The sequence below is a fragment of the Mucilaginibacter sp. P5_A6 genome, from assembly GCF_056400585.1.
In genome coordinates this window covers 114,899-172,569 of sequence record NZ_JBFUKZ010000001.1, presented here as the reverse complement: position 1 = coordinate 172,569, position 57,671 = coordinate 114,899, and the positions used below count along the sequence as shown (strand labels likewise).

The window sequence follows — 57,671 nt, the reverse complement described above, 5'->3', positions numbered from 1 at the left end:
GATTTGCAAGTGTTATAGTTTTGCCAATGGCTTTATGCAGATGGAAAGATTTTTCATACATCCGCCCGGTTATTTTACCATTGCTAAATACAGATGCTTTTACCGTCCCCGATTGTATAATGGCAAAAGGCTCATCGTACTTTTTGCTTTTTAAACCGGGGGTAGTTCCATCGGTGGTGTAAAATATTTTGCTGCCGGGTAATGTTGTATTTAAGCTCAGCAATACCTGGTGATCTGCTGTTTCGGTTACATTGTCGGTTATCTCATCAAAAGTATTGGCAGTGTTAACATTGAGTTTTTTGAGTAGGGGTTGTTCAGATCTTAACCGTTTCAGAAATCCGGCATAGTCCTTATTTTCCTTTGCCGACCATCCCACTTCTGCTAAAGCCAGTATCCGGGGGAACAGTTGCCGCTCGGCCTGGGCTGGATTGGTCATGTACTCGCTCCAGGCATTGGCCTGTACGCCTTTGATGTATTTGGCCTCATCACCGGATAGTTCTTTAGTTATGGGTTCGTAGTTGTAAACTTTGCTTAGTGGTGTGTAACCCCCACCTGCAATAGGTTCGGTGGGATATAATGACTGGTAGTAATCGAGGTACACATATTTCTCCGGCGTCATGATGGCATCGTGGTGTTGTTTGGCTGCGGCAATGCCCCCCTCCTCGCCTGTCCAGCTCATTACGGTTGCGCCTGGGGTTAGGCCCCCTTCCAGTATTTCGTCCCAGCCGATGATCTGCCTGCCTTTACTGTTCAGGTATTTTTCCATCCGGCCAATAAAATAGCTTTGCAGTTGGTGTTCATCTTTCAAATGCTCGTCCTTAATGCGTTTTTGGCATTTGGGGCAGGTTTTCCATTTGGTTTTAGGGCATTCATCGCCGCCTATATGGATATATTTTGATGGAAAAAGCGGCAGCACTTCATCCAGCACGCTTTGCAGAAAGGCAAAAGTTTCATCATTACCCGCGCAGTATACGTCGTCAAATATGCCCCAGTAAGTAGCTGTTTTGTATGGACCGCCCGTACAACCTAACTGCGGATAAGCAGCCAGGGCCGCGAGTGCATGTCCCGGCATTTCAATTTCGGGGATGATACTGATATGCCTGTCCATGGCGTATTTTACAACGGCTTTAATTTCGTCCTGTGTATAGTAACCACCATAACGTCTGCCATCAAACAGGTGCGGACTATCCCGTTTATGGCCGATGATAGTTTCATCGCGGTAGGCCGAAATTGTTTGCAGCAGCGGGTATTTCTTTATTTCTATGCGCCAGCCCTGGTCATCGGTAAGGTGCCAGTGGAAGGTGTTGATCTTGTACAAGGCCAGCATGTCTATCCATTTTTTGATGGTTTCGACGGTGAAAAAATGACGGCTTACATCCAGGTGCATTCCCCGGTACGCAAAGCGGGGATGATCTTCAATGGCACAGCCTTGTACGGTTATTTTGCCGTTAGATGGTTTCAGCAACTGGATAAGTGATTGCAGCCCGTAAAATACACCGGCCTCATCGTGGCCTGTGATGCTGATCTGCTTTTGAGTTACGGATAGCTGGTACCCTTCTGGTTCAGTAACCTTGGAGGAATCTATTTTCAGGGCGATAGAAGCCGTGTTTTTTATCAGCAAACTGAACCCTGCCATCGACCGGAAATACTGATTGAAAAACGCAAGATTATCGGCATTAATACCCTCACCAACAGAGATATTAGTTGCAGGCGAAAAGGTAAACACAGCACTGCTTTTTTCAACTTTATAAGACTGAGGGATTATCCCCTGCTCTTTAATTTGTGCTGTTGCACTACTAATGATGAATACCAGGAACAAGGTTTTAAAAAGGAACTTACAGGGGTTAAGCAGCTTTATCATCCGTATAGATTTGTAAAGCCGAATATAACTGATTATAGCGATGGTAGTATATTATCCCTGAAAATTACAGGCTCCCTATAGCCTTACGGTAATTATTTATAGCGGTAACAATTGATCTTACAATTTCGTCCTGCCCTTCCGGGGAATTGAGGTAATCCTCTTCTTCGGGGTTGTTGATAAAACCGGTTTCGATAAGTACGGCGGGCATGGCGCTGTGGGCTAATACCAATACGCCCTGCTCCTTTACACCCTCACTTTCACGGCCATCGGTATCGGTAAATTCAGCATTCACCAGGTCGCCAAAGAGGATACTTTGCTTGCGGTATTTTTGAATGTAGGCATTGAGTATGATGGCATTAGACGGATCGCTTTCATCATAGCTCTCATAGTTTTGCTTATAGTCTTTTTCGATAAATATAGATGAGTTTTCCCTTACGGCCTCCTCCTGCTCCTTTAGCCTGTGAAAACCATAAACCAGCATAAGCACACCCTTGCGCTTATGAGCCGAAGCGGCATTACCCTCTGGCGATGAGTTACAATGGATGGAAATAAACAAATTGCCATGGGCCTGGTTGCCTATATTCGAGCGCTGGTTGAGCGGGATAAAGGTGTCATCGGTGCGGGTCATGATGGTAGTTAAACCTTTGACCCCGGTATCTATGGCCATTTTTAGCTTTTTGGCGATGGCCAGTGTTACATTTTTTTCGACAGAATAGGAGCCGCGCGCACCTGGATCTTTACCGCCATGCCCGGCATCTATAATTACAGTTTTGAACCGGAACGTTGAGGCTGCCGGGATGGTATCATTCTGCTGGGTAAAGGAGCAAAGACAAAAGAATAAAGACAGCAGTACACCATTTGCAGCTATAACACCGAGAAACCTTTTATTCAATTTCATTGTTTTACCGCCTTTTTGCTGCATTTAGGGCATAAGCCCGTCGCGGATAACGTAAAACTCTGCGGTTTAAAGCCCGGGGGGAGCTTTATGGCGGGCAGGTGCAGATCATCCAGGCAATACACATTTTTGCATTGAGTACAGTTAAAGTGCAGGTGCTCATCGTGGTGGTGGGCTTCATCACAATTGGATGAACATAGGGCGTAGTTAGCTGTACCGTTCAGGTCAAATACCTTGTGGATGATGCCTTTTTCCTCGAATGTGTTCAGGATACGGTACAGGGTAACCCTATCGATATCATTAATCACGCTTTCGAGATCGGGCTGGGAGGTGGCCGCATTGCGGGACGACATCATGGACAGCACCCGGAGCCTGGGAGCGGTCTTTTTTAAATGATGCTTGTTCAGCAGGTCTTCAAAGTGAAAATTAGTGCGGGTTTGTGCCATTAGCCTTTCAGCAATATTATTGATGCAAATATATACAACGTTGCATTAAGGATGAAATTATAAGGCAGCTGCGGATAATATATGAAGAAAAGAAATATTCAAAAAAAATCAAACTTTAGCGAACTTCAGATGCATTTAATGAATATTAATAGGAGAAAAATCAAGAAAAATCATCTTTCTTTTTGCACCCATTGAAGCACCGCCCCATTACCTCCGGCAGACCTTACTTTCACTTATGAAACACCCGGATGAACCCTCCAGATACCCATATCAAAAAGGACTTTTTTGCAATGCCGCACCGGCTGGTAAAGTAAACATGGCGGCATCCAGTTTACCCGGTTTTATTTCGGTTGCCGTACTTTCGATATAGAACTGGGCATTGTCGATAGTCATTTTTAGGGGGATGGCATTTGTTTTTGACAGCACAGTATACCAGTTACCAAATTGATGGTTGATATATAATTTACTATCAACCGGTACCCCAGACGTGAAATAATATTTCTGTACGCCGCTTTTGCAGGTTAGCACCAGTTCATCGCATTTATAGCCCAGGATATCAATAACGGCTTTGTGCAGTTCGGTACTGATCACCTCATCGGAATTAACTGCTCCATCATTCCAGAGCACGGCTTCGGAGTTACTCATTTTGCTGTAAAGCTTGTTATCTGCGTTAACGTACAATTGCCATTGCATCATGGAGCCATTCATTTCCGATTTATAATCGCCGCCTTTTATGTAATAGTTTAGGGTATTGCCCATCATGGTGGTAAACTGGGCGTCGCTTACATTGGGTATTTTACTTTTAATGGCATTGCTGTAAACTATTTTGCCTTCAAATGATTGCGCCGAAACGATTAAACAGGTTAGGGCTAAGGATAAGGTTAGCATTAGTTTTTTCATGATTGATTTGTATAGTGTTAAAATAAGGTTTTAAATAAATAGACTGTCAGGCAATCTTTCAATTATTATTCAATGATGGTATGCTAAAATAAAACGAGCTGCCGATGCCTGCCTTGCTTTCAAACCATATAGTACCGTTGTTTTTTTCTACCAGCTCTTTACATAATAAAAGACCGAGCCCGCTTCCTTTTTCGCTGGCTGTACCAAAAGTTGTGTAGGACGAAAATTTATCAAATATTTTTGCCTGGGCGTCCTCCGGGATGCCTTTCCCGTTGTCTTTTACCGTTATAACGATAATCGAATCCTTTTTTTCGGCAGCTATGGTAACGGTATCACCTGCTTCTGAAAATTTCACGGCATTCTCTACTAAATTCCTGATCACGATATCAATCATGATTTCGTCTCCGTACACAGTTTCAGACCTGGCAAGCTCCACACCTGTTACCAACACTTTCTTTTCGGCAGCCCGCTCTTTCAACAGGGTTACATTTTGTTCAATTACCTTTTGCACATTGAAGCCGGCGGGCTTAGCCTCGATACCATCCATCTGGCTTTTTGCCCAGTACAGCAGGTTTTCAACCAAATGCGCTGTTATTTTAAGGGTATCAGCTACTTTCTCAATCCAATACTTACTTTCTTCTTCCGATAGGTCATCTTCCTTTATCATATCCATCATATGGCTGATGGTATGGATAGGCCCCCGCAAATCGTGCCCTATAATAGAAAACAACCTGTCCTTTACGTGTACCAACTCTTCCAGCTGCAGGTTTTGTGCAGATATATCTTTGTTTTGCAAGGCCAGTTGTTCACTAAGCTTTCTTTTTTGTGTGTAGTTTCTGAATAGGATGAAGGCAAGCACCAGCAAAAATATAGCGCTCCCGGTTAGTATATCCCGCCTCAATTTTACTTCCTCCAGTTTCTTCTGCCCTATTATCTTATCCTTATTCAGCAGGTTAATTTGAATTTGCTTTTGTTCCAGCTCATAACTTGATTGAATATTCCTGATAACTTTTTCTTTTTCCGCGGTTTTCAGGCTGTCGGTTAAGGCAACTTCAAGGTTCCGGTAGTATAGCGCTTTTTTATAACTGCCTTCTTTTTGATTGGTTAGGTACAGCACGTTGTAGGCAGTTGCAATAAGTTCAACAATACCCGATTTTTTGCTCTCTTCCAGCCCTTTTTGCGCATACAGCATACCGGCCTTGTATTTACCTGTATAATAGCAAGTAAGGGCCAAACCAGTATGGCAATAAGCAACACCTTCATCATCACCGATTTTTTGTGCAATATCAAGCGATTTGTAAAAATAAACCTGTGCCAGCGGGTAATTTTTTTTGGCGACGTAGTTTTCGCCAATGTTATACAAGGCAATAGCTGCAGTGGCGAGATCTTTTCCTTTTTTAGCTATGATCAGCGCCTGGTTATTATAAGCTATGGCCGAATCAGGCTGCCCTTTTTTCTTAAATATTTCTCCTAAGTTTATCAGCAGGCTAACTACACCTTGATGCGTGGGATCATTTTGCTTCAGGGCTATTTTATAAGCTTGGCGGTTATAATAAAGCGCTTTGGGATAATCCCCCATACTGATGTACATGCCGCTAATATTATTATATTCATTCCCGCTTAACCCTTCCATCCCCAATTTTTCGCTGATGCGCAAACATTGAAAATGGCATTCCAGCGCTTCGGGCCATTTTCCCTTGTATCCCAGGGCTACCCCTTTCGACACATATGCCAACGCGATCCCTTTTTCAAAATGAATTTTTTGTGCAAGATCAAGCGATTTTTGCGCCATTAAAAGCGCGCTGTCGGCATTTTTACCCCAATATTGCCTGGAAATAGCGTAGTAGGTATTTACCCGGTCGGTATCGTGTTTTGCTGTATTAAGCCGCTCAAACAGCCCCTTTACAGAATTAGCCTGGGCCAGGCAGGATGATGTGGCGGTAATAGTTAGCACACTATATATAACAATGTACCTTATATACAGGTATAACTTATGCGTAAGTAAGGGTTTTCCCATACAGTATAGTTTAATTAATTGGAGCCGTTAATATAAGGCTAAATGAGCAATATTAATAAGATATTTATTTCTTATGGATTATATGAATAAGGTATTACTATATTATCCTTTATCATATGTAAGTTAAGGCGGCATAGGTATTTTAACCTATGTCGCTATTATCAAAAAAATATTTATCGCCATTATTTTCAATTGACGAAAAAATAAAGATTCAATTAACCTACAAAAATTAAAGGTCAATTGAAGCAATATTGAAAAAATTGCTTCGGAGTTCGATCACGAAACAATACAGAAAACAAATGTCAGCATTAGAATAGCCAATTTACCCATATTTCCATAACTGCTTACCTTGGGCAAATTTACCAGCAGCCTACCCAAAACGCTGAACCAACTAACCGAATCTGGCCTTGGATATCAGCAACCGCCCTAAGTCAGCAATAGTTACATTCCCCCCTGTCCTCCTTTAGCGAAAGACAGTTGCGGAAATTATCAAGTCTGCGACCTCTTTAGGATGGCTTATATAGACACTATGGCTTGCTCCGTCGACTTCCACTGTTTTTTTACTATTGGCCCTTTTGGCATACATCCGTTCTAAATCCGGGTTAATAATCCTGTCGGATTTTGCCACCATATACCAAACAGGTTTTGTTTTCCAGGCCGGGTTTTGGATGATGGCATGGAATACCAGGTCGGCTGTAGGCGTCTGAGAATTAGCCATAAAATCTGCTGTGGGTTTTGGCAAGTCGCCTGAAAAATCAGCGGCAAACATTTTTGGGTCAATGTAGTCCCAGCCGTCACTTCCCTTGATCAGTGATTTATAAGCAGCCGGGAAAATTTTGCCGTTGCCAGCTTCAGATTCGCCTTGATCTGGTGCATGTGCGGCAATATATACCAGCCCGCGAACCAGGGAGTCATTACCAGCCGTTGTTATTACGGCACCTCCATAGCTATGCCCTACCAAAATGCAAGGCCCGTCCTGCTGGTTAATTATCCGTTTTACCGCAGCTACATCGCCTTCAAAGGTAGTCAGCGTAGTTTGGGCAATGCTGACCTTGTAACCTTTTTTGGTGAGGATGTCATAGACCGGCTGCCACCCGGCCCCATCTACAAATGCGCCATGAACAAGCACAATGTTTTGGATTCTTGCGGGGACCTGGGCTTGTAATGCTGAGACGAAAATCGTCATGATAAGAATAATCAGTATTTTAAATATGCGGATGCCGCGGTTGGGATTTAATTTCATGGTGTGTGTGTTTAATATTTGTTTATAAAATGACAGAATGCCAAAAGACCCGGACCAAGCTGATAATGAATTTCAAAGGCTGAATTAACGATTATTTTGGATAGTTCATTTTCATCCATATTCTTGGCGCCTTTGCGTGAAGCTTATTTTACAAATATTTATCCTGTTTAGACATCCGCTTTTGTAAACGGAAATTCTAAAATAACTTCAGTCCCCTCTGTTATTTTGCTTTTTAACTTTATACTGCCGCCTAAAGCTTCAACCTGTGTTTTAACCATAAAAAGTCCCATACCCTTGCCTTCCATAGTGGTATCAAACCGTTTGTACAATCCAAACAAGTCGGCGGCATTCTTGGCCAGGTCGATCCCCTTGCCATTATCCCTAAAAGTGAGCCTGATTTTCTCTTCGAGCTGCTGGCTTTCAATATTAATAAGCGGCACAATACCAACCCGCCGATATTTGATACTGTTTGAAATAATATTATAAAAAACGCTGTAAAGAAAACTCCGTATAGTAAACATCGAGCCAATCTCATCAAAGGCACATTCAAAATAAACGTTTTCGTCTGCGATGATATACTGCATGTCAACCTTAATATCATTCACCAGGCTGCTGAAATACACCGTTTCTTTTTTTTCATTTACCACCTTCCTGGTCTGCAAAATCTGGTTGAGATCCTGAACAACCGCATCAATGTTTTTTGCCGATTGCGAAGCTTTTTCAAGTACCTCATGCATTTCATTTAATGTGCCATCTTTTTCATCAAACAGGTACGACAGGCCGATGATATTGGCAACCGGCGCACGCAGGTTATGCGATATGATATAGGTAAAATGCTCAAGATCTTTGTTCTGCTTAATAAGATCGGCCGTTATCCTTTCGCGTTCAAGTTCGGCAATCTTATGTCCAGTAATATTCTTGTTAGCCGCTACAAAACCACAATGCTTATGCTCACTGTTTTTTACAACAAACCATTCTATCTGGTACCATTCTACGGTGCCATCGGTTTTTGGATAACTTATTTCATATTCAGTACTTCCGTTCAGGATAACTTTAACAAGCATTTCCTCCATGAAGGCCCATTTTTCTGCAGTGAAATAGGCTTTCATGGGCAAACCAATCTCCAGCATTTTGCTTTTCCGTTCTCCCGCATACTTCTGCGCCAGGGTATTAAAAGAAACAATGTTGAGTCCGTCATCAAACAACACGTAGGCTATATCAGTATTGTCAAAAATGGCGCGGAGGTTTGCTTCGGATTTTTGAAGCGCCTCCTGGTCCTGTTTACCCTGGGTAATATCTGTTACCATAGCAAGAGCGCCCTTGTACTTACCCGTTTTGTCAAAAATTGGATTGGCCGATATGTTTGCCCATACATCCTCGCCGCTTTTTTTTACATACCTGATATTTAAATTCTCTTTTGCCCCATTTCTTCTCCTTTCCATGCAGGCTATCGCGTATGCCTTGCCCTCTTCATCCATAAAATCATAAAGCTCTTTTCCCATCATCTCTTCGGCAGAGTAACCCAGGATATCCGCTATCTTTATGTTTACAAAGTTTGTTTTTTCGTTTTCATCAATTGTCCAGATGCCTTCCTGCGCGGTTTCAACAATCTGCCGGTATAGCTCTTCGCTCAATCTAAGCGTTTCCTTTTCGGCTTTGCCAGAAGTAATATCCCTGATAATCCCCTCTGTTCTTATTAATTGCCCTGTTTCATCCAGGATAGGAATAGTCTTTTTCTCCACCCAGCATACCGCCCCATCTTTGCGTATAATGCGGTATTGACTGTGGGCCAGTTCACCTTGCTCTAATCTTTTTTGCTCTTTAATAACAATGTGTTCATCCCCGGGATAAATCACATCAAACCATAGCTCCTTGCCGGCAATAAAATCCGCGGCTTTATAACCATACAGTTTTTCACAGGCCTGCGATAGCTGCAATACCTGCATGTTTATCATATCAACAGAAAAGAAAACCTCATCCATAGCATTAAAAAATGCCATCAGATCATGGGGGGTACTTTCCTGTATTTGTATCTTTTGTGGTGTAGGTCTATTCGGTAGCATAGAAGTAATCAGGTTTAGTATAAATACGGCTGCATACTGCTGCAGCCACTAACAAAAAATAAACTGTCCCATTGTGTAGTTGCATAAAAATACGATTCACAAGGCATTAATTCTCTTGTAAATGCCCCCGTTTGCACAGTTCCTGGCCGTCTTCCAATTCTAAATTCTCAAAATGTTTTACTGCCCGAAAGCGCGGTTCCTCATTCATCAATCTAAATTATTTAAACAGGACCATTTCGAGTTGCAAAATTATCATAACAATAAAATCACATTACTTATTATCTAAAACACGATGGGCTATTTATCTATAATTGAATGTAATATACATAATTATAAAAAACTTTTATAAGAAGCTGTTTAAAAATTAGATAAAACAGATTGTCATTTGCAAGAGCTAAAATCCGGACTCTGAATGGGAAATGACGTATATCGTATGGCTGCGAGCCGACTCACCCCGACGATCCGTTAGCTAACGGACGTCTGCCCCTCTCTCCGACTGCGTCGCATAGAGGGGCAATAAAACAAAAATTGAGCTTCACCCTCTTTGCGGCACAGCCGGAGAGGAGGGTCGGCCACCTGCCGCATCTCACAAATACTGAATGTCCTGCGGGAGACGCAATTATGCGTCTCTACAACAGCCCCATTTGCAGTCACGTCGATACTGTTTTTTCCCAGCATAGCCGGGGCTTGCCCCTCAATGACGGTGAGATATGAACTTAACTAAAAGGCAATAAACTGAAACAATTTCCAGGTTATTTCCGTACCATATAAAACACTGATTAACTTAAAACAAAAGCCATATAGCCTGCGGCATTTATTATAAAAGCAAAAAAAATAAAATCCTTTCCATTATTAATAAGTACCAGCCCGGCACTTTTATAAAAACTGAAAATTAAAAAACAAAATAGCAGTTACCCATCATTTAAATAAGTAAACTATTAGTATACTAAAGCCAAAAAAACGCGTTTTTTTATAATAGTAATTTATTATTTTAGCGAAGGTCATCCTATGAGTTAACAAACCAACATAATTACAATTTGGCTTATAGCTTGTATTGTTTATTTTAACCATAAGTTAACCACAACATACATTTACAAGAAAAGCACCAACACCATAAAATGAGGCTGATATTTCTTTTTTTTTCGTGTATATCCCTGCTTTACTCCGGCCTGTGTTACCCGCAATCGCAAAGTCCGCAATTTAAACGACTTAGTACCAATGAAGGCCTTTCGCAAAGCCATGTAACTGCCATTATTAAAGACAGCCGCGGCTTTATGTGGTTTGGAACCGAGGATGGGCTAAATAAATACGATGGCTATCATTTTACACACTATAAACACGACCAAAAAAACAAAGCCACGATTATTGATAATTATGTATTGGCTATTATGGAAGATGGTGCCGGTAATTTATGGATTGGAACCGAAAGCGGCCTTGACAAATTTGACCGCGCAACAAATACATTTATCCATTACTCCGGTAACAATTTAACTTTCTCCGTCCGGTCTGTTTTTTTAGATAATAAAAAAAGGATCTGGCTGGGCACCAGTAAAGGCTTGTATTTATTTAACGCGGCAAATGGTTCATTTAAAAAATTCACACATACAGATAAAACCACCAACGGTTTAGTTAACGATTTTATAAACCAGCTTACCCAGGATAATAATGGCTGGCTATGGATAGGAACTGATGATGGCCTGTATCATTTTAATCCTCAAAACGGTAAGTTTGTCGGCTATGTTCATGACCCTGCCAACAATAAAAGTATTGGCGCCAGCTGGATAAAAGCTGTTTACAAAGATGGTAAGGGTAATATTTGGATAGGGACGCATGGCGGCGGGCTGGCATTATACAACAACAAAAACGATTCATTTATAAATTTTAAACATAACCCCAATAATAGTAACAGCATCAGCCATAATGATATTCTTTCGATGCTGGAAAGCGGCGACGGGAAGCTGTGGATAGGGACCGAAAACGGGGGAATAAATACACTTGATTACCAGGCTAATAAGTTTGTTTGTTATAAATATGATGCAAATGATCCTCACAGCCTTGGTAGTAACTCTGTTTATTGCTTATATAAGGATGATACAGGAAATACCTGGATTGGCACTTACTCAGGCGGTATAAACTTTTTGCCCGGGTTTGGTAATAAATTTACCTCCTACAGGCAAAACCCAAACAATCCGAATAGTTTAAGCAACAATATCGTTCTGGCCATCTCGGGCGACGACACAGATGAAAATATTTGGCTTGGTACCGATGGTGGCGGCCTCAACTTATTTAACAGGAAGAAAAAAACCTTTACTCATTACCTGCATGACGACAACAACAGCAATACCATAAGTAATAATTATGTAATGGCAATTGTACCATTAGATAAAAACCTTATTGGTATTGGCTATCATATAGGAGGTTTTGATTTGTTTGATAAAAAAAAGGGAACCTTTACGCATCACATGCCCCAGGCAAACAATCCGCGCAGTCTTTCCCTTTCAGATATCAACAACATGTATAAAGACCATGACGGCAATATATGGATAGGAACCTGGAAAGGCGGCCTTAATTATTATGACGTAAAAACCGGCCTTTTTACCCAATACAGGAACAATCCCCGGGATAATAACAGCCTGAGCGGCGATATTGTTACTACCGTATACCAGGATAAGCAAGGCAATATGTGGATAGGTACCGATAATGGCCTGGATATATTAAACCCTAAAACCGGCCGTTTTACGCATTACCGGCATGATGAGGCAAACAAACACAGTATATCAAACAACACTATCGAATCTGTTACCGAAACAGATGATGGCGAGATGTGGATAGGTACAAATGGTGGCGGCCTTAACCATTTTAACAAGCGCAGCCATACATTTACGATATATACCGAAAGGGAAGGGTTGCCAAATAATGTGATCTACACTATTTTGAAAGATGGGAAAGGCAACTTCTGGTTAAGCACCAACAAGGGGATTTCCAGGTTTAATCCCAAAACTAAAATCATCAGAAACTATGGCATTTCTGATGGGTTGCAGGGAGATGAGTTTAAAGGCCACTCCCGTTTTCAAACTGCAGATGGGCAAATGTTTTTTGGCGGTGTTAACGGATTCAGCACTTTTTATCCCGATAGTTTAAAAGACAATAACTTTATTCCTCCCGTTTATATAACAGGTTTGCAGATTTTTAACAAACCGGTTATCGCGGGCGGTAAAAATTCACCGCTTCAAAAAGATATCAGCGAAACAAACGCCATAAATCTTTCTTACAAACAATCGGTATTTACATTTGAATTTGCTGCCCTTAATTATACCATTCCCGAAAAAAACCAGTATGCCTATAAGCTCGAAAACTTTGATAAAGACTGGAACTATGTGGGCAATAAGCGAACAGCTACGTATACCAACCTCGATCCGGGTTATTATACATTCAGGGTTAAGGCATCTAATAACGATGATAAATGGAATAACAAAGGCGCATTTATCAGCATTTATATTAAACCTCCTTTTTGGCTTACCTGGTGGTTTAAGCTCATCATTATCTTGATTATTGTTGCAGGCGGGCCTACATTTTACCTCATCCGCACGCGCGCTATATTGAAACAAAAAGACGAGCTGGAACGCCAGGTTAAAGAACGCACCGCGCAACTGGCCAAGGCAATAGAGGTTGAAAGAAAATCGGCCCTTGAAGCAGCGGAAGCTAACAAAGCTAAAAGTATATTTTTGGCCACAATGAGCCATGAGATCCGAACGCCTATGAATGGGGTTATCGGGATGGCCTCTTTACTTGCCGAAACGCCATTAGATGAAGAACAACGGGCTTTTACCGAATCGATACAAACCTGCGGCGAAGATTTGCTGGCGGTGATCAACGATATTTTAGATTTTTCTAAAATAGAATCGGGTAATATGGAGCTGGAGGAAAAAGATTTCAACCTGCGTACCTGTATTGAAGAAGTTTTTGATGTTTTTGCTTTAAAAGCCGCCCACTTAAAACTCGACCTGGTTTACCAGATTGACTACGATGTGCCGTCGCAAATTGTTGGTGATAGTTTAAGGCTTCGCCAAATCCTGATCAATTTAATAAGTAACGCTATTAAGTTTACAAAAAAAGGCGAGATCTATGTAGCAGTACACCTGCTCAGCGCTTCAGAAGAAAACCACATCGAATTAAGCTTTGAGATAAAGGATACAGGTATTGGCATTTCTGCCGATAAGCTGCACAGGTTGTTCAAAGCGTTTTCGCAGGTTGATTCATCAACAACCCGCCAGTACGGCGGTACGGGCCTTGGCCTTGTTATAAGCGAACAACTGGTAAAACTAATGGGCGGCAAAATCAGCGTTGAAAGCGAAATTGGCAAAGGAAGCACTTTCCATTTTTCCATCCTCTCGCACAAAAGCCTGCAGCCCGATCAAACCCAGGTACACCATAGTATGAGTGGTTTTGAAAACAGTAAAATTTTGGTTGTTGATGACAATGATACCAATTGCCGCATTTTAAAAGGTCAGCTGGAACAGTGGAAGCTAAGCCCGGTAATTGCTAATTCGGGTAAACAGGCACTTAGTATATTATCACAACATAATAATGATTTTAAGCTGGTTATTACCGATATGCAAATGYCGTTTATGGACGGAATTGAGCTGGCAACCTTAATACGCAATAAATACCCCGAATTACCCATCATGCTTTTGAGCTCCATAAGCTATGTTTTCCATAAAGATAATCCCGGCCTTTTTTGCTCTATATTAACCAAACCTGCCAAGCAACATATTTTACATAAGCATATTGTAAAAGAACTTGGTAAACACTTAAATTCACCCATTCATGAACTGCCGCATGCCGATGCCGCAAAACATAAGTTACCTGATAATTTTTCGGCAAAGTACCCTTTGAATATTTTGGTTGCCGAGGATAACCAGATGAACCAAAAACTGATTATGAAGGTTTTGAATAAATTGGGATATGAAGCTGATTTAGCAGCAGACGGACTGGAAGCCCTGGATTTGGTTAATAAAAAAACATTCGATATTATTTTAATGGATGTACAAATGCCAAAAATGGATGGCCTGGAAGCCACACAAATAATAAAAAAACGTTTCCCGGCCCGCCCCTTTATTATAGCGATGACGGCCAATGCACTTCAAACCGACCTACAAATTTGTATGGATGCAGGTATGGACGATTATATAAGCAAGCCATTTAAATTAGATGACGTGGTTAATAAGCTCGAAAAATGGGCAGTGCATGCCAATGAATCCCCCTCATAAGTAAATGCGCCGTAAACTCAATAAAATTCCTGCAAACATTGAGTATACGTGGCCCCGATAGGTATAATATGATTGCCAATATTAACCTGCGCACGGTCAAATTTACTAATCTTATCGCGGGCAACTATGAATGCACGATGTGTGCGTATAAATTTTTTAGCCGGTAACAGCAGGTGCATATCACCAATGGCAACCCTGGTGCTCAACGAGCGGTCGCCTTCCAGGTATAGCTTCGCGTAATTTCCGGCGGCTTCAATAAATAATATATCATCCAGCTTAACCTTAATTTGCTCATAGCCATCTTTTATAAATATGGATGTCGTTTCCTCGCCGACATCATACTTGTTACGTAGGGTGTAAAGTTCCTGCGCTTTATTGCATGCTTTCAAAAAACGCGAAAGCGAGAAGGGTTTCAGCAGGTAATCAATAGCATCAAGCTCAAAACTTTTCACAGCATGTTCGGAGTAAGCTGTTGTAAAAACCACCATCGGCGGATTATTAATGCTGTTTAAAAAATCAATTCCGCTAATGTCGGGCATTTTAATGTCGAGGAATATCAGGTCGGTTTTGTTTTGCTGCAAATAACTGAGCGCGTCAAAAGCGTTGGTGAAAGTAGCCTTCAGCTCAATAAAAGGAACCTTAGCCGCATGCGATTTTACAACATCAAGAGCTATGGGTTCATCATCAATGGCAATGGCTATCATCCTTTAAAATTAGTTATTAATATCTAACTCCAGGGTGAGGTGAATGAAAAATTCACTGGCGTTTTCACGGATAGAGAGGTCATGCCTGCCCGGGTAAAGTAAAATGAGCCTTTGCTTCACATTATCCAGGCCAATGCCGCTCTGGCCTTTTTCAGGATCGTTCTCGTTCCTGGTATGAATGCTGTTATACACATCAAAATAAAGCATGTTGCCGTTGGTTTGCAGGGTTACTTTTATATGCGATGGATTTAACAGGCTTATACCATGCTTAAAGGCGTTTTCCACAAAAGGGATCAGCAGCATGGGCGCTATCATCAGTACACCTAAATAGTCTTCAATCTGGGTTTCTATGGTTATTGCCGATGAGGTAGAGGTACGCAGCTTTTGCAGCAGTATATAATTATTCAGGTAATCAATATCGCGCGACAGTAATATCTTATCCTGTGTATTTTCCTGCAGCATAAAACGCATCATATCGCCCAGTTTTTGTATGCCCTCGCCGGTTCGTCCGGCGTTTTCCTGCAATGCGGTACCATACAATGTATTTAAAGCGTTAAACAAAAAGTGCGGATTGATCTGCGATTTTAAAAAGTTAAGGTTGGCGTCCGACTTTCCCAATTCAGTTTTCAGCGTTTTAATCTCCTCATCTTTTTTTGCGTTACGGCTTTTGTAAATATTCCACGCGGCTGGTATTACAATAAGCAATTGGGTAAAAAAGTTACTTATGGTTAGTACCGCGATTGTTTGCTCATCCATACCATGCAAACCAGAGAGGCTTTTAAGCTCATTAATAACCTGCGACGAAAACTGACCGATCCACCCCCCGGCACTACCTCGTGCACAAAAGCATATGGCCAATATTACCAGGGTAGATAAAACAGTTAGCAAAAGCATCCACCCTAAATAGGATAAAAACCTTAGTTTTTTTAATGCTCCTGCTGGTAATATGCGATGTACAGCGTACAGATACATGATGATTGCAGCCGGTATATCATATAAAGCATAAAATTTAAGCACTATAGGAGTTGATACATAAAACAAACTAACCATAAGCAACATCCACGATGCCGTGAGCAATGCTGCTTCGTAGTACAAAGCATTCTCTTTGTTTTGCCTGTTCCTGTTAAAAAAAACAACCAGCAGTTTTATGGCCAGCAGGGCCGCGAAATATATATTAATGATGCCAATGGTAAAACAGGCAGCAATAAATGTAAAAACAAAAAGCGTGTTTGAGGCCCTGTCTTCCTTATTTTCAAAGGCAGGTATTACATAAAAACAAAGCAGCAGGTAACTTATAAAAACAATAAGATAGTTAAACAGAACGGCTGTTAACTCTACAGAAATTACCTGGTTTGCCAGTATAATATCAATTACATTAAACAGCAGGGCCGCTGTAATAAACCCCATAACTATCCAGAACTCTATCCGGGCGGTATCGTTCTTTAATTTCATATTTAATTGCTTATACATGGCTTTTGTGATTTTAGGTGCGTTACTGATGCAATGGTACAAAAGCCCGTTCTCTGTTTTTTTAAAATGTGATAAACCAACCAATAAATGTGACGAACAGGAAGTTTCCTGAGAAAATGATCTTGCCCGGTTGGTTGCATCCCCGCAAACAGTTATTATCTAATGGCTTTGTGGCAAGCGGCTTGCAAAGCGGGCAAGAACAGGGCATTGCAAAAATCTGCACATCTGAAATCTGCATATCTGCACATCTATTCCTCCGTCTCCTTCAATTCATCTTCCTTCTTCCCTTTGCCCAGGTGAACAATTGGCTTATCCTGTGTGCCGGTAATGGTCATGGGGATGCCAAATATACCCAACGGAGGCAGCCCAAGGCGAAACTGCAGGTTCAGCTTACCATCAAAACTTACCTGCCCCTCAAACCGCGGGCGGAAACCGGCCATGCGCATTTTGGTACGCTCAATGGTGATGATATTATTGGCAATAGTGGTTTTTATATCTACTTTACTTACATCGTTTTTGCCGCCCAGGCTATCGCGCCCGGTTTGTTTACCTACCGCGCCAAACAGTTTAAAACCCTTTACTTTAACCTTTTTTACCGATAGTACTCCCCCACCTTTTAGTGACGGATACACCGGTTTCATATCGCTGTTGAGTTTGCCGCTCAGTTTATAATCAAGCGATACAATACCCTCGGCATTTGCTGCAGATGTGGCCATATCATGAAATAGCTTTACCTCGCGGTAGGCCCTTTTTATATCAAACTCCCTGGCATCAATATGGTAATCAAAATAAGCTTTTTGCGGGTTGATGCTGCCATAGGTGGCATCCATGGTTACCGGGGCGCCTATCAAGGTAAAACCGGTTTGTTTTAAAACAATCTGCCCTTTGCTGATGCTCATCTGCCCTTTGGCATCGTTAATATCCAGGCCATTGTATTTTACCTTTTTTACATCGGCAGTAAAATTCAGATCGAGGTTGTCGGGTACCAGGATAACACCCGGTTTAGCGGCTTTCGGCGTTGACGGGCCGCCGGCAAAGGCCATAAAATCATCGGCGATAATAAGGCCGCTTGTAAGTTTAAACTCCCCTTTTAAGGGTGAGTTTGGTTTAAGGGCATAATCTATCACGTTTGATAATGCACCATCCAGCACGATAACCGATTTACCGTAGTTGGCCGTAAACTTATCAAACTTCATTTTATCCTGGTTAAAGCTGAACAGGCCTGTTTTTACCAGGAACGGCTTAGGGAACAAATCGGACGTAAGCGCAATATCCTTCACCTTCATGGTGCCCGAGTTAGCCAGCTGATTATACCGGCCGGCAGTGGCGTCGCTTTGCCTGCCTTTTAAGGATAGGTTGGTACTGATAAGGCCTTTTACATTGTAACCATTCACGGCAAACACCCGGTAAATTTTACCGATATCCAGCGAGCCCTGCGATTTGATGCTGTAATCCAGGTCGTCGAAGTTTTTGAGGTTAGCCTTCAGCATAAAGGGCTGGCCTTCAAACGTAAACGATACCGGTTTGATATTCACCTTCAATCCCTTTAATGAGCCGGTGTTGTTACTAATAGCTGTGCTTACCTCGATATTTTGCAGCGGGTGTGGGTAGTATTTGGTTTGAATATATCCGCCATGCAGATCAATCTGCGCGTTGGTAACCGGGAAGATCCTGCGGGCCGGAATATACCTGCCTTTGGTTTGCACATCAGCATCAAGGTTGCCACGCAGGTCGATACTATCCACAGGGTAAAATTGCTTTATATCACTCAGGTTAAATTTCGCTTTCAGGTTGGCGTCAATGATAGCGCCTGCTGTGTTGCTCAATTTTAAATAGCCTTTTATATAGTTATTTAGTGCATTAATGTTAAGGTTGGTCATGGCCATGGTGGCATGCGCGGGGTTATGATCGGGACAATTGGCATCCAGGTTAAAGCTAATGTTTTTCATGGCTTCGGGTAATTTGGAATACTTAAAATACCCATTCCTGAAACCCGAGTGCAGTGTAAATTTAGGTATGCTGGTTATTACGGTATCCATATGATGCCTTATGCCTGTCTTTTTTATCCCGGTAGCGTATTTACCATCGGCTATCATGTGCAGGGAGTACCTGCCCCTTACATCAAATGCTTTAACACCAAAGGCCTTGTTCCATTTCTCCAGGTCGATCTCGGTATTGATCTTGGCAAAAACAGTTGGCGATTTGATACCTTTTACCTTAATCACCGAACCAAAATAATCTTTCCCGATATTGAAATATACCGAATCAATATTCAGGTTAAGGCTATCGGGATTACAGCCGGGCACTTTGGCATCCATGTTGAGATACAGATTTTTTACCGGCTCGGGTGTGTTTTTATTGGCAATATAACCATTGCGCACCTTCATGCTGAAATCCAGGTCGGGCATAGTTTTGGTTGCGGCAATGTATTTACCAATAAGCGACATGGTTATTTTGCCGGTTCCGTTCAGCTCAGTATCATCAATCCATTTGGCATATTGAGCAGGCAGCGCGGTAAAAATATCGCTCAGGTCGCTTTGCTCAGATTTAATCCTGAAATCCATGCCGTAACCATCTTTTAAAAATTCAAACCGGCCTTTAAACTCAACAGGCAGCTGGTTAATCATCAGGTTATTTTTTTGAAATATAAACGCAAACGATTTTGTATTAATACTGGTAACCAGGTCGGCATTTACTTTTTTATGGAAGATGTAAGGCTGCCCCGCGTAAGTAAAATCTACCGAGCCAATTTCGGTATGGGTGTACAGGTCAAACACATCTTTACTTAAGTCGCCGCTGCCTTTGTAGTTAAAATCGCTGGCATTAACCAGCATCGGTATCGATCTGTCGTTATAAACTAAATGGCTTTTCTCTATCAATATCTGCTCAATACCTAATGAGGCGCTTGCAGTATCCGCCGCCGCGGCAGGCTGCGCGTTTTTTGATTTGTACACATTATAATTGGCATGCCCTGCACTATCTACCTCAATATTGATAGTAGCTTTACTTAAATAAATACGGTTGATATTGATTTTGCTTTTAAACACCGACGATAGGTCAATTGCCAGTGAAACCTCCTTAGCTGCCACCAACGTATCACCCTGAAAAGGCGCACTGCCGTTAAGCGAAAAATCATTCAGCGTGAGTGTAAGCGCCGGGAATTTTTTAAAGAACGAAAGGCTGGTACCCGAAAAATTGAGCTTGCCATTGATACTGCCACCAGCCCATTGTTTTATTTTATTGGTGATGGTTTGCGGGAAAAGGTAGGGCAGCAAAAACATTAATGCTAACAGGCTCACCAGGGTAACGCCAAATATTTTGAGTGTTTTTAATATGACTTTTTTTATAGGTAGGGGCATAAAAATACAGCTAATGGGATGCCATAAAGATAATGGTAAAAGCGGAGGGCACAACGAAAAAATAATCCCTCTAAAAAAGTATCCCTTTCGGCTAAAAGTAGTAGGTGAATACACAAACTACGGGAACAGACTTTTATTTTAAATCCCCTTTTCCGTGGAGGGCCCGGGTGGACTTATGCCCCTCAAATATTCGGCAATAGCTCTAAAGTTCCGTCTCACCTGTTCATCCGGGCTTTCTTCCTTTTCCATATACTCTGCCCAGCCTAATGGCGTTCCTTCGTAAACCGTATCTTTTAAATCAAGCCTTGCGCCGGCCTCAACCAATAGTTTCACCGCATCAAGCGATCCTGAATATACAGCCTGGTGCAGCGGCGTAGCATGTGTATGAAAGCCGGCATTGTTTTGAGGATAGCCGTTTGGATCGGCCCCTAAACTCAATAAATAGGCTACCATGTTGGGTTTCCCATAAAAACCGGCCACAGCCAATGCCAGCAATAACTCTTCCTTACCTGCGGTTGCTGTCATGTTTATAACGTCCGGCATCCTATCAAGGCCAATTGCTACGGCCAAGGTAAGTTTACCTCCCCGATTAATAAGGTGTGCTGCTGCTTCCATATTGCCGTGTGCCAAAGCGCCCAAACCGCCGCCGGGTTTTGCACCCGCATCAATCAGCACATCAATCATTTCAATTTGTACACCGCATTCTTTAGGGATCCGTCCGGTTGCAACAAGCCCCAGGGTATAATCCAGTTGCATCTGCGCGGTATCCGCGGCCTTATTTTTTACAAACCCTATGAGTAGCCTGGTTATGTCAACAATATTAACTGCTAATTTGCCCGTGCGGATAGGGTTATCGGCAACAAACCACAGCAGGTACGGATCCTTAAAATATCCGGGGTCGGGATAGTTTAATCTATCATGTATTAACCGCAGGTTTTTTGTTACCAGGTCTTCCAACGAAATTATATCGCCCCGGTCAATAGCTTCTACAGCCTGGCGAAATAGCGGATCTGTGATATCGGAGTTTTCCATTGTAGTAATTAACTGGCCTTTATCAGTATAAAGATACACTAATTGTAAAATATAGGCCTGTTAATTAAAAATCCGAATTTTTAAAGGTTGATAACCCCCCGTCTTTAAAACGGAAATATCGCTTTAAAGCTAATATTCCTGCCAATGTTGTAAATGCCCAGGTGTCCGTTTGGCGATGCACTGTAATATTCAAAATACTTTAACCTGTTGAGGTTGGATTGATAAGCGGTATCAAACAAATTATCAACCTGAAAAAAAAGTTCGCAGAAAGTTTTTTCTGATTTTCCTTTAATGGTTGTGCCTGCGCCAATATTAATAAGGGTATACCCGGGTGTGGCTGTTTCTGTATTGTCCAAAGCGTAGAAACGGTTTTGAGCCATATATGCATCGGCTTCGGTTTTAAACCAGATTTTTGAAAACATGCCATAAGCCTGTTGTAAAGTAACCTTTAATTCCGACCGGATATGCAGCGGCGGAATAAAAGGAAGGTATTTTGCCGCGCCATTTGATTTATCTATCAGCTGTTGATTTTGATTGATACCGGTAACATAGGCCATGCTGTTATTGAACGCAAGCCATTTAATATGTTGCGGATGCAGGTTAACGGTAAATTCGGCACCATAAAGCCTGGCTTTTGATTGCTGGTACTCATAAGTGCTGTTACCTGCAACAATCACTACCGGGTTGCCGTTGGCATCGGTGAGCTTAGCCTGGTAAATGTAATTATCAATCTGGTTGTTAAAAAACTCGGCAATCAGGTCAACATCTTTCAAATAAGAAATAATTCCGATATCTTCCTGCAGGCTAAACTCAGGGCTGAAACCGCGGTTACCCAGGTAAACAATATGCGCGCCCGGATCAAGCCCGTTTGAACCGATCTCGGTAATGTTTGGTGCACGGTAACCTCTGGCAATGTTTGCTTTTACCAATAAACGCTCGCTGATGTTATATGTTAGTCCCAAACTGCCCGAAAACCCTTTATAAACATGCTTAAACGCCGGGAATTGTAAATGCGCGCCGGCAGTATCGGGTAATTTAACCTGTTGTTCAAAACCGTTTTTGGGGTTAGGGCCTACATAAAAATCATTCCAACTGATATGGCGGTTATCATACCTTATTCCTCCCGAAAGGTCGAGCTTTCCAAAGCTTTTCCTGGCAAAAAAGAATGTTCCGGCATCAAATAAGTTATAATCAGGAATCGGAAAATCTGTACCCGCCTTGCTGCGGTTGGCCTGGTACATACCATTAACACCTACTGTACTTTCTATACCGCCAAAGGTGGGCAAATTGTATTTCAGGTCGTAATTAAGGGTATTGAGCACTACATATAAACCAGCCTGCTGCGCCAAAGTGGGGTGGTTATATTCCCTGCGGATGCTTTGCTGTAAACCCAGCGAAACATCCAGGTTACCATTGCCCAATTTTACCTGGTTATGGGTATAAACACGGTAATGCTGAATACGCTGGTGCAGCGGCGCAATGGAATAGGAGTTTAATTCATCATTGCTTACCAAAGGTCTTTGTTTAATATTGTCATTAGCAACTTCATTCACCTGCCTGGTAAATTGCCTGGTAAGCGAATCGCGGCTGCCATCTGGAATCTCCTGCCGGTTATCATATAATGTAGCGGCCATTTGCCAGTACCCCCATTTTTTATCAACCCTAACCATGCCCGATAAATTATACTCCCTGAAACCGGTATTGTAAACCAGGCCGTCAATTTTATTACGGTAATCATGTGCTGTTTTGGCCGTGGCCCTGAATGCATATTTCCAGTCATTTTTTTTATAAGCTAAGCCCAGCGATGTGCCTATCATACCGTTATTGGTATGATAATCTGCCACATAATCGCCTTTTAACACACTATCAGCTCCATTGGGAATAGCGGGGATAAGGTTAATTACTCCGGCTATGGCGTCAGAGCCATAGGTTAGGCTGGCCGGTCCTTTGATCACTTCAGCGCGGCCAATGCCATACTGGTCAATCTCGATGCCATGTTCATCTCCCCATTGCTGCCCCTCCTGCCTTATGCCATCATATAAAGTAAGTACCCGGTTATAGCCCAGGCCTCTAATAAAAGGTTTAGAAATGTTTGGCCCGGTAGTAACCGCGTTTACACCCGGCACTCCTTTTACTATGGCGTCAATAATGTTATTATTCACGTTTTCGTTCATTTCTTTTTTGGTCATTACCGCTATTGGCACAGGGTTACGCCGCAGTTCTGTAGCCCGGGACACCCCTGTTATCACCACTTCGTTCAGTTTTGAACTGCTTTCTTTCAGGTTCACTTTCAAAACCGTGGCCTGCCCGGTATGGATGGCTACCTTAAGCTTTTCGGGGACGTATCCTATTGCCGAAAATGACACTTCGTAATTGCCGGGAGAAATGTTTTTAAGATTGTAATAACCCTTTTCATCGCTTGTTGTGCCCAATGTTGTACCTGTAAGTGTTACAGAAGCATAGGCAAGCGGTTCGCTTCCGGTTACAAGCCTCCCCTTTAATGCCCCATTTTGGGCTATAACGGCAGCAGGTATAAATAACATTAAAAACAGGTATAGTATTTTCATTTTACTTCGCAAGACTTATTTAATTTAAAATACAAAGCAAATAAAAATAATTAGTCTTACCTAATTTTATTTTAAAATTATAACTAATAAATTAATATTGGGCAGCTTATATGCTCAATGAATACCTGTTGGGAGTATGTTAATGGACGACTATTCCGCTTAACAAACAGAACAGGGGGATAAACCTTATTGCAGGGTCAATTAGCATGGTACTTATTTTTAGGTGGCAAAGGGGCCGAAATTAAAGCACTACCAATCGGGGTCATCAATATTGGGAAGGACATTTTCCAGTCAGCATGCGTGCAAGTTGTTAGCCAGTAATATTTGAGTTAGGTGGAATAATAGCCGATAGTCCGGCCACTTTCCGGTGCGGAAAAAAACATCCCGGATATGGCTCGGAAAACACCTGCCATGAGTTGATTTTTTTGATCGAGCGTGAACCCAATTCGCATATAAATTTAGGGGATCAAAACATTTTAAAACTCAACAAGTTGATAATAAAATAGATAGGAATGGATGAGAAATCGAGAATTGTCATATTTATGCCATAAAGCGTATAGGCCTTCACACTTATTTTACACCCAAACTTCACAATTAAAAGGGTTTTACGAATTATATAGGTGTTGTTTTTGAACTATTAGTATTTTTGATCCCCCATTAACGACTGTTTTTTTGACAGTAATTTTTTTAACGGAAATACCTTTGACGTACATTATTTTAAAAAAAATATGGAAACGAAAAAAACAATTATCAAAACTATTTTACTTTGCTTAGCATTAAGCGCAGTTGTTAGTTTGGGTAGTTGTAGTAAAAATGAGGTAGGTAATATAAATCCGTTCAACAGCCAAACCTCAACCCATGAATTAAGCATACCAGGAAATGCTACTGCCTCTTTAGCTACGGTAGCAACGTACGCCATTAATGTATCTACTTTAAGGTTAGATACCGGGTATTGCTATAAAGCGGGGCAAATTCCCTTCGCAGGGGATTCAAGTCAGGAACCAACAGGATCAACCCTTAGGCTTTTTGAAAACGGAGTGGAATTAGGCCCGGCACATACTTTTCACGATGATATCCGTCAAATTGGAAGAGGAAGCTTTAGTCATTGGGGAAAAGATTTATTTTTTTCTGCGTCCGACAACACAAACCCCCTAACCAATGGCAGAAAATACACTTATACATTGGCGGGTAAATCAAACGGAACAAATGATGGTTTAGCAGGATATGCAGATGTTAACGGAACAACCACAGGCGGTAGTGGCGGCCCATCTGTAACGGTAACAACTTTTGCAGCTTTTAAAGCGGCTGTTGCAGGTTCGGCTCCAAAAATTGTTTACGTTAAAGGCACAATTAAAGGTGCAGGATTTGACCCTGTTTACGTGGGTTCCAATACATCTATTATCGGCGAAAGAGGTGGCACATTGGTAGGAATGAATTTATTTCTGTTTACTGTAAACAACGTTATTTTACAGGACCTAACCCTGAAAAATTACATAGCAGAATGCTGTTTTTATATAAAGTTCCAGTCTCATCATATATGGATAGATCATTGTGATTTTGCAACTGATCGTAAACATGGCTGGGATTATTGGGGCAAAGATATCGGTATTACGGAAGGCGCTGATTGGGTAACTATATCCTGGTGCAGATTTCACGATACTAACTTGTCAGTTCTTATAGGATCTGTAACAAGTAATGCCGTAGCCACTAATACAGGTCAGTTACATGTAACTCTGCATCATAACTTTTGGTATAATATAAGCGAAAGAGAGCCTACATTAGTTTTTGGTACTATACACATGTTTAACAATTACCATTTAAATAACGGAGGTTATTCAATAGCAGCAAGATTTGGTGGTACCGTGAGAACTGATAATGAATATTTCTTAAATTGTAATAAACCTCTTACAACAAATCTTGATGGCGATCCGGCAGGTCGTTTCAGCGGTATTACAACCAATATTTACGCAAAGAGCGGAACTAATGACATTACATCTTCAATTTCAAATTGGGTTCCGGCTTATCCTTACAGCGCTTTTCTTGATCCCGCAGCAAGCGTACCATCTATTGTTCAGGCTGGAGCTGGCGCAAGGTAATAGTTAATTAATTTACTATCTATTTACAGTTACTATCTGCTTTACAGGAAAGAGGGAAATAAATTTAAAGATGATCAATCAGGATCATCTGCACGGGGAAGACACCGCACTGCTATTAAACACACTAAACAGCTGCATAAAATTATTGTCGCGAATATAACTAAAGCCATGGGGTATATAACTAATATTTGTTTAAAATCGGAGCAATGTTGGTTTTAATGAAAAGCTTCTTACAGTTATCTCCCGGAGATTTTACTATAAGGCTCATTAATTGGAAGCATAAGCCTTCCTTATATTGACACTAACATACACACTCAAATAGAATACGTTATAATAGTATCGATGAATAGGTAACATTAATCGATCAAAAGCCGGTAATAGGACTTCCAACAAATCTTTAAATAGCGGGGTCAGCGGTTTGGATCCTGATATTATGCTCGTTTACTTCACACGTCTTACTTGCAATATTTGCAGGCAAGCTCGGCAATCAGGCAAAATATCAGTTTATAAAAGCCTTTCTAAAAATCAATTAGAAAGGCTATAATTCCTCGGTGATCCCATTAGGATTCGAACCTAAGACCTACAGATTAGAAATCTGTTGCTCTATCCAGCTGAGCTATGGGACCATTTACTTTAAATATAATGGCACCATTAAGGAAACCATTGCATTTTCGCGGTGCAAATATGCAAAATTATGCTTAAATATCAATCAAATTTTTAATTTGATTATGAGCGCTTCCTTTTAACGTATTTATTGTACAGGTATTCGGCATATCCAACGCTTACATAATCTGGAAATTTCCATTTAGGGTAATAAGTCCTTTGAATATATTTCAAAAAACTAAAGAATAGTATCGCAACTATCAAAAAAATACCCAGCGAAAGCAGAACGGCCCCAAACGCAATAAAAAAATTCATGTTAATTAGTGATTTATACCTAATACGGAATTAGTTATAAATGGTTATAGGTTTTTCTGGATGAATGCTATTTTTTTTATTAGAAAGCCAATAGATCTAAAAAATCAGTAAAAACAACAACTTGCAATTACTTATCTATGCCGGCAAACCTAAAAACAGTAAAAAAATAAAAGCCCCTCGCACTCGCTGCTTGGGGCTTTAAACCTAAACCTTATCACAATTAATAAGTGTGAACCACTTACCTTATGAGGGGGCAAATATATTGTACTTTGCTAAAGGTTGCAACTATGAAATGTAAAAAGGACACGAAACTTCATAAATTTTTCAGAAAAGTTAAATGTTTACCTGATAGCTAATTGCCATTCTATAAAAGCTATATTCTCTAATTATGCTTAAATGTTATCCAGGTCCGTTAACATTTCCAACCCCTAATTTTTTATATTTGATCTACCCAATCAACCATTATGAACTCAACAAAAGATCTTTTTCCACTGAATGAAGACCATAACCGGCGCAAATTTATTTTCAACCTAAGCAGAGTAGCAGCAGCTACCGCATTTTTAACAATGCCGCTTGCCGGCAATACGGCCGATTTTTTTAACGTAAAGGAAGATGTTACCGCAGGGCAGATCATCGATAAATTTATAKCCCAGATTCCTGGCGCTCCATTCCCCTCAACCGTTGATACGCTTAAAAGCGGTAGCAGGGATATTAAGGTTACCGGTATTATTACCACCATGTTTGCCACCATTGATGTAATTAAACAGGCCATTGCTTTAAACGCCAATTTTATCATCGCTCATGAACCTACTTTTTATAACCATGCCGATGAAACCAACTGGCTGGCTAACGATGATGTGTACCTATACAAAGCCCAGCTGCTTAAAGAACATAACATAGCCGTATGGCGCAACCACGATTATATCCACAGTCTTAAACCAGATGGCGTTGGTGCAGGTTTGCTAAAGCAATTAAACTGGGGCCCTTTTTATAATGCGGAACTGGGTAACGTGCTGATGCTGCCCCCTACTACCTTAAGTTCATTAATTGGATACCTGAAAACTAAATTATCCATCAGCATGGTAAGGTACATTGGCAATCCGGCTCAAAGCTGCCAAAAGGTATTATTTTTACCGGGAGCCGCCGGTGGTAAAAGACAGATAAGCGAGACCAGCAAGGTAAAGCCCGATGTATTAATAGTTGGCGAAATACAGGAATGGGAAACCGCCGAATATGTACGCGACGCGCAGGCTAAAGGTGATAACTTATCGCTGATAGTGTTGGGACACATCGCCAGCGAAGAGCCCGGCTCGGAATTTATGGCGGGTTGGTTAAAAGAGCATTTTCCGGCTATTAAATCCGTTCATATCCCCTCCAAAAATTCGCTATCATTTGTTTAAACTAAATTGTTTTAGCATAATTGCAAACAACTATTATTAATAGATGTTGTTAAATTATCCAACATTACGTACAATTGCAGAAAAACTCGCTTTAATGGCCTGACTATTAATTATATGTTCATTTTACATTTATTATAATACCTCGATTTTGTAAAAAACGTATTGTTAACAATGATAGTTAAGAATACTTAAAGTTAGATTTTGTGCAAAAAGACAGTGTTATTAGCGTAAAAATGGCAATTTTTATCTTTTAGATTACAAAGTGTTTTTTTTACAATAAGTTAATCATACTTTTAACCAATTTTTTTAATAAAACTTAATTTATGATCATAATTGCTGACGGTGGCTCAACTAAAACAAACTGGTGTCTGGTTACTGAAGAAGGTAAAAAAGTGTATTTTAACACAGAAGGTTATAATCCTTATTTTTCGAGCACCGCGTACATCATACAATCGTTAAACGAAAGTTTGCCTACCGATCTTGAAAAAGATGAAATAACCGAAGTTAATTACTACGGTGCGGGTTGTTCAACCCCCGATATGCGTAACGTTGTGAAGGAAGCTATGGAAGCGGTTTTCACCAAATCAAAGGTGAACATTGGTCACGATCTGCTTGCCGCAGCGCGTGCCCTTTTAGGTAACACCGAAGGCTTTGCAGCCATATTAGGTACCGGTACAAATACCTGTATCTATGATGGTAAGGATGTTGTTCAAAATATCGATTCGGGCGCCTATATCCTGGGCGACGAAGGCAGCGGATGCTACATTGGGAAAAAATTACTGGTTGATTACCTGCGCGGCTATATGCCCGAGCCTGTTCGCGCCCTGTTTTGGGAAACCTTTAAACTTACGCCCGATGATATCAACGAGCAGGTTTATACCCAACCGCGTGCAAACCGTTTTTGCGCCAGCTTCAGCAAGTTTGTTTATGATAACAATGTTCATATTGAATACTCACGTAACCTGGTGCGTACCTCGTTTGAGGATTTCTTCCGCAACCTGGTTGCACACTACCCCAATTATCAAAAATATACATTTAACTGCATAGGCTCGGTAGGTTACAATTTCCGTAACGTACTGGAAGAGGTAGTTACCGAAAACGGAATGGTTGTAGGTAACATCATCCGCTCGCCGATAGATAACCTGGTAAAATACCACCTGGAATTATCGCCAAGCTCTTTGTAAGAACAAGGATTTTTGGATTAAGGATTCTTTGGACAAAAGACAAAGGACTTTCAGACAAAAGACATAAAAAGAAGGGCCGGAAATTAACTTTCCAGCCCTTTATTTTTTATTATCCGACTCGCCTTTATTTCAAATCTTTGCTTTTTGTTCCAAAAAATCCTTTTCCGAAAATCCTTTGTCTGACCGTCCTTTGTCCGAAAGTCTTTTGTCCGACAGTCCTTTGTCTAAAAGTCTTTCATCCTAAAATCCTTGCTCTCTCTACCCCAAACTCATTTCCCCCTGAAAAATCTTGCCGTATTTACGTTTATCAAACTTGTACAGTTTGGCGGCGCGGTATGATACGCCTTTTTGTTTTTCGTCCAGCTCTTTTAAAAAGCCATAACTGAGCATTTTTTTGCGGAAATTTCTTTTATCCAGCTTTTTATTAAGCACCGCCTCATAAAGCGACTGCAATTGGGTAAGTGTAAATTTTTCGGGTAGCAGTTCAAAAGCAATCGGCTGGTAATGCAGCCTCCTGCGGATTTTGTTAAATCCGGTATTGAAGATCTCGCTATGGTCAAAAGCCAGTTTTGGCAGATCGTTAACCGGGTGCCAAATGGCTTTTTTTGCAAATTGGGTTACCGGTCGCAGCTCTTTTTGCCCGTTAATACGGATAAGTGCATAGTAGGCTACCGTAATCACACGGCCCTGCGGGTGCCTGTTCACCTCACCAAAGGTATGAAACTGCTGCATATGCAGATCGCGCAGGCCGGTAAGCTCGTACAGGATCCGCTCTGCGGCATCATCAATACTTTCATCCTGCTCAACTATATAACCGGGCAGTGCAAACCAGTCTTTATAAGGCTCTTCGTTTCGCTCGATTAATAAAATCTTAAGTTCGCCGGCTTCAAAACCAAAAATTACGCAATCTATAGAGAATACGGAATCAAACTTGGGTAGCATTAGTTCCAAAATAGTTGTTGAGATTTAAGTTAACAGTTTAAATATAGGTTCTTAATTTCTAATCTAAAAAAAAACAAATAAATTTAATGGTGTAATTTACACACTGTATCTTCGTAGCACAAATTTAGTGACGTAAAAAATGCATAAAATTTCAAAACTTGCTGTTTTAACTTCTGGTGGTGATGCCCCCGGTATGAACCCATGTATTCGTGCGGTTGTTAGAACAGCGATTTACAATGGCCTTGAGGTAGTGGGGATAAGACAAGGTTACAAAGGCCTTATCGAGAACGACATGTACGACATGAACAAACGCTCGGTAAGCAATATTTTGAGTTTAGGAGGTACAATTTTAAAAACAGCCCGCTGTTTACCTTTTAAAGAAGATGAAGGTATGGCCGTGGCCTACCAACATTTAAAAGAGCATGGTATTGATGCCCTGGTGGTAATTGGTGGCGATGGCACTTTTACAGGCGCCCTGCGTTTTTCAAGAAAGTATCCTGATATTGCAGTAATAGGCGTTCCCGGCACTATTGATAACGATCTTTGCGGCTCAACCTATACCCTTGGCTTTGATACTGCTACCAATACCGTTATACAGGCTATCGACAAAATACGTGACACTGCTGATGCACATGACCGTTTGTTTTTTATTGAAGTAATGGGCCGCGACTCGGGCGCTATTGCCCTGCGTGCAGGTATCTCCTGCGGCGCCGAAGCCATTTTACTGCCCGAAAAGCAAACCGCTATTGAAGATCTTATCCAAAACCTGAAGGAAGGTCATATGAACAAAAAGTCTTCGAGCATTGTTATTGTGGCCGAAGGTGATAAAAACGGCGGTGTTTATGACGTTGCCAAAGCGGTACAAAAAGAAGTTAAAAACTACGACATTAAAGTAACTATATTAGGCCACTTGCAAAGAGGAGGCAGCCCATCAAGTTTCGACCGTATTTTGGGCAGCAGGCTGGGCTTTGCAGCAGTTAACGCTTTGATAGCCGGGGAATCACAAAAAATGGTAGGTTTGCAAGCTAATAACATTGTGCTCACCAGTTTGGAAGATGCGCTTAACCACCATGAGTTTAAACTGGAAGCAGACCTTTTACTCATGGCGGATATATTATCGATATAATAATTAATGATTGCAGTAGTTTACAGCGGATCGTATTTTGCACATTGGCGCCTGGCAGCTAAGGGAAGAACTATTGCTTCTTTTAAAACCAATGGCATCAATCCGTACTTTAACGACGAAAAGCACATACTGCAACTCCTCAACAAAAACATCAATCTTATACACCACGCCGAGCAAATAAAACGCATTTATTTCTTCGGCGCAGGTGCATCGTCTGACGAACGCAAGCAGGTGATCCATAATGCCCTATCCGCTTTCTTCAAGTTTGGCAAGGTAAGCGTTGAGCACGATATTACAGCGGCGGCCATTGCCTGCTGCAAAAACTCGCCGGGTATTGTGAGCATTTGCGGCAGCGGTTCAAACGCCGCCTGGTACGACGGTAAAAAGGTTGAACCCAACAATTACGGTTTAGGATACGTGCTGGCCGATGAAGGCAGCGGCAACTGGCTTGGCAGGCAGCTCATCAAAGGTTTTATGAACGAAACCCTGCCGGCAAGCATCCGCAAAAAGTTTATTCATAAATATGATGCCGACCGCAAAACACTTTTAGAGAAGGTTTACCGGCAAAAACAACCCACATTATTCCTGAGCTCGTTTACCGAATTTTACCTGGAAAACCGTACAGATAACCATCTCCAAAACGTCATAAAAAAAGGATTTAGCACGCTAATTTCGACATATTTATTACCTTTACATAAGCAACATCCCGAAGCCTCCATTTATTTTGTGGGCACGGTTGCTGCCAATTTTCAGGAACTTTTATATGAATCAGCCGCTGAAGCCAATCTTCAAATAGCCAACATTATTAAAGAACCTATAAATAATTTATTAACCTACTATTTAAATAAAAATTAAAAAAATCATGAAAATAGGAATTAACGGTTTCGGCCGTATTGGCCGCCTGGCATTCAGAGCCGCAATTGAAAGATCCGACATTGAAGTTGTTGGTATTAATGACCTGGTTGAGCCAGATTACATGGCTTACATGTTAAAATACGATTCAACCCACGGACCGTTCAAAGGCACTATTGCTGTTGAAGGCGGACATTTGGTTGTAAACGGTAAAACCATCCGTGTTACTGCTGAAAAGGATCCTGCTAACCTTAAATGGGGCGAAATAGGTGCCGAAGTGATCATTGAATCAACAGGCCTGTTCCTTACCCAGGAAACTGCTCAAAAACATATTGACGCCGGCGCTAAAAAAGTAGTAATGAGCGCACCAGCAAAAGATGATACCCCTACATTTGTAATGGGTGTAAACCATAAAGAGTTAAAAGCCGATCAACACATCGTTTCAAACGCATCATGTACTACCAACTGTTTAGCACCTATTGCTAAAGTATTGGATGATAACTTTGGTATTGAAGAAGGTTTAATGACTACTGTACACGCTGTTACTGCTACTCAAAAAACTGTTGATAGCCCGTCTGCAAAAGACTGGAGAGGCGGCCGTGGTGCTTACCAAAACATCATCCCTTCATCAACCGGTGCTGCTAAAGCAGTTGGTTTAGTTTTACCTCAGTTAAAAGGTAAATTAACCGGTATGTCATTACGTGTACCTGTTGCCGATGTATCTGTTGTTGACTTAACTGTACGTTTGAAAAAAGGTGCTTCTTACGAGGCTATCAAAGCAGCAATGAAAGCAGCATCAGAAGGCGAACTTAAAGGCATTTTAGGTTACACCGAAGATGATGTAGTATCTGAAGATTTTAAAGGTGATGCACGCACATCAATTTTTGATGCTAAAGCAGGTATCGGCCTTAATGATAACTTTGTTAAAGTTGTATCATGGTACGATAACGAGTGGGGTTATTCAAACAAACTGATCGACCTTGTTCAGGAATTAGGTAAAGTATAATTCCCTTTTCCCAATCTTAATTTATACCAAAAGCCCTGGCAATAGCCGGGGCTTTTTACTTATGCGGGTAATTGGCCGGTCACCCTGAGCCTGTCGAAGGGTCGCGCGCAGAGGCCTTTACCCGCTATGCTTCGACAAGCTACCCATGACATGTTTGGTTTTACACAAACATTCACTTAAACGCTGGCCACGACTCACCCCGGCTACTCCGTTAGCTAACGGATGGCCGACCCTCTCTCCGGCTTACGCCGCATAGAGGGTGAAGCTCATTTTTTTATTTTTTTGCCCCTCTATGCGCGAAGCGGAGAGAGGGGCAGACGTCCGTTAGCTAACGGATCGTCGGGGTGAGTCGACTCGTAGCCATGCGATATACGTCATTCCCCCTTCAGAGTCCCCGGATTTTACAACTCAGCATGACAGCCCTTTTAGCAACGCCATTCTCTTCTATGACATAATTTCTTTTAGTCTTTTGCCCAAAAGTCCTTTATCCATTGTCCAAAAATCCTTTTTCCAAATCTTGTCCGTCCGCTACCTGGTACCGCTGCTGTGCGGACAGGTGCGGACAGCTTTTTCATCCAAAAACGGCGAAGCCCTCACCGGAGTTGATCCTTACTCCTTGCTCCAAAAGTCCTTACCCCCCCCTACCAGGGCGTTTCCCCGTAATCACTAAAGTATTTACCTGTAGGGCCATCCTTATCAATCATGGCATATTTAACAATTGGCGCTGCGCCATCCTCTACCGGTTTTGGGCCCTGGTTATGGTTAAATTCGGTATTGGTATAGCCGGGGTTTACCATATTTACTTTAACCTGGTCTTTCAACTCAAACGCCAATGCAACGGTATAAGCGTTCAAAGCCGTTTTTGACGGACCATAAGCTGCCGATTTAAACTGGTAATATTCCCAGTTAGGGTTGTTATGATAGGTAAGCGAACCCAGATCTGATGTTACATTCACGATCCTTGGGTTTTCGGCTTTTTTAAGCAGATCGATAAAGATCCTTACCGTGCGGATCACGCCGAAAAAGTTTACCTCAAAAACCTGTTTCATGGTATCGTCGCTTACAGTTGTGGCTGCCTGCGGGAAAACCCCGGGGATGCCCGCGTTGTTGATCAGCACATCTAAATGAGCTGTTTTTTGAGCAAGCTCGTCATAGGCTTGCTGTACAGATTGCTCGCTCACCACATCAATCAGCAAAAGCTCCACATCGGCAAAGCCTTCAGCCTTTAGCTGCTCAACGGCCTTATCGCCATTGGCTTTATCCCTTGCTCCTAAAAATATATGGTAACCGGCCCGGGCCATTTGGCGGGCGGTTTCAAAGCCAATGCCCTTATTGGCACCGGTTATTAATACAGTTTGTTTATTCATGAAGCAAAGCTACAGCAGCGCGTTAGCAATGCCACTGTACATTGCGGGGCATTAACTGTACATTTCCCGGATTTGCTGCCTGTAGTTTATCGGCGTAGCTTCGGTAAGGCGTTTAAAAAAGCGGTTAAAGTAGGCCGCGTCCTCAAAACCCAGCTCATCGGCAATTTGCTTTACAGAAAGTTCGGTATGTAAAAGGCGGCGTTTGGCCTCTACAATAAGGCGCTCATGAATATGGGTAATGGCCGTTTTACCGCTTTGCTGCTTAATAACTTCGGTAAGGCGACCGGGGGTTATATTCAGCTTTTCGGCATAGGCGGTCACATCATGCTGGGTGCTGTAATGTTCGCCAATTAAGGCCTGGAAGCTTTTAAGCAGGCAGTAGTTTGTGGTTAGGCATGTTTCGCTAAATTGCTCGTTATACAGCCGGCTCAGGTAAATCACCAGTACCCGCAGCCACGAAGTAAGCATCTGGTTACGCCAGCTGCCCTCCGTGTTAAACTCATCCAGCATTTTGCGCATGGTATCTTCCACAAAAACCATATCCTTTTTACTCAGCAGCAACTCATGCGCGGCCGATAGATTTTCAATGATTGGCAGCTGCTTTAAAATGCGGTTCTCCTCCAGCTGCAAAAACTCGTCGGTAAAGCTGGCCATCAACCCCTCTACAGGGCCGGCGTTTTCTTTAAGGTGCACCTGCTGCGGTACCGTAAAGTAAAAGGTATCGGCCTTAATGGTGTACGGCATAAAATCAATCCAGTGACGGTTGCTGCCGCTTTTAACCAACACAAACAGGTAATAATCTTTACGGTGCGGAATCAGGAAAGCCGGATCGAGCTTCAAATGGCCGCAAAGGGTATTAACCTCGCGCACCTCAATCATGCTGTTGCCCGTGGTGGTACTTTCCATCATGGTATAAGTGGGGATAGCTGGCTTATCGGCAGTTAAAACGGGCATATAGCAAAGTAACAAATAAATTGCTTACAGGTTTCTTAAAGCAATGTAAACATGCGGCCTCCTGCCCTGCTGCTGTCGCTACCCTACTCGGTTTTCAAACTTTTAACCGGGTTCATCAATGCAGCTTTTACGGTTAATAACGACACCGTAACAAAAGCAATAATAAACACCACTATAAACGGTATAACAAACAATATCCAATTAATGCTGAGCCTGAACGAGTAGGTTTGCAGCCATTTGTTAATGGCATACCATGCCAACGGCGCCGACACAACAAAAGCTACCACTACCAACACGGCAAAATCCTTATAAAGCAGTTGTAAAATATTGCTCACGGTAGCGCCCAGTACCTTACGGATGCCTATCTCTTTGGTGCGCTGTACAATGGTGTATGATACTAAGCCAAATAAACCCAGGCAGGCAACAAATATGGCTATGAATGTAAATATGCCAAACACCTGGCCAAAACGCTTATCAGCCTGGTATTGCTTGTTAAAATGCTGGTCGAGAAAGAAATAATCAAACTGGTCATTGGGGAAATAGGTTTTCCAGTCTGTTTTTAAAACACTTAATGTATGCTGAATATCGGCTGTGCTAATTTTAATAGATACCTGGTTACGCAAATCGGGAATACACCTAAAAATCAACGCATCATAATCATCCCGTAACGATTGCTGGTGAAAATTATCAACAACACCAACAATGGTATAGGTTTTTCCCCAAAAGTCAATTTGCTTACCTACGGCCTGTGCGGGCTTATCAAAACCCATTTGGTGAATAGCCTTTTCGTTAAACACCACCGAAGCCGTATCGGTGGTAAATTGAGTAGAAAACTTGCGACCGGCAAGCAGCTTCATATCGTAAAAAGTTAAGTATTCCTGGTCGCCGCCAATAACGCGGTATTGCTTGCCTTGCGACTGATCGGCACCATGAGGCTTAATGCCGCCCGCGTTCCATCCCACCGGTTCGCCGGGCACCGTGGTTGAAACTGTCATTCCTTTAATAGCCGGGTTAGTGAGGATGTTATTCTTAAAAGCCATCATATTGCGGTAAAACGAATCAATTTTGGCTATCGGCGGCTTAATCACAATGGTTTGATCGATATTAATACCCAGGCTTTGGTTTTGCATGTATTGAATTTGCCTGAATACCGTTAACGACCCAATGAGCAGGAAAATTGACGCTGCAAACTGAAAAACAACCATCCCCTTTCGCAAAATTATACCCCGCGGCGATGCCGACAACTTGCCCTTCATTACTTCAACCGGCTTAAAAGATGATAGCACCATGGCCGGGTAAAAGCCCGAAAAGAACGAACCTACCAGCAATATGCCCGCCACCGTTATCCAAAACACCGGATTTAAAAACAAGCTAAAGCTGATATGCAGGCCCGATATATTGGCAAAAATCGGCAAAAAAACAACAATGAGTATAACCGCAAGCAGCAGCGCCAACAGGTTAAGCAACCCCGCCTCCAGCATAAATTGTACAATAAGCTGTTGCTTTGCCGACCCTAATGTTTTACGTACGCCAACCTCTTTGGCCCGGCCTATCCCTTTGGCGGTAGCCAGGTTAATATAGTTTATCCAGGCTATAATAATTACAAATACGGCTATGCCCAGCAGCAGGTAAACAGCATTACCATCGCCATTGGGCTGCAGTTCATACATCAGGTTGGAGTACAGGTGAATGCTGCTTACCGACTGCAGCGTATAAATACCGCTATCGCCCGTACCCTTAAATTTATCATAGGCCTTTTTTACAATGGGGATAAACTTAGTTTCCAGGGCCCTGGGATTAACACCCGGCTTAAGCAGCAAATAGGTAGTGCAGCCGTCATTTTGCCATTGGTTATCAATACCCGGCGCATAAATTTTTGCCAGGGTTGCCCACGACTGCAGAAAATCCAGCTTCATGTGCGTATTTTCGGGCATATCCTCCATTACACCCGTAACCTTCATGCCCTTATCATTATAGGTGGTAATAGTTTGCCCAACAGGGTTTTGGTTGTTAAACAGCTTTTTGGCCACACTGCTTGATATAACTACCGTATTAGGCTCGGCCAGGGCAGTTTTAGGGTCGCCGCTGAGCAGTTTGTACGAGAAGATATTGAAGAAGGAACTGCCCACAAAATAATTATTGGCTACCGTCATTTTCTGATCCTTATAACTCAGCAGGATATCGCCCGCCGGCGATAATTTTACCATATCTTCAATCTCGGGCAAATCGTTCTTAAATTCCGTGCCGGGCGCAAAAGCCCCGCCGGCCCACCGGGTACTTAATTTGCCATTATTATACCTATCCTGGTTAATGCGGTAAATGCGATCTTTCTTGGTCTGAAAATTATCAAAGCTCAGTTCAAACGTAACATACTGCAAAATTAAAAGGCATGCAGCCATACCAATAGCCAGCCCCACAATATTAATAAACGAAAAGGCTTTGTTTTTAGTGAGGTTACGGAAAGCAACCAAAAGGTAATTTTTAAGCATAACACCGGGTTTATGCCAAAATTGAGACTAATTACATGCCAATGTTTTAATTAACTAACAATCAAATAGTTATACAAATATTCAAATTAAACAACCGTCTGAATTCGTTACAATCAGCGTGCGGGAACGAACATACCGGGCGATAGCATAAAGGATTTCTAACATGCTGCGGTAGCCAGGGTACAGGAAAATCAGTGAATTGGCCTGTCACCCTGAGCCTGTCGAAGGGTCGCGCGCAGAGGCCTTCACCCGCTATGCTTCGACAGGCTCAGCATGACAGCCCTTTTAGCAACGCCATTCTCTCCTATGACATAATTTCTTTTAGTCCTTTATCCTTTATCCAAAAATCCTTTATCCAAAAACTGCAACCTGTCCTGTCCGTCCGCTCCCCCGCCCCCACTATTTTGCGGACAAGCCGGACAGCCTTAGCCATACCATCATTCAAATTAATGCCCACCAGTAGCCTTATTCTTAAAATTACAAAATCCCGCATCAATAAACATCCGGGATTTGTATATTCGATACCTTGCCTGCAGAGATATTTAATATAACACTTTTCTAAGGCATAACAATCCGCCCCCAAATAGTAACATTGAACTACACCAAATTATAACAAAGTAAACAACAATTGAGATCTTTGAAAGACTAATTTGTTCCGATAGTTGTTTTACTATTAAAAAATAATTTTTAGTATAAACACGTTTCAAAGTAACATATACAACTATTAAAATACCCAAAACAAGAGAGAAATAAGCTTCTTTATTATAGGGTAAAATGTGTTTGCTGATAAATAACATATATAACAAAGAACACCCAAAAAGTATATTTTGAGCCAAAATTATTGAAACTAAAGCCAGGCATTTAGTCATTACAACATCGGCATTTCCTTTGTAGGACAATATCACCATTCGATCACATAAATAAATTAAAAACTTCATATTAATCAATAATATTTTCTTCTAATTATTTTCCATTATATAAATAAGAAGCTAATTCTGCCAATCCATATAGCGCCGCTGTCGCAACGGTCCACCCTTGCAACCCGTAGGCCAAGTACACCCCATACCATCATTCAAATTAATGCATACCAGCAGCTTTATTTTTTAAAAATACAAAATCCCGCATCAATACATAACCGGGATCTGCATATTCAATACCTTGCATGCGTTTACCTATCAGCGTGGGCCTGTCAGTCTGAGCCTGTCGAAGACTCGCGCGCAGAGGCCTTCACCCGCTATGCTTCGACAGGCTCAGCATGACAGCCCTTTTAGCAACGCCATTCTCTCCTATGATATAATTTCTTTTAGTCTTTTATCCTTTGTCCAACAGTCCTTCGTCTAAAAATCCTTTTTCCAAAATCTGTCCGTCCGCTCCCCCGCCCCACTGTTTTGCGGACAAGCCGGACAGCCTCAGCCATAAACTACATCGCCAATATCAACCCCGTTCATTCTGTCTTCGGCGGTAGCCATATTTTCAAGCACGGTTGATACCATGAACAGGCTGCCGGGCATGGCCAATTGCAATTCTATAGCTTTTACCTTCCATTTGCTATAAGCGTTAACATCCGGAAAAAGCATTACACTGCGCCCCTTTAATATGCTGCTGCTGCATTTGGCAACGTTTAAGCCCTGCAGGCTGCCGCAGGCCAGCCATATAAACTGCGGTATAATGGCGCTGGCTATAATGGCGGTTTTCTCACTTTCAACAATGGCTACAGGTTTGTCCGGTTGGGCGGTAAGCAGGTGTTCGCCAAAAAGGCATTGTTTTAGTTCAAAATAATGGTTGTTGCCAAGGGCCTGCAGTTGTTTGGCTATTAGGGTATGCGCCCAGGTAATATGGTTAAAGGGCTCCTTTACCCGTTTGCCGGTATCGGCATTGTACAGCATTATTTTGCCTGTACGCACCCAGTTATCAGCATCGTACTGCCAAAACACGGTAGCGCCGGGCCAGTGGCCGTGCGTGCCTATATGGTAGCGTTTTATTAGTTGCTGTGTAACTTCCCTGCCAAAGCGCTTTATAAGGTACTGTACAAAATTGTTTTGCTTATAAGCCCTAAGCGTAAGGCGTACGTAATCGGGGTTAATAAAGTAATCGGCATTGGTGTTGGCTTGCGGGTGGCGTGGTGTGGGGTCTTTTGGTTCGGGTTGCGGGTGGCGAGGTGCGGGATTAAATGCTGTATTGCCTCGCCACTGGCTCCCCGAACCCCGCAACCCGCCACCCGAACCCGAACCCGGTTTAAAGTGATAGCCGCATTTATCAACCCTGCCACAGCGACCAACGTGCGGTGGCAGCTGCTGGCCTGTTTGGGTATCAATGTAACGTACAAAGCTTTTACTGTGATGATTGCACTCGGGGCAACGGTAGCGCGATTGCGTGCTTGCGTAAGGTTGTAATTGGTATTTCATTTGGTTCATTGGTTCATTAGTTCATTGGTTCATTGGTGGAGGGCGTATATTGCATGGCTACGAGTCGACTCACCCCGACGATCCGTTAGCTAACGGACGTCTGCCCCTCTTTCCGCTTCGCGCATAGAGGGGCAAAAAAATAAAAAAATGAGCTTCACCCTCTATGCGGCGTAAGCCGGAGAGAGGGTCGGCCATCCGTTAGCTAACGGAGTAGCCGGGGTGAGTCGTGGCCAGCGTTTAAGCGAATGTTTGTGTAAAACCAAACATGTCATAGGTAGGAACGAAGCAATCGCAAGGATGCAATGCGGTTATGCACAGTTCGCGATTGCCACGCTATCGCTACCTATGACGTATTCGTTTTTCAAGGTGTGAAGGCCTGTCAGTCTGAGCCTGTCGAAGACTCGCGCGGAGAGGCCTTTGCCCGCTATGCTTCGACAGGCTCAGCATGACAGCCCATTTAGCAACGTCATCCCCCCTTTCAGAGTTCCCGGATTTTAGCTCTCGCAATGACATATTTTTGGGGCGGATTCCCGAAGGTGTTTTGTGTTTTTTTACTTTCTGTCTTGGCTCTTGATTCTTGGCTCTTGATTCTTGATTCCTGACTCTTGACTCTCAGGTTTTGTCCGTCCGTCCGGAGATGTCTCACATCCCGGTGCGGACGGACAAAACACTTGCTTTACGGCGGTTTGTTGCCGGGGAATTACCTTTACTTTTTTGATTGCCCTGCTTTAAGCAGCCTATCAACCTTTTGGTGCGATATGCCCAGCTCCCTGCCAATCTCGCGCAGGGTGTAGCCCTGTTCCTTGTAGCTGGTGGCCTTTTCAATCATGGCATCGTACTTGCTATCGTTAGGTTTGGCTAATTGCTCCCACTCTTTGCCGTAGCTTACAAACTCGTACTGTAAAAAGTTATGCACCTTGTTTATCTGGCACAGGCAAACGTTGTCCTCGCCGTATACCTGCTCGGTATTGCGCTGTTTAATTTGTTTAAGGTAGCGCAGGTTAAAATCGGCTTTGCTTTCGCCAATGGTAAAGGCACTGTCGCAAAAGTTCATGAGCATTTTACTGCCCTGCAAATCGTTGCGGGTAATGGCCTGGGTAAGGTCGCGCTTGGGGGTGTGGGCAAGCACCAAAATGCTTAGGTCGTACTTGTTTTTAAGGCTTTTCAGTTGCTTCATCAGGGGCGATGCATCCTGGGCTTTTTCGGTTTCGCTGCGCAGATAGGTAAGGTTATCAATAATTAATACCCTTGCATTGGTTTGCAAAACAGAGCGTTCAAGCGAGTAAATCAAATAACTATCGAAATCCTCAAAGCCCTGGGGCAAATCAATTTCGGGGTTTAGCTCTGCCCTGTAAAAGTTACTGTTAAACCGGTAATGCTCGGTGTAATTGGCAGAGTAACGGGCTTCAAACTGCTTATCGGTAAGCTCAAAATCGCAGTATAAAACAGGTTGTGCAGCAGCCTCTACCTCAAAAGGCGTTTCGCCCTTACCCCTGCTTACGGCATCGGCAATTTGTACTGCCACAATACTTTTGCCCAGGTTGCTATCGGCAAACAGAATGCATACCTCGCCCTGGTGCCAAAACTTGCCGAACAGCATTAAAGGCACCGGCCTTGCACTGGCCTGCTCCATCCAATGGTTTACACGGCGTACCATTAGTACATCGTCGTTATTTTCGGGTAATTGCTGCTGTTGCAGTTGCAGCAAACTCTCCTGCGCCAGCAAGGCAGCATTAATTTGCATACTGTTTTGGTTGTTCATTAATTCGTGGTTCATCATTTTGTTTATTAGTTCACTTGTTCATTAGTTCATTGGTTCACTGGTTCATTAGTTCATTGGTGGATGGGCGGGTTTTCGAAGTCAAAAGTCAAAAAGTCCGAAAGTCTGATAGTCCTACAGTCCGAATGTCTGATAGTCCGAACATCCGAAAGTCCAAAAAATCCCGACCGGGATTTTTGAAAATACTTCTCCTTTAGCCTATTTTTTTAGTAAGGGCTTTGGCTACCCCCTTATCGGGGATACGGCCTATAGAACGATGTTTGTTTTTTTGTCCGTCCGGCTGGGTGTCCCGGTACAGTTTCGGACAGAGCGGACAAGACGGTGTTTTTTAGTTTTCGGGCTGACTCACCCGTGGAGATTTATATTCACTACAATAATACAAAAAATTCTTTAAATTAAAGAATATTCTTGAAAAAAGTTGATTTTGTCCGGGGTGTCCGGAGATGGTGGGGATGGGGGTGCGGACGGACAGGGGTTGCTTTAGCTTATTTAAATGGGATTACTAATTAAAGCACACAGGCAAGTTTCGTTAAACATTAATCAGGCAATGCCAAGATATAAAGTTAAAATTTCCAACCTTGTCTTTATTGAAGTCGCATCGTTTGTGCCTTGTTGCGATAATCTATCATATTCTAATAGGTCAAATTCTGCTGACGCAATGTCTTTTTCCGCTTTAATTCTATTTGAAGTCAATTTGTCTCTAAATTTAACCAGTAAGTCACGGCTAAAAGCTGATAAAAGACCTTTTTTAAGATAATTACTAATCAATAAATAATATACAGGAAACATGCCTTGAGAGTTCAGTAAGAAATCTTTCTTTATAAAAATCGACTCCATTTCATCTAAAACATTTACCACCTCATCGTAAAGCTTTTCGACATCCTTTTCTTTCTTATTTTTAAAAGATTTAACGAAGTCATCCAAATAAAATTTCTTTGTGTCAATTATTCTGCCTTTAGTATTCAAGCTATAGGCTAAAAATAGCAGCTTTGCTGCTGCTTCTTTATGTTGATATCGTTTATTTGAAAATCCAATATTATTTTTAAATAATTTGTGATTAGATACTTTTGTTATCGCTTTAGCCATAACCCCACCAAAAGCATTCCTTTTTTCAGCAGCGTTCAATGGCACAGCCTCATTTAACCGCGAAAACATATCTTCAATTAATTCGAGGTCGTCAGTTGTGATCGCTATAATTGGTAGAGAAATTGAATCGAATTTTATTTTAAGCTTAGGATAGTTTTTGGCTAAGTCAGAATAAGTTTGTGAACCTGCTTTGACAGTTGGGTCCTTTAGGTATTGGAAATCGTTTGCAATAGCAAAATCCCCATCAATAAACTTCCAGATAGCTTCTAACCTCTGTCTTCCATCAATAATAGCAAACTCCTTCCCCGTTTTGATTCTTTCGGAAACCGATAATCTATGAAAATAAATTTTCGGAATATCGTATTCATTCAAAATAGAGTCGATTAGTAATTGTCTTTTCTCCAAAGGCCATACATCACCATTTCTCTGGTATTCAGGATTCACTATTATGTCTTCCCTTTCTGAATATATCTTCAGTATAGCACTTTGATTTAATGCGTTGCTTTCAATAAATGGCATTTAAAATTCTTTATTTATAATTTCACCTATACTGGATAACTCGGGGAACAGCTGAAATTTGGTTATTCCTAATATTTGTAATTCCTTTTTTAACTCTTCTTTTTTATCTTTTGGAATGATATACTTCCAGATATGTTGTTTGTTTCCAATTTCTTCTATCGGTGTTTTATCTCGATGGCTAATTGTAAAAACACCTAATTGGGCTTGCATTCTGGGGTTATTTCGAGTTGCGATAGCCGCGATAGGAAATAATTGAGATACTTTATCCTGATAAAAAATTTCCGGGTCATAATTTTTCAAAATAACATCTTCGAAAGACGGAATATAGAAGCTTTCTTCAGAATATATATTTGCGTTTCTATTTAGCTCCGTAGGAAGTAAGATCCAAAGTGCCCCATCCTCATCGTCATGCCTTTCCACAGCGAAATATAAAGCTATTAAAGCGCTTTCTGTCCAGTCAAGTAATCGAGTTGGAACCCCGTGATGCTGCATTTGAAATAACCAGTCAAAATAATTAGATGGGGATCGTTGAATTAGCAGTGATGCATTTTGCTTAAACCTTGTAATTAAAGTAAATTCCGAGATGCTTTTTTCTTTTCTCAAGAAAAATGGTTGTAGCTTCCAAGATGACACAGATTGGCCTCGAAACCAAATTTTGCCGTCGTAATCGCTTCCATCCTTTTTAAGATATTTCAAAAGATCGGCAACAGAAGATAGGGTTTTAGGTGGTTTTCTCACAAAAAATAAATCTGTTTAAATATATTAATATATGTTGTATTATTAGCAGCACTTTTCTTAATTAACGCGATTAATCCATATTATTAAAGAATAAAGAAAAATCATTATTGTATTACATAAAGCACTTAGTGAGGTTAAAGCCGTGTGCATGCCGAAAAACATTGACAAGGTAGAACGCCTATTATCATTTAGAGCGCTAATTAAATTCCACCGGCTCCACAAAATAAGTCAAAATGTTGATTTCATATTCAATTTGTGGATAACAACACTTCACAAAATTTCGCATTGAGATTTCAATTTACGTTCTTTGTTTAAGAAATAAACAAAAAAGCCCCGAGAGGGCAAATCTCGAGGCTAAATCATCCGGACGGAATTTTACCGTCGAATATTGAGTTCGTTCTCAATACTGTTTCATCTCTATCGGACTTACTTTTAGAAAAACATTAAAGGAGCATTTAGCTCCTTTTTTTGTTAAGTCAAATATAAAGTTAAAATCACGGATAGTTCCGCTTGCGGATATAATGTTGAAAAATAGCACATATTAACACTAAAACAAGCGGTCCAACGGTATTTGCCAGCTACCAGTACAGTTTTTCTTTACGGGTAAAGATCAGACCCGCTACCGCAAGAATCCACCCTTGTGGTCATCATGCTAAGTATACGCCATGCATAGCCACMCTGCACAGCCCGGAGATTGCTTCGTTCCTCGCAATGACATGGTGGAGATAGGCACCGTTAAAACCTTGTCCGCCCACCCAGCCATGTACCAACACAACCGGACGGACGGACACCCCACAAAGCAAAAAGGCCGCATTAACCGCGGCCTTTGTTGTTTATGCTAACTGCAATTGGGGCTGTGTAAGGGTTTGGCAAATATTGAGCAGTTGCGCAAACACTTCGGCGGGGGCGTCGGGGTTGTCGGGGTTTTTAAAATCAATGTCGGGCAGGGCCAAAAAGAAGCCCTTATCTACCCGGCGGTGATAGCTTACCGGCTGCTTGGTGCGCTGGGTACGCAGCAGCGTATTGGTGCCGGTATGGTCAAGGATGGCCTTAAAACAAATGTCGACCGTTTGGGCAAGGGGACTGGCCGTGGGGTGGTATTGCACGTTTGTTCCGTTTTGCAATACATAATTAATTTTTGCAGGGCGGGTGCTTAGCATATCTATCAGTTTGCCATTGCTAAACTCGCGTACGTCATGCATATCCTGTAAAATAGGGTCGTCGTTAAGCAGTAATACCAGGGTGCCGCCGTAGTGGTAAAAGTCTTTTAAATCCTGGCTGCGTTTGGTTAAAAAGACCAGTACGCGGTCGGGGTCGTCATCCATTTGTTCCAGTAAAAAACCGGCCTCTTCCCTAACCGCGATGGCGCTTACTACAATAAAATCGTAATCTAACAGGTAGTCATCGCAGCCAAAGTTAATTTCGGTACCAATACCGTCTAAACTGCTAATCCCAATGTGGGCTAATTTAATTTTGCTCATATGTATATAAAGTTTTAATGTTTTGCAAACCCGTGAAAAATGCCGGATAAACCTGTGTGTGCCAGGTTAGCTGTACAGCCATGAAAGGGCTACAGCGGCGCAGAAGTAAATTTTTGTAAACCTACGTTACAAATATACTAATATTTTTAGCAATTTTGCAATATGGCACACAATAATAATTATAGCAACAAACAGGAATATTACCAGGTGCAGCAGGAACGTGCCGCACTGCAGGAACGCAAAAGCAGGCAGGACCCCACCATGCGTAATAATTTCCTGGAAGCGGTGGAGCATGCCAGGCTACACCATTTTTGGATTTATGACCGGGTACAAAAAATTTGGTATAACCCCGACGAACTGCTGGAAAAAGATAAGCGCGAATACATTGATTACGATAAGCTGCTGTTTGATATTGATTTTAAAGACCCGCTTAAAGCCCTGCAGCAGGCCCATCAAAAGCTGCTTGCATTTGCCATTCGCATTGTGGAGTACCAAAGGCGACAACAAAAGTGAGCGAGGGGGCTTGTCCGGGCCATGTCCGCAACAGACCGGGACAGGTAAGCGGACGGACAGAGGCAAGGCGTTAAAGAGCGTGAGGATGTGCGATTCCTTCCTTGGGGAAGGAGGAGGAAGGGGTTTTGCGAGCGATGGGACCGTTGCAATTCAAGCGTAAAAGTATGGTGTAGAAACCCCTCCCTGCACCCTCCCGTTGGGAGGGAATCGCACGGGGCCGATCTTTTTACAATCTTCCGAACACCTATGGTGACAACACCAACAGAGGGCACATATTGGTTCGGAGACATTCGAACAGCGGTTTTTTTTGCAATAGGGATAGAAGTGGATACCGGCCAATGCGGATAAGGCCTGCGCAGTATGAACGCATAGCCCGGACCGCAGGTATTGCCCTAATGGTTCATTAGTTCAATGGTTCATTAGTTCATTAGTTTATTGGTGGGTGGCGGGTGATTGCTTAAACGCATGCAAAGTATACGCCATACTTCTACGCCCGGCATAGCCCAAAGAATTGTTTGGTACTTCGCAATAAAGTGGTGATGACAGGCTATCCCAAAAACAAACAAGGCCACCCAAAGGCGGCCTGGCTAAACTTATTATTATTACCGCCCTTTTTTATTGAAGGGCTTTAAAATACAGTAAATTAATTTTTAGGGTAATGCAGCACTAACGATGTGCCTGCTGCCACGCTTACGTCGCCGCCATCGGTTTTTACAGCATTATCGTCAATTTGGTAATGATACTCACCTTTGGCGCCATCGGGGGTAATGCTGATAAGCAAATGATCGCCGGTGGCGATGGTTGTGCTATAAGCAAAATTGGTACCGTTATTGGCTACCAATGCTGATACTTTAGCATCCTCGGCAGCAGTTCCTTTTGCCTGCAGGCTTATCACGGTTTTGTAGCCGTTTGCATTTGTACTGAAAGTAACCTGGTGACTGGTTACCGGCGTTACGTTGTTTTTTTTACTGCAGCCAGCCATAGCCATAACTGCAAGTAAGGATAAACATGGAAGTGTTTTTTTCATAGTTGATATGTTTATATAGATAGATAGGTGTTGCCCGGCAGGCCTATACGGCCCGCGTAACGCGCGCAAAACTATGCAATTTGTTCTCGCATAAAGAAAAAAATTAATCTAAAAATATAATTCACTCAACTTGAAGTGTATAAACTCTTTAGCGTGGCTGCCTGGGGGTTGGCTCACCTGCGCTAAAAGCGCTTGTCCGGACCATGTCCGCAACAGGTCGGGACAGGTAAGCGGACGGACAGGAGCATCTTTGATCCTTTTCATTTAACGATCAAAAATAAGTTTTTTTTGATCAATTTAACTAGTAAAAACGATTGTCATTTCGAACGAACCGGGGCGGAAATGAGCGCAGGGGTGAGGAGAAATCTTATACGACATGCATAGTTCGCTTTGCATGTCGTATAAGGTTTCTCTTTCGCACCCCAGCTCATTCCTCCCCCTTGCTCTATCGAAATGACATTTTCTTTTCTAACAAATGATGTGTACACACAATAGCCTACCGCCTCTTAAACTTCCTCTGCCCCACAATCGCGAATACCGAAGTGATTACTATTCCCGAAGCAAAATAGGGGAGAATAAAATTCAATTTGGTTGGCAAGTAAGCCATTAAAATACCGGTTGAAAGGGCTATTGCCGCATTGATGAGCATTAAACCGCCTACCCAGTTGCACAAACCGTTAACATCTGTAACCAGGTCTTCATTAAAACCAGATATCAGGCTGGCTTTCTTTTTATACTTTATTTGGTAGCCAAATACAAGCATCACCAGGGCAATAACGCCAAATACGATGAGGTTAAACATTTATTGGGGGCGTTGATTGGAATTTTTACTTTGTTGGAGGTTAAGCATATCTTTAACGCTGGTAAATGGTGTTAACTTCCCTTCCTGCGCTTGTTTCAATGAATCTCTTACTCCTTTCAATACATATTCAGGATAAACCTCTGGCTGCTCGTCCCCGGGATAATTAATCAATTCGTTCATAAAAACAAATTTAGCTATTATTCAAACCAAAGCAATTTATCATCAGCCAAAATTACATCAGCTCCCCATCCTTATGCACATGGTAAGTTTTGTAAGCCAGGTAATAAAGCAACAATGCGGGCAGGGTATTTAATAATATTCCCTGGGCATTCATATGCGGATACGTCATTGTAACCTGTACAATAAGCAGCACCAAAGCAACTGTTCCTCCTATTAAATACAGGTTGCGAAATTTGGGATTCATAGGCAGGCAGGTTTATAAATAACCATTTCATAAACTTTTACGCTTATGAAATGGTTAAATTAAAAAACATTATCGTTTTAATTCATACTTAGCAGGCGTTGATGATACCTTTTTAAATATGGTTGCACCCAAAGGTGGTATTGTAATCCTGATAGAGTTATCCTTACCATGCCATTTTTCGGGTTCGGCTTTTACAGGCTCATAATTGATGAGGCCGCTTCCCCAAAGGTTTTTAGCATCAGAGTTAAAGATCTCTTTCCAGTCGCCGTCGGCCGTTACGCCTATACGGTATTTGTAGCGTGGTACGGGCGTCATATTCAGGATGATAACCAGGTCGTCCTTACTGTTGTTCCCCATACGACTGTAAACCAGTATAGAATCATTGGCGTTGCCGCCATCTATCCATTGAAAACCGGTAAAATCAAAGCTTTTTTCATGCAGGGCAGGCTCATCGCGGTATAAGTGATTGAGGGTTTTCACCGTTTCTGACATGCCCTGGTGATTGGCGTACTCCAACACATGCCATTGTAACGACTGGCCGAAGTTCCACTCATCGCCCTGGCCAAATTCGGCCCCCATAAACAGCAGTTTTGTACCCGGATGGGTAAACATATAGCTGTACATCAGCCGCAGATTGGCAAACTGCTGCCACTCATCGCCCGGCATTTTGCGCAGCATGCTGCCTTTGCCAAATACCACCTCATCGTGCGAGAAAGGCAGCATAAAGTTTTCGGTAAAGACATATATGGTGCTAAACGTGATCTCGTTATGATGATATTTACGGTGGATAGGGTCCTCCTTAAAGTAATCAATGGTATCGTGCATCCAACCCATCATCCATTTCATCCCGAAACCTAATCCACCCAAATAAACCGGGCGGCTAACACCTGTGAACGATGTGGACTCCTCTGCAATAGTTTGCGTTGATGGGAAATGGCTATAAACTGCCTCGTTAAATTCTTTAAGGAATGATATGGCCTCCAGGTTTTCATTACCGCCATAAATGTTGGCTTCCCACTCGCCATGGTTACGCGAGTAATCAAGGTAAAGCATAGATGCAACCGCGTCTACACGTAAACCGTCGGCATGGTACCTGTCGAGCCAAAACAGGGCGTTACTGATCAGGAATGCCCTAACCTCGTTACGCCCATAATTAAATATGTACGATTTCCAATCGGGGTGAAAGCCTTTACGCGGATCGGCATGCTCATACAGGTGCGTACCGTCGAATTTATAAAGCGCATGAATATCACCGGGAAAGTGCGAAGGCACCCAATCCAATATTACACCAATACCGGCCTTATGAAATTCCTCAATCAGGTACATCAATTCCTGCGGCGTACCATAGCGTGAGGCGGCTGCAAAATAGCCCGAGATCTGGTATCCCCAGCTTGGGTAAAAGGGATGCTCCATAATTGGCATAAACTCTACATGCGTAAAGCCCATTTCCTTAACGTAGGGCACCATTTTATGCGCAAGCTGCGTGTAGGTTAAAAACTCGTCGGGGCTTTCCAAACTACGTGCCCATGAGCCTAAATGCACCTCGTAAACGCTATATGGTTTATCAATGGCGTTATGTTCGTGGCGATTGGTCATCCAGTCGCTGTCTGACCACTCGTAAAAAGTATCGGCAACTATAGATGCAGTGCTTGGGGGTACTTCCCAACGCAGCGCAAAGGGATCGGCCTTTTCCAGGTCTTCGCCGGTTGATGATTTGATATAATATTTATAAGTTTCGCCATTACCTACATTCGGGATAAAACCCTCCCAGATGCCCGATGCATCCCAGCGGCCATATAAACTATGCGAACCACGGTTCCAGCCGTTAAAATTAGCTATAACTGCTACATACTGGGCATTTGGCGCCCAAACAGCAAAATAGGTACCTATAATGCCATTAAACTCCACCACGTGCGAGCCCAGCTTTTCGTACAGTTTATAGTGTTTACCTGATTTAAATAAACCAATATCAAAATCGGTAAACCTGCTGTACGGCTCTACCGCGTTTTTTATTACATGCGTAGCCTGCACGGCATCTGCAACTTTTCCGTTTACAGATTTAGGCTTGGGTTCAGCAATTTTTTCTGCAGGAGCGGCTTTCGTTTTAACCGCTTTTTTGGCCTCGGCCACTAAAACTTCGGGTTCAACTTTAACTGCTTTTACCTTGGCAACCTTTTCGGGCGCTTTTATATCTGTTGCTGTAGATTTTGCCTTTGGGGCTTTTTTTTCTTTTACAGGCTTTTCTTCCGGTAACGGGTTTTCGGTTTTCTTAATTTGTTTCGCCATAATATAGATAACCTGTTGGGGCTTATAAGGATAACCCAAATAACAGGAATGAGTTTTGGTTTATGTAATAACCAAATATATTAATATGATTTCACTGATTGTTAAATGATTTTACCAATTATAAAAAAAATCATCATCCAAAAGCGTTATTGTGGGTAAACACCGGTGCAAAGCTGCTAAAACAGTAGGTGATAGCTCATATAATTTTCAAATAACAAAAAACCCCTATAAGTCAAATCAAACAAAAAACCCCGGCAGGCCGGGGTTTCATTTTATTTTGTTATTTCTATGTGTTTAAAGTTTTTACTAAACTTAAACTCAACTGTTCCGTCGGTGTTTACTTTAAACTCCTTCACCGTTTTACCATCGGCTACAATTTTACCCGGTTTAAATGGCAAACCGATAATGTTTAGGTGATAGCCTTCATATCGGGGCGTATACAAACCCTCCATACTTTGGTTGATAGTAAGTATTCTTGCAGCACCATTTACAACAAATTTTTTCTCGAGGTAAATATCCTGCTCATAGGCAAAAGTTTCGCCGTAATCTTCAAACAGGAATGAATTAACCTCGTAATCAGTATAATAAATATTAAGTTTTACTTCTTCAATTTCTTTTTCGCCTACGTATTGCATTACCTGGTATTCTGGTATTACAGAACCGGCTTTAATAAACACAGGAATGATATCCAATGGTGTTAATACCGATACCTCTTTACCCCCATCAACAACTTCAAGGGTCCAGAAGTTAATCCATTTACCTTTTGGCAGGTATACATTTCTTTTTGTTTGACCGGGTTCCATAACAGGGCAAACCAGTATTTTATCGCCATAGGTAAACTCATCCTGGCGGAAATGGTTCAGCATCACATCCTGCTCATGCATTACAATAGGCCTTAAAATAGGGAAACCGTAACGGTGATGCTCCCAAAAGGTAGAGTATAAATAAGGGATTAAACGGTAACGCAGCTCAATAAATTTACGGTTGATAGCGGTATATGGTTCGCCAAAGCTCCATGGTTCACGCTCCTTGGTATCGCCGGCAGAGTGCGCGCGCATGAAAGGCGAAAATGCTCCCATCTGGATCCAGCGGGTAAACAGTTCACCATCGGGCTCGCCGCTAAAGCCACCTATATCTGTACCGCAAAATGAGATACCGGATACCGATAAACGCTGGCACTGGATATTGCCCAATTTCAAATGTTCCCAGGAGGCCACATTATCGCCCGTCCAAACGGATGAAAAACGCTGAACGCCCGAGTAACCAGCCCTTGTAATAGTAAACGGACGTTTATTTTTCATGAGCTTGCGCAACCCTTCGTAGGTTGAGCGCACCATTTGCATACCGTAAATATTATGCGCCTTACGGTGCGATCCGCGGTGCCCATCGTACTGGTGGCGAACATCATCTGGGAAAGTACCTGCCCCAAAAACAGCAGGCTCGTTCATGTCATTCCAAACACCGGCAACGCCCATTTGCACCAACTCATCAAACAAACCACCCCACCATTCACGTACGTCGGGATTTGTAAAATCGGGAAACTGGCAGCGGCCCGGCCAAACATGGCCTTCCATAAAATAATCGTCGCTCCGGCGGCAAAAATACCTGTTTTCTTTACCTTCCTTAAACACCTCGTAGTCATCATCCACACGAATGCCAGGGTCAATAATTACCACTGTTTTGAAACCATCCGCTGCTAATTCGCTGATCATTTTTTTAGGATCAGGAAAATATTTACGGTTCCAGGTAAAGCAGCGATAGCCATCCATATAGTCAATATCCAGGTAGATACCATCACAGGGAATCTTATTTTCGCGGAAACCATTGGTAATCTTTTTCACCTTAGCCTCCGGATAATAGCTCCAGCGACATTGGTGATAACCCAATGCCCAAAGTGGCGGCATGGGATGCGTACCGGTTAAAATATGGTAGCTTTTTACCACATCCATCATGTGCGGCCCATGTATATAGTAGTACTGCAATTCGCCGCCATCGGCCCAAAAACTGGTTTTGGTTTTATCTTCGGCACCAAAATCAAACTGCGCTTTAAAGGTATTATCAAAAAAGATACCGTGTGCTATACCTTCATTTAAACTAATGTAAAAAGGGATACTGCGGTAAAGCGGATCCTGATTCCAGGCAAATGAATAGGCATCGGTGTTCCAGTTCTTGAGCCGTTTGCCGCGCAGGTTAAGCTCAGTTGGTTTATCTCCCAAGCCAAAAAAGCTTTCGTTGGGGCTGCAGGTTTTGGTACAAAATACATAATAGCCGCCAAACTGCACATTCTCTTCCCAGTGCATGGGCACAGCGTCCATACTGGTTACGTGATTATTACTATCAGAAAAAGATATAAAGAAATCCTTTTTGCGGATATGACAGTTTATCGATTTAGTGGCTACGCGAAATTCATTTAAATCCTCGTACAAAAAAGACGAGGCCGCTTTATACCCCAATTTGGGAACTGCATAGGAAAACTCTTCTAAAAAAACACCATGTGGGGATAATCTTACCCGGATGATCTCATCGGTTACCACAACTACCTCAACCTTGGCATCGCCATCGGTAAAGAAGAATTTATTTCCCCATTGATCGGCATGATTGGGTACTCCAAGATATTTTTTTATGATCGGCTTTATGCCATCGGCAGGGTTATTAAGGTGATGAAACTCCTCTTCCCCTTCCAATAAGCTCTCTGCTTCTATTATCTTACTGGTAATCTCTTCGGGATTTGGTGTATTACTTTTCATTCAAATTATTTAAAAGGGGTTACTGCAAATATGTATAATGTGTTCTTACTACGCAATATACGACATTTGATTTGAGGAAAAATCATTAACCGTGCCAGTTTATAATGATTTCATTAATTTGTAACCCCAATTATTTGAATTCTCTTACCATCCTGTACAAAAAATGCCGATAACGATGCCATAATTGTAAATACGCCCCGTTACAAAACCGTAAATTGCACAGTTATTCTTCTTCTTTTATACGAAGTGTTAGCAAAGCTGCCAATATCATAAGGCAACCACCTATTTCAACTGCCAGTAACCTGTCATTATTTAACCAGTGCGACATGATCCATCCAAAAAGCAATGAGGCCAATATTTCTGGCAACACAATAAAGAAATTAAATATCCCCATATAAATGCCCACCTTATTTTCGGGCAAACAACCACCAAGCATAGCATAAGGCATTGATAATATGCTTGCCCAGGCAATACCCACACCAGTCATAGATACATATAACATATTGGGACTATGAATAAATGATACCGATATTAAGCCTGCAGCACCAGCCAGCAAACAAAGCATATGGGTATACTTTCTGCCTAATTTAGCCGCAATGAGGGGGATAAAAAAAGCAAAAACAAATGTAACCAGGTTATAATACGATAGCGTAAGCCCGGCAAATTCAATTCCTTTAGTATAAAGAACATCCTTTTCGCTAACAGCGCCAAATACGTTTCTTGCTACAGCCGGCGAATAATAAAACCACATTAAAAACAAACCGGGCCAGGTAAAAAACTGTACCAATGCCAGCTTACGCATTCGTTTGGGCATATTTACTATGGCATGAAAAATTTCGGATGCGCCTGCGCCAAAGCCGCGTTTTTCTTCTTTTTTCTTTTGCCGCTCATTGAGATCTGCCGGAGGATACTCGGTACTGGTACAAACAGTATAAACAACTGCCGTAATAAATGCTGCTGCGCCAATATAAAACGAATAACGTACGGTAGCCGGTATGCTGCCGCCAACAAGGGAGTTATGTACATTAAACCAATGGCTCATCATCCAGGGTAATGCCGATGCGATAATTGAACCTAAACCTATAAAAACACTTTGCATAGCAAATCCGCGGGTGCGCTGATCGTCGGGCAGTTTATCGGTAACAAACGCTCTGAAAGGTTCCATACTTACATTTATGGATGTATCCATAATCCATAGCAACCCTGCAGCCATCCATAGGGCCGATGAGTTGGGCATAAAAATGAGCGTTACTGTACTAATTATAGCACCAACTAAAAAATATGGCCTACGCCTCCCCAGCCTTGGATGCCAGGTATGATCGCTCATATAACCAACAATTGGTTGTACTATTAAACCGGTTAGCGGGGCCGCTAAAAACAGCATGGGGATTTTATCGGGTTTGGCCCCCAGGTATTCATATATGGCGCCCATATTTGCCATTTGCAGGGCCCATCCAAACTGGATGCCTAAAAAGCCAAAGCTCATGTTCCATATCTGCCAGAAACTCAATCTCGGCTTTTGTGTTGTTTGGTTCATTGGTTTAATTTTATTGGTTCATTGGTTTTGTCCCATGGCATTGAGCGTTAATCCCCATCCGTTATTGCAAGTTTGCCTTGTACAATTCTCGATTGCGGCACGCCTTATGATAAGGACACAAGTAGCTGATTATCAATACAGATAATATATTTATAGACCATATCATTGAGAGGCACGAAGCAATCGCAGGCTTTATAAAGCGGATCTGCACAGTTCGCGATTGCTTCGTGCCTCGCAATGACATGATTTTTTATAGTTTTAAAACTCCAGCATCAGTCCACTACTTGCTTTTACGGCTACCTCAACACCATTGTTAATATCATCAGTATTGAATTTGGCTCCGCTTAGTAAGTCAGTAAAATGTTTTTCACCACTCAGGTTTAATTTATGTAAAAGGTCATCCGGGAGTCTTACGCGTATTTTGCGTGCTTCCCTATTAAAATTGGTTATCACCAATATACGCTGATTATTGGTATATCGGAGATAAATGTACAGCCTGGTATCAAAGCCCGGCTGGCGCTCGTTGGCCATCATCAGTTCATAAAACTCGCCTGTTTTTATAGCTTCACTGTTGTGTACAGCGTTTAGCAGGGCCTGGTAAAAGCCGCGCAGTTTTTTCTGATCGTTAGATAGTTTACCGCCATCATAAGCGCCGTTATTGATCCATTTCTGATGCTCGGGTACGCCCCAGTAATCAAATATAGAAGTACGGCCATCGCTGCCGCTAAAACCTTCACTGCCTGCTCCCGGCTCGCCAACTTCCTGGCCAAAGTAAATCATTACAGGTCCTGTGTTCAGCGTAGCGGTCACAATCATGCCCGGTACAGCCAGCCATGGGTTGCCTGCAAAATCGGGCGAGGCTATACGCTGCTCGTCATGGTTTTCCATAAAGCGGAGCATATGCTGATCGATACCTTTGCTATCATGGTTCCAAACGCTGTTGATACCCCAGGTGGTAGTGTTATGCTCGTTGCGGGTAAGGTTCCTTATCGTATCGTACAAGCCAACCTTATCATACAGGTAATCAAAATGCCCCTTGAATATATAATCGCTGTATTTGCCTTTGTCGTAAGCTTCGCCGATGAAAACAATACCCGGATGCTCGGCCTTCATTTTCGGGATCACCCATCCCCAAAACTCAAGGGGCACCATTTCTACCATATCGCAACGGAAACCGTCAACACCTTTTTGGCTCCAGTAGTGCAAAATATCATACACCTTGTTCCAAAGCGGTGGTATCGGGTCGAAATGGCCGCGGCGGTGATCCATATAATCAACCCCGTAGTTCAGCTTCATGGTCTCAAACCAGTCGTTAATAGATGGCGACGCACTAAACACATCGTTACCGGTTGCTTTGGCCGGATTCTCATCAAATTTGCCATCCTTTAGCGGGCTTTTAAATTCATCCCCTCCCGGGTTATATCCCGAGGGAACAACAAAGGGCTGGCCCGGCATATAGTAAAAATCGTTTTTGGCATCAAATCCTTTCGATTTATCATCATCCTGCCCAAAATCGCGGATGCCGGCTGGTTTTACATCCGATGCATAGGTGCGGGCAACGTGGTTGGGCACCAGGTCCATCAATACTTTCAAACCGTTGTTGTGGGTGCGTTTGATAAGGGCTTCGTATTCACCGATGCGATTTTTTACATCAACAGCTAAATTGGGATCGATATCATAGTAATCCTTGATAGCATAAGGTGAACCTGCCCGGCCCTTTACAATATCAGGATCATCGGCCTTAATACCATAGGCCGAATAATCTGTCATGGTAGCATGCTCAATAACGCCGGTATACCAAACATAGGTAAAACCCATTTTTCTGATCTCCTGCAGGGCTTTATCATTTATGTCGTTCAGTTTACCAGCGCCGTTCTCTTCAATAGAGCCATTGCTTTTATTGAGGGTTTTGGTATTGCCAAACAGGCGGGGCAATAATTGATATATAATAAGTTTATGGTCTGTTTTCGGTTGTTCCATTTTTTTTGATCTCTTGTGATGTTTTATCTGTGCAAACGAAATTAACGGTATCATAGATATCGCTACAAAACAGACAATAACTTTATTTTTGTTCATTATGCTTCAACCAACAATTCGTCATTGGCTTTAATCAACTTATCCTTACCATAAACCGAAACGGTAGTTTCAACAACCGAAAGGTTTTT

Annotated in this window: 39 protein-coding genes and 1 tRNA gene (2 of these 40 running past the window's edge); 8 read left to right on the top strand and 32 right to left on the bottom strand. The window is 42.2% G+C overall.

Annotation, left to right across the window (positions count from 1 at the left end; translation table 11 throughout):
- The 7 genes from AC1DO4_RS00770 to AC1DO4_RS00740 form a co-directional block, all read right to left on the bottom strand.
- Nucleotides 1-1,861, bottom strand: the 5' portion of a protein-coding gene (locus AC1DO4_RS00770; protein WP_477412029.1) for a glycoside hydrolase family 20 protein. Its footprint begins 425 nt before the window's first position; the window shows 1,861 of its 2,286 coding nt (coding positions 1-1,861); its start codon is at nt 1,859-1,861; its stop codon lies off the left edge, out of view.
- A gap of 64 nt (nt 1,862-1,925) precedes the next feature.
- Entirely contained in the window at nt 1,926-2,759 is an 834-nt protein-coding gene (locus AC1DO4_RS00765; RefSeq protein WP_477412027.1) for an N-acetylmuramoyl-L-alanine amidase family protein, read from the bottom strand.
- On the bottom strand, nt 2,756-3,202 hold the full coding sequence (locus tag AC1DO4_RS00760) for a Fur family transcriptional regulator (RefSeq protein WP_477402791.1): 447 nt from the start codon (nt 3,200-3,202) through the stop codon (nt 2,756-2,758). The genes AC1DO4_RS00765 and AC1DO4_RS00760 overlap by 4 nt, the downstream gene beginning before the upstream one ends.
- 270 nt (nt 3,203-3,472) lie before the next feature.
- Nucleotides 3,473-4,102, bottom strand: a complete 630-nt coding sequence (locus AC1DO4_RS00755; protein ID WP_477412025.1) for a hypothetical protein — start codon at nt 4,100-4,102, stop codon at nt 3,473-3,475.
- Nucleotides 4,103-4,160: 58 nt separating this feature from the next.
- A complete protein-coding gene (locus AC1DO4_RS00750; RefSeq protein WP_477412023.1) occupies nt 4,161-6,119 on the bottom strand; it encodes a tetratricopeptide repeat-containing sensor histidine kinase in 1,959 nt (652 codons plus the stop codon).
- A 463-nt stretch (nt 6,120-6,582) separates the two neighbouring features.
- Nucleotides 6,583-7,362, bottom strand: coding sequence for an alpha/beta hydrolase (locus tag AC1DO4_RS00745; RefSeq protein ID WP_477412021.1), 780 nt, complete (start codon nt 7,360-7,362; stop codon nt 6,583-6,585).
- 167 nt (nt 7,363-7,529) lie between these two features.
- Nucleotides 7,530-9,425: a PAS domain S-box protein gene (locus AC1DO4_RS00740; protein WP_477412019.1), complete on the bottom strand. Its 1,896-nt coding sequence runs from the start codon at nt 9,423-9,425 to the stop codon at nt 7,530-7,532.
- Between the two features lie 1,118 nt (nt 9,426-10,543).
- Here AC1DO4_RS00740 and AC1DO4_RS00735 point away from each other — a divergent pair.
- Nucleotides 10,544-14,695, top strand: a complete 4,152-nt coding sequence (locus AC1DO4_RS00735; RefSeq protein WP_477412017.1) for a two-component regulator propeller domain-containing protein — start codon at nt 10,544-10,546, stop codon at nt 14,693-14,695.
- A 17-nt stretch (nt 14,696-14,712) separates the two neighbouring features.
- Here AC1DO4_RS00735 and AC1DO4_RS00730 read toward each other — a convergent pair whose 3' ends face one another.
- The 5 genes from AC1DO4_RS00730 to AC1DO4_RS00710 all read right to left on the bottom strand — a co-directional run bounded on the left by AC1DO4_RS00730 (nt 14,713) and on the right by AC1DO4_RS00710 (nt 23,827).
- Nucleotides 14,713-15,399, bottom strand: coding sequence for a LytR/AlgR family response regulator transcription factor (locus AC1DO4_RS00730; RefSeq protein ID WP_477412015.1), 687 nt, complete (start codon nt 15,397-15,399; stop codon nt 14,713-14,715).
- 9 nt (nt 15,400-15,408) lie between these two features.
- Nucleotides 15,409-16,869, bottom strand: a complete 1,461-nt coding sequence (locus tag AC1DO4_RS00725; RefSeq protein ID WP_477412013.1) for a sensor histidine kinase — start codon at nt 16,867-16,869, stop codon at nt 15,409-15,411.
- A gap of 248 nt (nt 16,870-17,117) precedes the next feature.
- Nucleotides 17,118-20,228, bottom strand: a complete 3,111-nt coding sequence (locus AC1DO4_RS00720; RefSeq protein WP_477412011.1) for an AsmA family protein — start codon at nt 20,226-20,228, stop codon at nt 17,118-17,120.
- Nucleotides 20,229-20,366: 138 nt separating this feature from the next.
- Nucleotides 20,367-21,260, bottom strand: coding sequence for an ankyrin repeat domain-containing protein (locus tag AC1DO4_RS00715; RefSeq protein ID WP_477412009.1), 894 nt, complete (start codon nt 21,258-21,260; stop codon nt 20,367-20,369).
- Nucleotides 21,261-21,364: 104 nt separating this feature from the next.
- Nucleotides 21,365-23,827 carry a TonB-dependent receptor gene (locus AC1DO4_RS00710; RefSeq protein ID WP_477412007.1) on the bottom strand — a complete coding sequence of 821 codons (2,463 nt, stop codon included), beginning with the start codon at nt 23,825-23,827 and terminating at the stop codon, nt 21,365-21,367.
- Nucleotides 23,828-24,555: 728 nt separating this feature from the next.
- Here AC1DO4_RS00710 and AC1DO4_RS00705 point away from each other — a divergent pair.
- On the top strand, nt 24,556-25,923 hold the full coding sequence (locus AC1DO4_RS00705; RefSeq protein ID WP_477412005.1) for a pectate lyase family protein: 1,368 nt from the start codon (nt 24,556-24,558) through the stop codon (nt 25,921-25,923).
- Between the two features lie 552 nt (nt 25,924-26,475).
- Here AC1DO4_RS00705 and AC1DO4_RS00700 read toward each other — a convergent pair.
- A tRNA-Arg gene (locus AC1DO4_RS00700) sits at nt 26,476-26,549 on the bottom strand.
- 100 nt (nt 26,550-26,649) lie between these two features.
- Complete coding sequence (locus AC1DO4_RS00695; RefSeq protein WP_477412003.1) at nt 26,650-26,841, bottom strand: hypothetical protein; 192 nt, start codon at nt 26,839-26,841, stop codon at nt 26,650-26,652.
- Nucleotides 26,842-27,305: 464 nt separating this feature from the next.
- Between AC1DO4_RS00695 and AC1DO4_RS00690 the strand changes: the two genes are divergently transcribed.
- Together AC1DO4_RS00690 and AC1DO4_RS00685 are read left to right on the top strand one after the other, a co-directional pair.
- Nucleotides 27,306-28,241 (top strand): Nif3-like dinuclear metal center hexameric protein, encoded by a 936-nt coding sequence (locus AC1DO4_RS00690; RefSeq protein ID WP_477412001.1) that lies wholly within the window; start codon nt 27,306-27,308, stop codon nt 28,239-28,241.
- 323 nt (nt 28,242-28,564) lie between these two features.
- Entirely contained in the window at nt 28,565-29,425 is an 861-nt protein-coding gene (locus AC1DO4_RS00685) for an N-acetylglucosamine kinase (RefSeq protein WP_477411999.1), read from the top strand.
- A gap of 258 nt (nt 29,426-29,683) precedes the next feature.
- On the opposite strand, the gene AC1DO4_RS00680 is transcribed toward AC1DO4_RS00685, so the two are convergent.
- Nucleotides 29,684-30,376 (bottom strand): NUDIX hydrolase, encoded by a 693-nt coding sequence (locus AC1DO4_RS00680; protein ID WP_369829634.1) that lies wholly within the window; start codon nt 30,374-30,376, stop codon nt 29,684-29,686.
- 130 nt (nt 30,377-30,506) lie between these two features.
- Between AC1DO4_RS00680 and pfkA the strand changes: the two genes are divergently transcribed.
- From pfkA to gap, 3 genes are read left to right on the top strand one after another with little or no spacing between them, the layout of a single operon-like run.
- Nucleotides 30,507-31,493 carry a 6-phosphofructokinase gene (gene pfkA, locus AC1DO4_RS00675; RefSeq protein WP_477411997.1) on the top strand — a complete coding sequence of 329 codons (987 nt, stop codon included), beginning with the start codon at nt 30,507-30,509 and terminating at the stop codon, nt 31,491-31,493.
- A 6-nt stretch (nt 31,494-31,499) separates the two neighbouring features.
- Nucleotides 31,500-32,348 (top strand): hypothetical protein, encoded by an 849-nt coding sequence (locus tag AC1DO4_RS00670; protein WP_477411995.1) that lies wholly within the window; start codon nt 31,500-31,502, stop codon nt 32,346-32,348.
- Between the two features lie 7 nt (nt 32,349-32,355).
- The gene (gap, locus tag AC1DO4_RS00665; protein WP_477411993.1) at nt 32,356-33,351 is read left to right on the top strand and encodes a type I glyceraldehyde-3-phosphate dehydrogenase; all 996 of its coding nucleotides are present in this window, start codon (nt 32,356-32,358) and stop codon (nt 33,349-33,351) included.
- Nucleotides 33,352-33,992: 641 nt separating this feature from the next.
- Here gap and AC1DO4_RS00660 read toward each other — a convergent pair.
- The 8 genes from AC1DO4_RS00660 to AC1DO4_RS00625 all read right to left on the bottom strand — a co-directional run bounded on the left by AC1DO4_RS00660 (nt 33,993) and on the right by AC1DO4_RS00625 (nt 46,170).
- Entirely contained in the window at nt 33,993-34,718 is a 726-nt protein-coding gene (locus tag AC1DO4_RS00660) for an SDR family oxidoreductase (protein WP_477411991.1), read from the bottom strand.
- Nucleotides 34,719-34,769: 51 nt separating this feature from the next.
- Nucleotides 34,770-35,672 carry a helix-turn-helix domain-containing protein gene (locus AC1DO4_RS00655; RefSeq protein WP_477411989.1) on the bottom strand — a complete coding sequence of 301 codons (903 nt, stop codon included), beginning with the start codon at nt 35,670-35,672 and terminating at the stop codon, nt 34,770-34,772.
- Between the two features lie 83 nt (nt 35,673-35,755).
- Nucleotides 35,756-38,161, bottom strand: coding sequence for an ABC transporter permease (locus tag AC1DO4_RS00650; RefSeq protein ID WP_477411987.1), 2,406 nt, complete (start codon nt 38,159-38,161; stop codon nt 35,756-35,758).
- Between the two features lie 1,409 nt (nt 38,162-39,570).
- On the bottom strand, nt 39,571-40,566 hold the full coding sequence (locus AC1DO4_RS00645; protein WP_477411985.1) for a DUF6371 domain-containing protein: 996 nt from the start codon (nt 40,564-40,566) through the stop codon (nt 39,571-39,573).
- Nucleotides 40,567-41,272: 706 nt separating this feature from the next.
- Nucleotides 41,273-42,346: an AAA family ATPase gene (locus tag AC1DO4_RS00640; protein ID WP_477411983.1), complete on the bottom strand. Its 1,074-nt coding sequence runs from the start codon at nt 42,344-42,346 to the stop codon at nt 41,273-41,275.
- A gap of 540 nt (nt 42,347-42,886) precedes the next feature.
- Nucleotides 42,887-43,951, bottom strand: a complete 1,065-nt coding sequence (locus tag AC1DO4_RS00635; protein ID WP_477411981.1) for a GmrSD restriction endonuclease domain-containing protein — start codon at nt 43,949-43,951, stop codon at nt 42,887-42,889.
- Nucleotides 43,952-44,689, bottom strand: a complete 738-nt coding sequence (locus AC1DO4_RS00630; RefSeq protein WP_477411979.1) for an FRG domain-containing protein — start codon at nt 44,687-44,689, stop codon at nt 43,952-43,954.
- An 833-nt stretch (nt 44,690-45,522) separates the two neighbouring features.
- On the bottom strand, nt 45,523-46,170 hold the full coding sequence (locus AC1DO4_RS00625; RefSeq protein ID WP_477411977.1) for a hypothetical protein: 648 nt from the start codon (nt 46,168-46,170) through the stop codon (nt 45,523-45,525).
- Between the two features lie 162 nt (nt 46,171-46,332).
- Here AC1DO4_RS00625 and AC1DO4_RS00620 point away from each other — a divergent pair, with 162 nt between their 5' ends.
- Entirely contained in the window at nt 46,333-46,683 is a 351-nt protein-coding gene (locus AC1DO4_RS00620; protein ID WP_477411975.1) for a hypothetical protein, read from the top strand.
- 643 nt (nt 46,684-47,326) lie between these two features.
- Here AC1DO4_RS00620 and AC1DO4_RS00615 read toward each other — a convergent pair.
- From AC1DO4_RS00615 to AC1DO4_RS00575, 9 genes are all read right to left on the bottom strand, one after another.
- Nucleotides 47,327-47,710, bottom strand: a complete 384-nt coding sequence (locus tag AC1DO4_RS00615; RefSeq protein ID WP_477411973.1) for a hypothetical protein — start codon at nt 47,708-47,710, stop codon at nt 47,327-47,329.
- 496 nt (nt 47,711-48,206) lie between these two features.
- The gene (locus AC1DO4_RS00610; protein ID WP_477411971.1) at nt 48,207-48,512 is read right to left on the bottom strand and encodes a DUF3784 domain-containing protein; all 306 of its coding nucleotides are present in this window, start codon (nt 48,510-48,512) and stop codon (nt 48,207-48,209) included.
- Nucleotides 48,513-48,692, bottom strand: a complete 180-nt coding sequence (locus tag AC1DO4_RS00605) for a hypothetical protein (RefSeq protein ID WP_477411969.1) — start codon at nt 48,690-48,692, stop codon at nt 48,513-48,515.
- Nucleotides 48,693-48,744: 52 nt separating this feature from the next.
- On the bottom strand, nt 48,745-48,936 hold the full coding sequence (locus tag AC1DO4_RS00600) for a hypothetical protein (RefSeq protein WP_477411967.1): 192 nt from the start codon (nt 48,934-48,936) through the stop codon (nt 48,745-48,747).
- A 69-nt stretch (nt 48,937-49,005) separates the two neighbouring features.
- A complete protein-coding gene (gene glgB, locus AC1DO4_RS00595) occupies nt 49,006-51,222 on the bottom strand; it encodes a 1,4-alpha-glucan branching protein GlgB (RefSeq protein WP_477411965.1) in 2,217 nt (738 codons plus the stop codon).
- A gap of 272 nt (nt 51,223-51,494) precedes the next feature.
- Nucleotides 51,495-53,969 (bottom strand): glycoside hydrolase family 31 protein, encoded by a 2,475-nt coding sequence (locus AC1DO4_RS00590; RefSeq protein ID WP_477411963.1) that lies wholly within the window; start codon nt 53,967-53,969, stop codon nt 51,495-51,497.
- Nucleotides 53,970-54,192: 223 nt separating this feature from the next.
- On the bottom strand, nt 54,193-55,506 hold the full coding sequence (locus tag AC1DO4_RS00585; RefSeq protein WP_477411961.1) for an MFS transporter: 1,314 nt from the start codon (nt 55,504-55,506) through the stop codon (nt 54,193-54,195).
- Nucleotides 55,507-55,764: 258 nt separating this feature from the next.
- Nucleotides 55,765-57,486 (bottom strand): alpha-amylase family glycosyl hydrolase, encoded by a 1,722-nt coding sequence (locus tag AC1DO4_RS00580; RefSeq protein WP_477411959.1) that lies wholly within the window; start codon nt 57,484-57,486, stop codon nt 55,765-55,767.
- 95 nt (nt 57,487-57,581) lie between these two features.
- Nucleotides 57,582-57,671, bottom strand: the 3' portion of a protein-coding gene (locus AC1DO4_RS00575) for a glycoside hydrolase family 65 protein (RefSeq protein ID WP_477411957.1). The gene runs 2,220 nt beyond the window's last position; only the last 90 of its 2,310 coding nucleotides appear in the window; the start codon falls outside the window, past its right edge; its stop codon occupies nt 57,582-57,584.

Bases quoted from the DNA above. Each gene is read 5' to 3' on its own strand.
- AC1DO4_RS00755 (WP_477412025.1), bottom strand. From the start codon at position 4,102: ATGAAAAAACTAATGCTAACCTTATCCTTAGCCCTAACCTGTTTAATC.
- AC1DO4_RS00720 (WP_477412011.1), bottom strand. From the start codon at position 20,228: ATGCCCCTACCTATAAAAAAAGTCATATTAAAAACACTCAAAATATTT.
- glgB (WP_477411965.1), bottom strand. From the start codon at position 51,222: ATGGCGAAACAAATTAAGAAAACCGAAAACCCGTTACCGGAAGAAAAG.
- AC1DO4_RS00585 (WP_477411961.1), bottom strand. From the start codon at position 55,506: ATGAACCAAACAACACAAAAGCCGAGATTGAGTTTCTGGCAGATATGG.
- AC1DO4_RS00640 (WP_477411983.1), bottom strand. From the start codon at position 42,346: ATGATGAACCACGAATTAATGAACAACCAAAACAGTATGCAAATTAAT.
- AC1DO4_RS00620 (WP_477411975.1), top strand. From the start codon at position 46,333: ATGGCACACAATAATAATTATAGCAACAAACAGGAATATTACCAGGTG.
- AC1DO4_RS00705 (WP_477412005.1), top strand. From the start codon at position 24,556: ATGGAAACGAAAAAAACAATTATCAAAACTATTTTACTTTGCTTAGCA.
- AC1DO4_RS00765 (WP_477412027.1), bottom strand. From the start codon at position 2,759: ATGAAATTGAATAAAAGGTTTCTCGGTGTTATAGCTGCAAATGGTGTA.
- AC1DO4_RS00725 (WP_477412013.1), bottom strand. From the start codon at position 16,869: ATGTATAAGCAATTAAATATGAAATTAAAGAACGATACCGCCCGGATA.
- AC1DO4_RS00695 (WP_477412003.1), bottom strand. From the start codon at position 26,841: ATGAATTTTTTTATTGCGTTTGGGGCCGTTCTGCTTTCGCTGGGTATT.
- AC1DO4_RS00750 (WP_477412023.1), bottom strand. From the start codon at position 6,119: ATGGGAAAACCCTTACTTACGCATAAGTTATACCTGTATATAAGGTAC.
- AC1DO4_RS00580 (WP_477411959.1), bottom strand. From the start codon at position 57,486: ATGGAACAACCGAAAACAGACCATAAACTTATTATATATCAATTATTG.
- AC1DO4_RS00710 (WP_477412007.1), bottom strand. From the start codon at position 23,827: ATGAAAATACTATACCTGTTTTTAATGTTATTTATACCTGCTGCCGTT.
- AC1DO4_RS00685 (WP_477411999.1), top strand. From the start codon at position 28,565: ATGATCATAATTGCTGACGGTGGCTCAACTAAAACAAACTGGTGTCTG.
- AC1DO4_RS00650 (WP_477411987.1), bottom strand. From the start codon at position 38,161: ATGCTTAAAAATTACCTTTTGGTTGCTTTCCGTAACCTCACTAAAAAC.
- gap (WP_477411993.1), top strand. From the start codon at position 32,356: ATGAAAATAGGAATTAACGGTTTCGGCCGTATTGGCCGCCTGGCATTC.
- AC1DO4_RS00740 (WP_477412019.1), bottom strand. From the start codon at position 9,425: ATGCTACCGAATAGACCTACACCACAAAAGATACAAATACAGGAAAGT.
- AC1DO4_RS00760 (WP_477402791.1), bottom strand. From the start codon at position 3,202: ATGGCACAAACCCGCACTAATTTTCACTTTGAAGACCTGCTGAACAAG.
- AC1DO4_RS00645 (WP_477411985.1), bottom strand. From the start codon at position 40,566: ATGAAATACCAATTACAACCTTACGCAAGCACGCAATCGCGCTACCGT.
- AC1DO4_RS00745 (WP_477412021.1), bottom strand. From the start codon at position 7,362: ATGAAATTAAATCCCAACCGCGGCATCCGCATATTTAAAATACTGATT.
- AC1DO4_RS00600 (WP_477411967.1), bottom strand. From the start codon at position 48,936: ATGAATCCCAAATTTCGCAACCTGTATTTAATAGGAGGAACAGTTGCT.
- pfkA (WP_477411997.1), top strand. From the start codon at position 30,507: ATGCATAAAATTTCAAAACTTGCTGTTTTAACTTCTGGTGGTGATGCC.
- AC1DO4_RS00615 (WP_477411973.1), bottom strand. From the start codon at position 47,710: ATGAAAAAAACACTTCCATGTTTATCCTTACTTGCAGTTATGGCTATG.
- AC1DO4_RS00605 (WP_477411969.1), bottom strand. From the start codon at position 48,692: ATGAACGAATTGATTAATTATCCCGGGGACGAGCAGCCAGAGGTTTAT.
- AC1DO4_RS00715 (WP_477412009.1), bottom strand. From the start codon at position 21,260: ATGGAAAACTCCGATATCACAGATCCGCTATTTCGCCAGGCTGTAGAA.
- AC1DO4_RS00590 (WP_477411963.1), bottom strand. From the start codon at position 53,969: ATGAAAAGTAATACACCAAATCCCGAAGAGATTACCAGTAAGATAATA.
- AC1DO4_RS00670 (WP_477411995.1), top strand. From the start codon at position 31,500: ATGATTGCAGTAGTTTACAGCGGATCGTATTTTGCACATTGGCGCCTG.
- AC1DO4_RS00635 (WP_477411981.1), bottom strand. From the start codon at position 43,951: ATGCCATTTATTGAAAGCAACGCATTAAATCAAAGTGCTATACTGAAG.
- AC1DO4_RS00625 (WP_477411977.1), bottom strand. From the start codon at position 46,170: ATGAGCAAAATTAAATTAGCCCACATTGGGATTAGCAGTTTAGACGGT.
- AC1DO4_RS00730 (WP_477412015.1), bottom strand. From the start codon at position 15,399: ATGATAGCCATTGCCATTGATGATGAACCCATAGCTCTTGATGTTGTA.
- AC1DO4_RS00610 (WP_477411971.1), bottom strand. From the start codon at position 48,512: ATGTTTAACCTCATCGTATTTGGCGTTATTGCCCTGGTGATGCTTGTA.
- AC1DO4_RS00660 (WP_477411991.1), bottom strand. From the start codon at position 34,718: ATGAATAAACAAACTGTATTAATAACCGGTGCCAATAAGGGCATTGGC.
- AC1DO4_RS00655 (WP_477411989.1), bottom strand. From the start codon at position 35,672: ATGCCCGTTTTAACTGCCGATAAGCCAGCTATCCCCACTTATACCATG.